Origin of the sequence: Synechococcus sp. BS56D (assembly GCF_004332405.1) — a bacterium.
In the GTDB taxonomy this organism is placed as follows: domain Bacteria; phylum Cyanobacteriota; class Cyanobacteriia; order PCC-6307; family Cyanobiaceae; genus Synechococcus_C.
In genome coordinates, this window is the sequence record NZ_PHQU01000007.1 from 1 (window position 1) to 57,671 (window position 57,671).

Annotated in this window: 24 protein-coding genes (1 of these 24 running past the window's edge); 12 read left to right on the forward strand and 12 right to left on the reverse strand. The window is 58.0% G+C overall.

Annotation, left to right across the window (positions count from 1 at the left end; all coding sequences use genetic code 11):
- The 4 genes from CWE17_RS10875 to CWE17_RS10890 form a co-directional block, all read right to left on the reverse strand.
- A partial coding sequence (locus tag CWE17_RS10875; protein ID WP_131457133.1) for a VCBS domain-containing protein occupies nucleotides 1-34,036 on the reverse strand: 34,036 nt, incomplete at its 3' end.
- Nucleotides 34,037-34,309: 273 nt separating this feature from the next.
- The gene (locus CWE17_RS10880) at nucleotides 34,310-34,789 is read right to left on the reverse strand and encodes a hypothetical protein (protein WP_131457135.1); all 480 of its coding nucleotides are present in this window, start codon (nucleotides 34,787-34,789) and stop codon (nucleotides 34,310-34,312) included.
- Between the two features lie 52 nt (nucleotides 34,790-34,841).
- Entirely contained in the window at nucleotides 34,842-36,491 is a 1,650-nt protein-coding gene (locus CWE17_RS10885; RefSeq protein ID WP_131457493.1) for an AarF/ABC1/UbiB kinase family protein, read from the reverse strand.
- A gap of 50 nt (nucleotides 36,492-36,541) precedes the next feature.
- The gene (locus tag CWE17_RS10890) at nucleotides 36,542-37,735 is read right to left on the reverse strand and encodes a YbfB/YjiJ family MFS transporter (protein ID WP_131457137.1); all 1,194 of its coding nucleotides are present in this window, start codon (nucleotides 37,733-37,735) and stop codon (nucleotides 36,542-36,544) included.
- 80 nt (nucleotides 37,736-37,815) lie between these two features.
- Here CWE17_RS10890 and CWE17_RS10895 point away from each other — a divergent pair, with 80 nt between their 5' ends.
- The gene (locus CWE17_RS10895) at nucleotides 37,816-39,213 is read left to right on the forward strand and encodes an aminotransferase class I/II-fold pyridoxal phosphate-dependent enzyme (protein WP_131457139.1); all 1,398 of its coding nucleotides are present in this window, start codon (nucleotides 37,816-37,818) and stop codon (nucleotides 39,211-39,213) included.
- 20 nt (nucleotides 39,214-39,233) lie between these two features.
- Nucleotides 39,234-40,154, forward strand: a complete 921-nt coding sequence (locus CWE17_RS10900) for a phosphatidate cytidylyltransferase (protein WP_131457141.1) — start codon at nucleotides 39,234-39,236, stop codon at nucleotides 40,152-40,154.
- A gap of 22 nt (nucleotides 40,155-40,176) precedes the next feature.
- On the opposite strand, the gene CWE17_RS10905 is transcribed toward CWE17_RS10900, so the two are convergent.
- The 5 genes from CWE17_RS10905 to CWE17_RS10925 all read right to left on the reverse strand — a co-directional run bounded on the left by CWE17_RS10905 (nucleotide 40,177) and on the right by CWE17_RS10925 (nucleotide 46,094).
- Nucleotides 40,177-40,812, reverse strand: a complete 636-nt coding sequence (locus CWE17_RS10905; RefSeq protein ID WP_131457143.1) for a DUF2993 domain-containing protein — start codon at nucleotides 40,810-40,812, stop codon at nucleotides 40,177-40,179.
- Nucleotides 40,809-41,678 (reverse strand): alpha/beta fold hydrolase, encoded by an 870-nt coding sequence (locus CWE17_RS10910; RefSeq protein WP_131457145.1) that lies wholly within the window; start codon nucleotides 41,676-41,678, stop codon nucleotides 40,809-40,811. Before CWE17_RS10910 ends, CWE17_RS10905 begins: the two co-directional genes overlap by 4 nt.
- Entirely contained in the window at nucleotides 41,675-42,820 is a 1,146-nt protein-coding gene (locus tag CWE17_RS10915; protein WP_131457147.1) for an iron-containing alcohol dehydrogenase family protein, read from the reverse strand. The genes CWE17_RS10910 and CWE17_RS10915 overlap by 4 nt, the downstream gene beginning before the upstream one ends.
- A gap of 8 nt (nucleotides 42,821-42,828) precedes the next feature.
- Nucleotides 42,829-45,456, reverse strand: coding sequence for an ATP-dependent Clp protease ATP-binding subunit (locus tag CWE17_RS10920; RefSeq protein WP_131457149.1), 2,628 nt, complete (start codon nucleotides 45,454-45,456; stop codon nucleotides 42,829-42,831).
- Between the two features lie 209 nt (nucleotides 45,457-45,665).
- Nucleotides 45,666-46,094, reverse strand: coding sequence for a GNAT family N-acetyltransferase (locus tag CWE17_RS10925; RefSeq protein WP_370318305.1), 429 nt, complete (start codon nucleotides 46,092-46,094; stop codon nucleotides 45,666-45,668).
- A gap of 83 nt (nucleotides 46,095-46,177) precedes the next feature.
- Between CWE17_RS10925 and lysA the strand changes: the two genes are divergently transcribed.
- The 7 genes from lysA to CWE17_RS10960 are packed head-to-tail and all read left to right on the forward strand — an operon-like array spanning nucleotide 46,178 to nucleotide 52,668.
- Nucleotides 46,178-47,533, forward strand: coding sequence for a diaminopimelate decarboxylase (gene lysA, locus CWE17_RS10930; RefSeq protein ID WP_131457153.1), 1,356 nt, complete (start codon nucleotides 46,178-46,180; stop codon nucleotides 47,531-47,533).
- Between the two features lie 25 nt (nucleotides 47,534-47,558).
- Nucleotides 47,559-48,410 carry a diadenylate cyclase CdaA gene (gene cdaA / locus CWE17_RS10935; RefSeq protein WP_131457155.1) on the forward strand — a complete coding sequence of 284 codons (852 nt, stop codon included), beginning with the start codon at nucleotides 47,559-47,561 and terminating at the stop codon, nucleotides 48,408-48,410.
- Nucleotides 48,407-49,207, forward strand: a complete 801-nt coding sequence (locus CWE17_RS10940; protein WP_131457157.1) for an isoprenyl transferase — start codon at nucleotides 48,407-48,409, stop codon at nucleotides 49,205-49,207. The genes cdaA and CWE17_RS10940 overlap by 4 nt, the downstream gene beginning before the upstream one ends.
- A gap of 23 nt (nucleotides 49,208-49,230) precedes the next feature.
- A complete protein-coding gene (gene bioB, locus CWE17_RS10945; protein ID WP_131457495.1) occupies nucleotides 49,231-50,205 on the forward strand; it encodes a biotin synthase BioB in 975 nt (324 codons plus the stop codon).
- Nucleotides 50,205-51,149 (forward strand): rhodanese-related sulfurtransferase, encoded by a 945-nt coding sequence (locus CWE17_RS10950; RefSeq protein ID WP_131457159.1) that lies wholly within the window; start codon nucleotides 50,205-50,207, stop codon nucleotides 51,147-51,149. The genes bioB and CWE17_RS10950 overlap by 1 nt, the downstream gene beginning before the upstream one ends.
- Nucleotides 51,146-52,147 (forward strand): DUF952 domain-containing protein, encoded by a 1,002-nt coding sequence (locus tag CWE17_RS10955; protein ID WP_131457161.1) that lies wholly within the window; start codon nucleotides 51,146-51,148, stop codon nucleotides 52,145-52,147. The genes CWE17_RS10950 and CWE17_RS10955 overlap by 4 nt, the downstream gene beginning before the upstream one ends.
- Before the next feature lie 23 nt (nucleotides 52,148-52,170).
- A complete protein-coding gene (locus CWE17_RS10960) occupies nucleotides 52,171-52,668 on the forward strand; it encodes a hypothetical protein (protein WP_131457497.1) in 498 nt (165 codons plus the stop codon).
- Here CWE17_RS10960 and lipA read toward each other — a convergent pair.
- Both lipA and recR read right to left on the reverse strand, forming a co-directional pair.
- On the reverse strand, nucleotides 52,653-53,561 hold the full coding sequence (gene lipA, locus CWE17_RS10965) for a lipoyl synthase (RefSeq protein WP_131457163.1): 909 nt from the start codon (nucleotides 53,559-53,561) through the stop codon (nucleotides 52,653-52,655). The genes CWE17_RS10960 and lipA overlap by 16 nt on opposite strands.
- Nucleotides 53,558-54,136 carry a recombination mediator RecR gene (gene recR, locus CWE17_RS10970; RefSeq protein WP_185190957.1) on the reverse strand — a complete coding sequence of 193 codons (579 nt, stop codon included), beginning with the start codon at nucleotides 54,134-54,136 and terminating at the stop codon, nucleotides 53,558-53,560. Before recR ends, lipA begins: the two co-directional genes overlap by 4 nt.
- A 107-nt stretch (nucleotides 54,137-54,243) precedes the next feature.
- On the opposite strand from recR, the gene psbP reads away from it, so the two are divergent.
- The 3 genes from psbP to CWE17_RS12285 all read left to right on the forward strand — a co-directional run bounded on the left by psbP (nucleotide 54,244) and on the right by CWE17_RS12285 (nucleotide 56,363).
- Nucleotides 54,244-54,786 (forward strand): photosystem II reaction center PsbP, encoded by a 543-nt coding sequence (gene psbP, locus CWE17_RS10975; RefSeq protein WP_370318308.1) that lies wholly within the window; start codon nucleotides 54,244-54,246, stop codon nucleotides 54,784-54,786.
- Between the two features lie 76 nt (nucleotides 54,787-54,862).
- Nucleotides 54,863-56,185 (forward strand): NHLP bacteriocin system secretion protein, encoded by a 1,323-nt coding sequence (locus tag CWE17_RS10980; protein WP_131457169.1) that lies wholly within the window; start codon nucleotides 54,863-54,865, stop codon nucleotides 56,183-56,185.
- 7 nt (nucleotides 56,186-56,192) lie between these two features.
- The gene (locus CWE17_RS12285; protein WP_164498765.1) at nucleotides 56,193-56,363 is read left to right on the forward strand and encodes a hypothetical protein; all 171 of its coding nucleotides are present in this window, start codon (nucleotides 56,193-56,195) and stop codon (nucleotides 56,361-56,363) included.
- Here CWE17_RS12285 and CWE17_RS10985 read toward each other — a convergent pair.
- Nucleotides 56,349-57,671 carry the 3' portion of a TolC family protein gene (locus CWE17_RS10985; RefSeq protein WP_131457171.1) on the reverse strand. 561 nt of this gene lie beyond the right edge of the window, so only the last 1,323 of its 1,884 coding nucleotides appear in the window; its start codon lies beyond the right edge, outside the window — the gene reads right to left on this strand; the stop codon is at nucleotides 56,349-56,351. The two genes, CWE17_RS12285 and CWE17_RS10985, sit on opposite strands and share 15 nt — an antisense overlap.

The following is a 57,671-nucleotide window of genomic DNA, read 5'->3' on the forward strand; positions in this document are numbered from 1 at the left end:
TGCTGGAGTCTTCTGTGACAGCACCGGTGATATCAACGACGGTGATGTCGGGTGTCTCGTTGGTGCCGGTGATTGTGACAGCAACGGTTGTGGTGGTGGTGTCGGAGGAGCTGACACCACTGTCGTCTTGGAGTGTGAGTGTGTAGGTGAGGATTAGCGTTTCACCTGCAGCGAGGAATTCAAAGGCGGAGTCACCGGAGGAGCCAGAGGTAAAGGTCCAATCAACCGTTGAGCCCGAGGTGGCGGTATTGGCGTCGAGGGTCTCGATGGTGTTGTCGGTGGCCGAATCTGTTCCTGTGCTGCCGGAGGCGATGGTGAGATCGAGCATGTCGATCAGCGCTTGGTAGCTGCTGGCACTGAGAGCTGCGGGAAGAGTGCTGCCAGATGCTGTGAAGGATCCTGTTAGAGCAACGGAGGAAACGGTGGCGGAGACCAGGTCCTTGGTATCTGCGTCGGTAATCGAGAAGGAGCCGTTGATGGTGAGGGTGGTGTCGGTTTCTGTGAGGGAATCGGTATCGCCTGCAGGGGTGTCGGTGCCGGTGATGACTGGAGTGTCGTTGGTACCAGTGATGGTGATGGTGACGGTCTCGCTGTCACTCAGAGCAGGCAAATTGTCGTCAGTGGCAGCGACGGTGTAGGTGAGGATGAGCGTTTCGCCAGCCGCGAGGTAATCAAAGGCTTTTGATCCTGAATTGAAGATCCAAGTCAGGTTTCCGCTGACTTGGGTACCATCAAGGATTGGAGTCGGAGCCATGCTGAACATGGCCAGCAGTTCGGCCTCCGATGGTGCCGCGGGATCGTTTTGATCGGATGTACCCGAGACGGTTACCGCATGGCTCATGGTGATGATGTCGGTGCGGTTTTGATCACTGACCGTTAGAGCACCGGTTGCACTGAGGGTTGCGTTGGTTTCTTGGAGTTCTGCGGTATCCGGACCAGCTGTGATCACTGGAGCTTCGTTGGTGCCCGTGATTTGAATCGATAGGGTCTGCTCGTCAGTTGCACCCGAGTCATCGACGACCTGCAGGGTGTAGTCAAGTGTGAGAACCTCTCCGGCACCTAAGTGCCGGAACTCTTCAGTTCCAGAATTGAAGCTCCAGCTCAGTTGGTCCATCACTTCTGATCCCTCAATCACCTCATTCGGTGTATTGGGGCTGATCGAGAGCATTGCCATTAAAGCCGTGTTATCGGAGGTCAGACCTGCTGTTGTTCCCGTTGCACTGACGCTTTGAATGGAGGCTGTGATCGAATCAGTGAGGTCTGCATCGCTCACCGTTAGGGACCCAGTGCTCGTTAGTGTCGCTTTTTGAGTTTCTAGGGAAACGCTTGAAGAATTAGCTGAGCCAACGGAGATCAGAGGAGCGTCGTTAGCGCCGGTGATGGTGACGGTGACGTCTTGGGTGCGGACGTCGATTTCGTTATTGCCAGAAGCGGAGCTATAGGTGGAGTCGTCAGTAACGGTGATGCGATAGACGGCGGTGACGGTTTCACCGGCGTCGAGGTATTGGGCAAGGGCGTTGTCAATGGAGAAGGCCCAGTTGACAGTGCCGGAGTGAGCGGCAGAGCCGACACCAGCCCCTGTGATGGTGAAGGAGTTGGCGATGTCCTGAAGAGCCGCATCAAGAGCTGTTGAGACGGAAGCACCTGTGGATGGTGTGGCGGAGATGAAGGAGCGTGTAACTAGAGATGTATCGGTGAGATCGAGATCGTCGTAGGAGATGGAGCCGGAGTCGGTCAGGAGAGCACCGGAGACGTTGAGTGTGGAAGGAGCAGCGGTGCTGGCTTGCGTGGTGTCACTGCCGCCATCAGTGGTGGATGTGGAGAGAGTGAAAGGAACGCCAGCTGAATCTGAGGTGATGGAGATCACCGCATTAGAAGCTGATGCTGTGACGGCATCAACGAGGTTGGGGTCAGCGTTGATGGCAGCGGCGAGGTTTGTTGCGATCGCGCTGAGTGTGGTGTCGTTGGCGGTGACGGTGTAGACAACGTCGACGTTGTTGACAGTGGCGGTGACGGAGTCACCGCTTTCGTAGGTGCCAGATAGTGTGAGGGTATTGACCTGAGCTGTAGGAGTGCCGCTGGAGGTGGTGCTGGAGTCTTCTGTGACAGTACCGGTGTCGCCGCCACTAATGACGGTGATGTCAGGTGTGTCGTTGGTACCGGTGACGGTGACAACAACGGTTGAGGTATCGGTTGTCAGTTCACCTGTTGTGGCACCGGAGCTATCGGTTGTTTTTACGGTGTAGGTGAGCTCGAGGGTTTCGCCAGCGGCGAGGAACTCAAAGGCATTGTCACCGCCACCTGTTGCGGGACCTGATGTGAATGTCCAGGTGAAGTCTGAGCCGCTTTCTTGATCTGCCGCCAGTGCTGAAATGTTGGAGCTTGCTTGCAGGTCAGAGACTAATGCTGTGGTCGCTCCATTCATATAAGCTCCACTTCCTGCCTTGTTCGAGCCTGATGCCTTATTCGTCGCAGTAAATGAGTCTGTAAATAGATAGTTGGCAACCAAGCCGTTCGCTGTCGGACTTGGAATCGTGTCCTTGCCAGTCGAGATTTCGCTGGCACTTCTGGCGATATTCCAAATCCGAACATCTGTAATTCTTCCTTTTAAATATGTCGCAGTTGGGTTGACGACGTCCCGGCCGATGGTCAAGTCGGCATTAGAGCTCATTGAGTTGTTGCTTGTGAAGGTGTATTTGAGGTCCCCGTCCACATAGCTGCTGAAGTTATTGCCATCTCGACTGACTGCTACATGATGCCAGTTTTGGTCGTGAAGGCTGGCTATGGAGCTAGGGCCAAAATAATTGATTCCTTGAACCTGAACAAAGAGTCTTCCATTTTCTGTGCCAATCAAAAAGCCGTTGTCGGTGTTGGAGCGTTTTCCGACAATGATTGGATAAGTGAGTTGAGAGCCGGCATCAAAATTGACCCAGGCTTCAATGGTCATTGGGCCTGTTCCAAGATTGATTGCATCGCTACTAGGAACCTTGACATAGTCATTTGTTCCATCGAGGACCAATGCTTGTCCTGAGCCTTGCCCGCTGAGTTCAAGCATGGCTTTGAGCTGGTCGTTGGTGAGCGGAACCGATCCAGAGTTGAAGGAACCGCCTGTTATTGCAACGGAATCAACGGTGGCGTTGATGGTGTCAGTGAGATCGATATCGGTCACCGTCATGGAGCCGGTATCGGAGATGGAGACGTTGGTTTCGGTTAGGGCAGAGGTGTCATCGCCGTTGGTGATGACAGGTGACTCGTTGGTGCCAGTGATGGTGACGGCAACGGTTGTTGTGGTGGTGTCGGAGGAGCTGACACCACTGTCGTCTTGGAGAGTGAGCGTGTAGGTGAGGGTGAGAGTTTCGTCTTCTTGTAGGAAGTCAAAAGCGGAGTCACCGGAGGAGCCAGAGGTGAAGGTCCAATCAACGGTGGAACCGGAGGTTGCGGTATTGGCGTCAAGCGACTCGATGGTGTTGTCGGTGGCGGAGTCAGAGCCTGTGGATCCGGAGGCGATGGTGAGATCGAGCATGTCGATCAGTGCCTGGTAGCTGCTGGCACTCAGTGTTGAGGGAAGAGTGCTGCCCGATGTTGTGAAGGTTCCTGTTAGAGCAACGGAGGAAACGGTGGCGGAGACCAGGTCCTTAGTGTCTGTGTCAGTGACAGAGAAGGAGCCGTTGATGGTGAGGGTGGTGTCGGTTTCTGTAGCCAAGAAGTGATTATTGGATCTCAGTACTTGTGGTGCACCAAGAATTGAAGTGGCGGCATTGATCTGAGAGTCCTTGATAAAGACTTGTTTGCCATCTGTTGCTGCTGGATAGGGGCCGTTGCCGGAATTGTCTCGAAGACCGCTGATGCTTGATTTGGCCCTTAGGCTTACGATTTCTGTTTGACTGTTGTCGGTGTAGATGGCTATAAATGCGGCAACGTTTGAGGACTGCTGCAGTAGTGTTAGGCCAAGAGCGATGAACTCATCATCATTCAGGTTTGGATAATCCTTCTTGTCTAGGAAGTTGCTTGTGTGTCCTGGCCAGTTGGCATTGTTCCCATAGATGCTTGCCAGGTTGTAGCCATAGGCCTTGTCATGGGATACGACCGGTGTCTCATTGGTGCCGGTGATGGTGATGGTGACCGTTTCGCTGTCCGATGCAGTTGAGCTGTCGTCGTCGGTTGCGGTGATGGTGTAAGTGAGGACGAGAGTTTCACCAGCCTCGAGGTAATCAAAGGCTTCTGAGCCTGAATTGAAGGACCAGGAAAGGGTGTCGGATTGCTCTGTGCCGTCAAGGATGGAGCTGGATGTGGAGGCATCCAGGGAGAGCATGGCGAGGAGCTCTGCGTCGGAGGGTGCGGCCGGATCAGAGCGATCGGAGGTTCCCGAGACAGCCAAGGTGCGAGTGGCGGTGACGAGATCAGTGCGATCGATGTCGCTGACGGTAAGGGTGCCTGAGGTGGAGAGTGTTGTGTTTGTTTCTGTCAGGCTGGCTGTATCAGGCCCATCTGTGATGACGGGAGTGTCATTGGTGCCAGTGATGGTGATGATGACGTCGTGATCGTCAGAGATGTTGTTGTTATCGGTGACGCGAACGGTGTACGAGAGCGTGAGAGTTTCGCCAGTGGCGAGGTAATCGAAGGCCTCGGATCCTGAGTTGAAGGACCAGGAGAGCTGATCGACGACCTCTGTTGAGGAGAGCGTGCTTGCCGGTGTGACCGACAACATGGCGAGCAGTGCGGCGTTGTTGGAGAGCAGCGCTGTTGTGGATGAGCCGGTGACGGAGTCGGACGCGGAGACAGAGACGACAGAGGCGGAGGCGGTGCCTGTGAGGTCGAGGTCAGAGACGGTGAGAGTGCCTGATGTGGAGAGGGTTGTATCGGTTTCGGTGAGCGACTCTGCCTCTGAGTTCTGCAGTGAACTAACGGAGATCAGAGGAGCGTCGTTGGCACCGGAGATGGTGATGGTGACGTCTTGTGTGCGGACGTCGATTTCGTTGCTGCCAGATGCGGAGGTATAGGTGGAGTCGTCAGTAACGGTGATGCGATAGACGGCGGTAACGGTTTGACCGGCGTCGAGGTATTGGGCAAGAGCGTTGTCAATGGAGAAGGCCCAGTTGACAGTGCCGGAGTGAGCGGCTGAGCCGACACCAGCGCCTGAGATGGTGAAGGAGTTGGCGATGTCCTGAAGAGCTGCATCAAGAGCTGTTGAGACGGAAGCACCTGTGGATGGTGTGGCTGAGATGAAGGAGCGTGTAACGAGAGAGGTATCGGTGAGATCGAGATCGTCGTAGGAGATGGAGCCGGAGTCGGTGAGCAGAGCACCGGAGACGTTGAGTGTGGATGCAGCAGCGGTGCTGGCTTGCGTGGTGTCGCTGCCGGTGCCGCCGTCTGTGGTGGATGTGGAGAGAGTGAAGGGAACGCCAGCTGAATCTGAGGTGATGGAGAGAACAGCCCCAGAGGCGTTAGCGGTGACGGCGTCAACGAGGCTGGGGTTGGCGTTGATGGCAGCGGCGAGGTTGGTTGCGATCGCGCTGAGTGTGGTGTCGTTGGCGGTGATGGTGTAGACAACGTCGACGTTGTTGACAGTGGCGGTGACGGAGTCGCCGGTTTCGTAGGTGCCAGAGAGTGTGAGGGTATTGACTTGAGGTGTAGCAGTGCCGGAGGCAGTGGTGCTGGAGTCTTCTGTGACAGCACCGGTGATATCAACGACGGTGATGTCGGGTGTGTCGTTGGTGCCGGTGACGGTGACAACAACGGTTGAGGTATCGGTTGTCAGTTCACCGGTTGTGGCACCAGAGCTGTCGGTTGTTTTTACGGTGTAGGTGAGCTCGAGGGTTTCGCCAGCGGCGAGGAACTCAAAGGCGTTGTCACCGCCACCTGTCGCGGGACCTGATGTGAAGGTCCAGGTGAAATCTGATCCTGCGGTGGGGTTTGCGGCGATTGCAGAGGTGGAGCCAGAGCCGACGGAGAGAGCCAGCATGGATTTCAGAACTGCGTTGCTGCTGTCTGTAAGAGCAGAAGGAACGGTTCCTGAGTAGGACCCCCCTGCGGTGATGGACACTGACTCAACGGTGGCGTTGATGGTGTCAGTGAGATCGATATCGGTCACCGTCATGGTGCCGGTATCGGAGAGAGAGGCGTTGGTTTCGGTTAGGGAAGAGGTATCACCTGCAGTGTTGTCAGTGCCCGAGATGACGGGCGAATCGTTGGTGCCTGTGATGGTGACGGCAACGGTGGTTGTTGTGGTGTCGGAGGCGCTGACACCACTGTTGTCTTGGAGAGTGAGCGTGTAGGTGAGGGTGAGAGTTTCGTCTTCTTGGAGGAAGTCAAAGGCGGAGTCACCGGAGGAGCCGGATGTGAATGTCCAATCGACGGTGGAACCGGAGGTTGCGGTATTGGCGTGGAGCGACTCAATGGTGTTGTCGGTGGCGGAGTCAGAGCCAGTGCTGCCGGAGGCGATGGTGAGATCGAGCATGTCGATCAGGGCCTGGTAGCTGCTGGCACTCAGTGCTGAGGGAAGAGTGCTGGAACCGTCAATGAAGGTTCCTGTTAGAGCAACGGAGGAAACGGTTGCTGATACGAGGTCCTTGGTGTCTGCGTCAGTGACGGAGAAGGAGCCAGTGGTGGTGAGGGTTGTATCGGTTTCAGTGATGGATGCGGTGTCAGCACCACCTGAGATGACGGGAGTGTCGTTGGTACCAGTGATGGTGATGGTGACCGTTTCGCTGTCGGATAAAGGAATAGCGTTGTTATCGGTCACAGTCACCATGTAGGTGAGGATGAGAGTTTCACCAGCCTCGAGGTAATCAAAGGCTTCCGAGCCGGAGTTGAAGCTCCAGTTCATCAGGTCAGTGGTTTCCGTGCTCTCAAGCACCGTCGCCGGCGTCACAGAGAACATCGATAACAAAGAGGCATCACTTGGTGCCGCAGGATCGGTCCGATCGGATGTGCCACTGATCGTTAAGCCATAACTGCTGACGACTGTGTCTGAACGATCAGGATCGTTGACGCGGAAACTCCCACTGCTGCTGAGACCTGAATTCGATTCGGTTAGGCCAATCCATTCGGTCGCGACCGGTTCAATGACAACCGCCTCGGCAGAGACTGCCGACGAGGATCCAATGGAAACAATGATTTTCCCGTTGCTGTCTGGTTTGACGTCTCTGAAGATCAGATCGTCACTGAGTGGAACAGTATTAAACAATGCAATCCGATTGAGATTGCGGCGGAAACTTGTGCTGCTGCCATTTGTGACCCCAACATCGATATTGCTATTCGTTTCATTGATCAGTGTGTAGACTCTAACTGTATAGGGACGGTTTGAATCAAGTCCACTTGTTGTGATGTTTAGTTCGTTCGCCTGGCCCGTAATGCCAAGGCCTGTGTTCGTTGAATAGATCAGATCATCGGCAGCTCTGATGTAGTAAGGATCAATGTCAGAGCCAGGCCAATCGGCTGCGTTGCTGTCGTTATTGGCACCTGTTCCATTCACGGCAATACTGACGCCGCTGAGAATGGATCCATCTCCATAGCGCTTGACGGAGGAGCTCGAGGCTCCATTGCTCAGGGTGTTCCAATCGCTCAGCGAACCCCCATCGCTATTGCCAGCAGCGGAGAGATCGATCTTGATCACATTGGTGGATGTGATGACCGGATCATCGCTCACGGCCTGAACCAGCACCGTGGAGGTGGTGCTTGCCGTGAGGGTTCCACCACTGCCGGTGTTGCCTTGGTCGCTGACATGCAGGGTGAGGGTTCGCTGGGTGTCGTTATTGAGTGCAGGTGTGTATTTGATATTACCGGCGGTGGAGAAGAAATTGTTCAGCGAGGCCACCGTGCCGCTGAAGATCCGGTTGGTTGGTGTGCTGCTTGGATCAAGACTGACACCACCAAGATTGGCGCTGGAGATTTGCAGGTAGCCATCGGCAATTGAAAGTGTTGCTTTCAGCAAACCGCTTCCGGCATCGACATCAGCAAAGGTGTTTGCCCCAAACACCAGATTTCCAGTGGTGTCTTCCACCAGATTGAAGCTCGCTGGAGGGTTCAGCAGTGGAGCGTCATTGACAGCGCTGACGCTGTGGTTGATGACGACCGTGCCGCTGCTGAAGGCTGTTGTCCCGCCTCTGGTGCTGGCATTGATGGTGGCGGCAGTGGTGACGGATGCACTGCTGTCGATGAGTACCACATCAAGTTGTGGTGCTGCACCATTGAAGTCTTGAGCTGGAACAAAGCGGATCCAATCACTGCTCTGCAAGGTGAAGGCAGTGGCGGCACCTGCAACAGATGCAAGGGGGCTCCAGTTGCTGCCGCTATCGCTGGAGTATTGCCAGATGCCTTGGCTGCTGTCTTCGCTATAGGCGGTGATGGCGACCCCAGCAAAGCTGTTGGCACTGGAGCCACCGGCCACCTGGTCCTTAGCGTCACTGAAGCTGCTCGCCACAAAGCTGGACACGCTGGCTCCAGTGGGACTCGAGGTGTCTTCTGTGATGCCAGCAAGGGTCGCTGTGGCGATGCTCACCACAGGTGCATCGTTGACGGCACTGACCGTGGCGGTCAGCGCGACGGCATTGCTGCTGTCGCTGTAGCGGCTCGTGCCACCGCTCGTTCCAGTTCCGCTGAGATCAACTCGAGAACCACCAGCTGGCAGCGCCCCGATGGAGCCATCCACTAGCCGAGTCGTGAGAGCGCCAGCGCTGCCGTTCCAATTGGCGGCTGGGTCAAAGCGGATCAGCGCATCGGCTGGAATGAACAGCCCACTCGAGAGCGAAACAGCAGATGGTCCCCCACTGGGAATTGCAGACCAACGGGAATCACCCGCGAGTTGGTAACGCCACGTCCCCTGTGCTGAGGTTGCTGCATTTCCAACAACCAGGACACCGGCGAAGGGATCACCCGTGCCTGTGTTGTCTCGGTCTGTGTAGGCATCATTGGAGCCTGCGGAGTTAAACAGAGACGCAACAGTTGCTTCCGCCGAGGTGTCTTCCGCCAGTGCCGGCAGCCCAACTGAGGACACCAGCGCCGTCGGTGCGTCGTTGGTACCGGTGATGGTGATGGTGACAGTTTCACTACCCGTTGCAGCCTGAGTGTCGTTATCGGTTGCGGTAACGGTGTAGGTGAGAACGAGCGTTTCACCAGCCGCGAGGTAATCGAAGGCTTCTGAGCCTGAATTGAAGGACCAGGAGAGAGTGTCGGATTGCTCAGTGGCCGAAAGGATTGGATTGGCTGTCAGGGACAGCATTGAGAGCAGGGTTGCGTGGTCAGGCGCGTTTGCATCGGTTGGAGCCTGATTGCCATTGGCATCGGCGGCCAGAGCGGAAGTGCCAGATACAACGAGACTGTGGGTGGTATTGACGAGGTCGGTGCGATCGATGTCGCTGACGGTGAGGGTGCCTGAGGTGGAGAGTCCAGCGTCTGTTTCTGTCAGGCTGGCTGTGTCAGGACCACCTGAGATGACGGGAGTGTCATTGGAGCCGTTGATGGTGACGGTGACGGTGTGATCGTCAGAGGTGGTGTTGTTATCGGTGACGCGAACGGTGTAGGTGAGTGTTAGGGATTCACCAGCAGCGAGGTAATCAAAGGCTTCTGAACCTGAGTTAAAGGACCAGGAGAGCTGATCGACGACCTCTGTTGAGGAGAGCGTGCTTGTCGGCGTGACCGACAGCATGGCGAGCAGTGCGGCGTTATCGGAGAGAAGCCCTGTCGTGGAGCTTCCGGTAATGGAGTCGGATGCGGAGACGGAGACGACAGAGGAGGAGGCGGTTCCTGTGAGGTCGAGGTCAGAGACGGTGAGGGTGCCTGATGTGGAGAGGGTTGTATCGGTTTCTGGGAGTGACTCTGCGTCTGAGTTCGCGGACCCGACGGAGATCAGAGGAGCGTCATTGGCACCGGTGATGGTGACGGTGACGTCTTGTGTGCGGACGTCGATTTCGTTGCTGCCAGAAGCGGAGGTATAGGTGGAGTCGTCAGTAACGGTGATGCGATAGACGGCGGTAACGGTTTGACCGGCGTCGAGGTATTGGGCAAGAGCGTTGTCAATGGAGAAGGTCCAGTTGACGGTGTTGGTGACAGGTGTGTCAGTGGTGCTTGCGGGACTATGTGAGGCGACACCGGCGCCTGTGATAGTGAAGGAGGAATCGATGTCGCGTAGCGCGGCGTCGAGAGCTGTTGAGATAGAGGCGTTTGTGGATGTAGCTGAGATGAAGGAGCGCGTTACAACAGACGTATCGGTGAGATCGAGATCTTTGTAGGAGATTGAACCGTAGTCTTTAAGGAGAGCACCGGAGACGTTGAGCGTGTAAGGAGCAGCTGTAGTGGCTTGCGTGGTGTCACTGCCGCCATTAGTGGTGGATGTGGAGAGGGTGAAGGGAACGCCATTTGTGTCTGAGGTGATGGAGATCACAGCATCAGAAGCGGATGCATTGACGGCATCAACGAGGTTGGGGTTGGCGTTGATGGCTGCGGCGAGGTTGGTTGCGATCGCGCTGAGTGTGGTGTCGTTGGCGGTGACGGTGTAGACCACGTCGACGTTATTGACGGTGGCGGTAACGGAGTCGCCGGTTTCGTAGGTGCCGGAGAGGGTGAGGGTATTAACCTGAGCGGTTGCTGTACCGGATGCAGTGGTGCTGGCATCGTCTGTGACAGCACCGGTGACATCAACGACGGTGATGTCGGGGCTGTCGTTGGTGCCGGTGACGGTGACCGTGACTGTGGAGGTGGTGAAGTCGGATTCTTGTCCTGCGCGCTCCGGTGAGTTGTCCTGAACCTTGACGGTATAGGTCAGCTCAAGGGTCTCACCAACAGCAAGGAATTCAAAGGCTTTGTTGCCACCGCCAGTGGAGGGTCCTGAAGCGAACGTCCAGGTCAAGTCCGATCCAGGCGAGGGGTTAGCGGGGATTCCAGTAGTGCTCTCACTAACTCGGGTAGTCCACGTTGGTGAATTCGTTAAGGATCCAGTCAGGCTGCTCCCTGAGCTGCCAACAGCACTGGCAGTAGAACCGCTTCCTTCGTTGAGGTTATAGAAAGCTATTAGTCCGCCTTCCGCACCTGTTGGAGCCGCTGATTGTCTTGCTGTGATTTCGGCTTGTGAAAGTGCTCGATTCCAAATACCAACATCATCAATAGAACCGTCAAAATATTCGCCGTTATTGGTTGAGCCGATACGGATATTTGTTGATGTTGCAGGGCTATTGCGTGCGCTGGGTGTATCGGATCCGATTAGGACTCCGTCCAGGTAGATGGCCCTTGTCGTTCCGTCAAACGTGGCCGCAACGTGGTGCCAAGCTCCATCGGCAAGGTTCGGTACGTTTACTGATAGGTCACGAGACCACCAGTAGTTAATGATGCGAGTAGGCCCATCTAGGCGCAAGGCATTTGTTTGACCTGTTGAACCCCAAGGCCCCCAGCCGATAATGCCTCTCGCTCCGGATGCGTTATCAGGTTTAATCCATGCCTCAAGTGTGTAGCTTGAATTACCACTTGGGAGCGCGTTGGTGTTGGCGATCGAAATGTAATCATTTGATCCGTCAAAATCGACAGCCCCACCAGAACCTTGAGAGCTCAATCTCAACATTCCCTTGAGCTCGTCGTTGGAGAGGGGGATCTGACCAGCACTAAAGGAACCACCCGTGATTGCAACAGAGTCAACGGTGGCGGAGATGGTGTCGGTGAGGTCGATATCGGTCACCTTCATGGTGCCGGTATCGGTGATGGAGGCGTTGGTTTCGGTGAGGGCTGAGCTGTCCGCCCCGTTGGTGATGAAGGGTGTGTCGTTGGTGCCGGTAATGGTGACTGCCACGGTTGTTGTTGTCGTGGCCGAGGCCTCTGCGCCGGTGGCACCGCTGTCGTCAGTGAGGGTGAGGGTGTAGGTGAGGGTCAGTGTTTCACCGTCACGCAGGAAGTCAAAAGCGCCGTCGCTGGAAGCTCCTGATGTGAAGGTCCAGTTGAAGGTGTTGCCGCCGCCTGTTGTGTCGGCAGCCATGGCGGAGCCGGCGGCTGGGTTGCTGAGGGCGAGCATGGCCTTGAGAGCGGCGTAGCCATTGGCACTGGTGCCGAGGGAGGCCGGGAGCGTGCTGCCGGATGTGGTGAAGGTGCCGCTCAGAGCCACCGATGTAACCGCCGCCGTCACCGTGTCGGTGGTGTCGACGTCGGTGACGGTGATCGCACCGCCTGCTGTGAGCGTGGTGTCGGTTTCAGTGAGGGAATCGGTATCTGCACCACCTGTGATGACGGGGGTGTCGTTGGTTCCCGTGATGGTGATCGTGACGGTCTCGCTGTCACTCAGGGCAGATGTGTCGTCATCGGTTGCCGTGACGGTGTAGGTGAGGACGAGCGTTTCGCCTTTTTCGAGGTAATCGAAGGCTTCTGAACCTGAGTTGAAGCTCCAGGTGAGGGTGTCTGTCTGCTCGGCGGCCGAAAGGATGGGATTGGCTGTCAGGGACAGCATGTTGAGGAGTTCGGTGTCGGAGGGTGCAGCTGGATCGGAGCGATTAGATGTGCCTGATACGACGAGGGTGTGAGTAGTACTAATGACATCTGTTTTATCAATATCTGAAACCGTCAGTGTTCCAGATGTAGATAGACCTGTGTTCGTCTCGTTTAAGTTTACAGAATTGCTATTGCTGGCCCCAATAGTTATGGTTGGAGAGTCGTTGGTGCCAACAATTGTTAAAGTCAGACTACTGCTTGTCGAGCCGCCTTGGCCGTCGTTGACTGTGAAAGTGAAGACATCAGACAATGTCTCTCCTGTTGCGAGTGACTGAACATCTGTGTTCGCATTGTCAAGGGTATAAGTATAATTTCCGTTTGCACTGATTAAGGCTGCTCCGTACAGGCCTGTGACTGGTGTATTGACACCGGTGTTGCTTACGATAAAGGTGCTAGCAACCGTGCCGGCAACCACTCCTGAGATCGAAAGGCTATCTGGTCTTGTTGATCCTGAATAGATATCTGGATCGGTTTCCTGAGTTCCATCTAGTAGGACATTTCCAGTTGCTGAGTTGCTAGATGTAGTAGTCAGTCCTTCATTGAGGGTATTGGTATTTGAGGTCGCAATTGGTAGGTGATTGACACTAATGTTGATCACCCCTGATGTGGTGCCTACACTGCCCAACCCCTGGTCTTGACCAGATCCGCCAGCGCTGCCGTTACTGTTCTGATCGCTAAAGATCAGGCGGATATTGACATTGTCTTCTGGGATCGTTGCCGGTGCTGTTAGTGACGATGTAGAGGAGGCGGAAGATCCACTGGTTATCCTTATGTTCTTAATGAATCCATCTAGGCCTTCATCATTCGCATGGTGCGCTGACCCTAGCCGAATCGTTTTGTCGGAAGGGTTTAGTGTGGTTGACGTCGTATGTGTTCCTTTGAGAACGCCATTCGCGTAGACATTTAACGTTCCAATGTTGTTTATTGTTCCGTAGGTAATCTTGATGGTTGTATAGGCGCCGTTCGTGTTGGTGGTTCCGAATAGATCCGGGGCGCCATTATTGCTGCCGTTCAAATAGAGGCCATCACTTCTGAGTGTCCTAACCAGGACTCCGTCAGTGTAGTTGCCATAGGAGAATATCGTATTCAATCCATTGCTGGAGCCCATCGTGTAATCGGCTTCGAAAGTCCAATTGCTGCCGAGGTCTTGTGTGATGATATATGGATTGCTCCCATTTGTGCTGAGCTTGTATGGTGCATTGATCAGGAATGATGTTCCGGCATCGGCAAGGCATTCCTCGCCAATTCCATAGGTGAGGCCTGTAAGAACGCTCTGAACTGCATCGGTTGTGGCATTACTGTTGAAAGTGATTGATAGTTTTCCGTTTGACAGAGTGTAGGTGCCAACCGATGTATTCCCCACCTTTACACTGGAGCCAGACAGTGAAACATTGCTAGTGCTGGAAGTCTCAAAATAATCATTGCTATTGCCGGTAATGCCTCCAGAGCCGTTATCGCGTCCAACCTCAAGTGTCGCGCCGCCCCAGTTGCCAGATGAATTTGATACTTGACTCAGAGCCGCTTCTAGATCTGCATCTTGAAGTAAGGCATTTGCATCTATGACTACTCGTGCACGGTGTTGAACAACTGGCTCAGACCTTGTGCTGTCTAACCCAGAAAGAATAGGGGTATCATTAACCGCTATCAGGCTAAACGTGTTGGACCCACTTGGGCTCACCGTTACCGCCTTGGTACCACCGCTATCTCCCTCGTTTCCACCGTCATTGAGGGTGATGCTGACGGCGCGTGTCGGCATGCTGGCTGAATTAGTTGGGTTTTCGCTTGTTGAGGTATAGCCGATCTGTTGCAGTAGAGCCGCGATGACTGCATCGTTGACGGTAGTACTGATGAAGTTGATCTTCAACGCAGTGGCATCACCATCATTGACGTTATCGATGCTGCCGACGGTAGTCGTAACCGATCCATCGTTGTAGCTGATGCTCCCGCTGCTGACTGTGATTCCGTTCCCATTAACGATGCTCAGCACATCGCCAGGGTTGTACGCCGCGAGATCGACCTGAACATAGCCGCCGTTGTAATGCTCACCATCAACATCAGCTGCGCTAACTCCGCTGAGGAATTGAAGAATAGACGGGCTTCCTGAGACCGGTTCAGTCCAAGTACCACCAACTGAGAAGCTGAGTGTCGGAGCATCATTCACACTCGTAAAATTAATGGTTATGTCATTTGTGACCTCGAGTGCTGAATCTGCGCGCGTGATGGGTGCCACACCTGATGTGTTGCCACCGTCATTAAATGTGACTCTTAGCGACCGATTGTTATTGGCTAGACCGCTGCTTGGATCTTCACTGTCATTTTGGTAGGCAATCGCTCGAAGCAGTGCTTGAGAACCAGCAAGAGTCGCATTACTGTTCAGCAGGATCTTCAGTGATTGACCATTGACTCCATCGAGGATGCCATCAACACTGCCGATCACAACGGCGGACCCGCTGCTTGGCTGATAGCTCACGTTGGAACCAGAGCGAGATATTCCCCCCGCTGTCAGAATAGAGAGCTGGTCACTGGTCTCGTTTCCAGCGGTGAAATCAACTCTGATAAAGCCTTGGTTGAAGTCTGTGCTTGTATCAACATCTCCAATGACTGCACTAGGCGCAATCGCTTTTGCGACATCATTTTCTGTGTAGCTAAGTGTCGAGAAGCCGCTGAATGTAGGAGCATCATTGGCACGGTTTATGGTGAACTCTGCTGTCGCAACTACAACTCCTGAAGATGAACCAGTGGTGCTTGGGTCGCCACTAAAGCCACCATATTCAACAACATAACCACGCAGGTTATGGGCGCTGTTTCTTGTGTGCCCTAAATTGTACCTTGATAGTTCATCTCGGAGATCATTCCATCTTCCATTTGTGTAGAATTGAAGAACATGCTCGCTCCCGGCGTTGTTCGGCTCTCCGCCATTCCAGCTGGAGAACATGCCAGCCTGCGTAGAATTCCCAATTGAGAAGATCTGTCCTTTTTCTGGTCCTGTAACCCAGGTCCACTTCCTTTCAGATTCACTTTGTGAGGAATATAGGTTAGTGCCTAACGCCTCGTTGATGAACAGATAATCATCAGTTCCTCCAATCCATGCGTCGCTTCCAACCTTCGACTTGATGAAATCATTTTCGTTCTGTGATGTGATCGTTGCCAGATAACCTGTCAATCCCTGGTAGCTTCTAAGGCTCGCTGCAACGAGCGCATCGTGCCAGGTGATGTTTCCTGAGTTGACGTATTCGTAGTATCGGAGACCATTGTCGGGATGCGAGAAGTAAGGAACAACTGCCCCAGTGGACACAACAAGTCTTCTGGCCTCGGGATCTGGTGCATTGTTTGCATTGTTGAAGGTAACTGTCCTGAGAACTTCCTCGAATTGAGCGGCGGTACCGCCCCCCGCTTTGGAGAGAGTGAGGGTGCCGGTTGAGCTGTTGAAGCTTGATGTGATTCCTGTTGTGCCAACAGTTGCGGCCAGTGTGTCACCAGTCTTGTTATTCTCAATCTGAATCTTTAATTCCTGAAGGCCGTCTCGATCGGCTTGCACAACCGCATTCGGTAACAGTTGTACAGAAGTCTGCTCTGTAAAGTTGCTGACTGCTCCAAGTGTAATCAGGTTCGTGTCGTCGGTTGCACTGATATTCAGCGTGATGGTTGCAGCTGTGCTTGTCTTGGGTGTCGGGTTGTTATCTGTGACTTGAACCGACCAGGTTGTGCTCGTGCCACTGAAGAGCTGCTCTATTCCGCTGTCATTTGCTACAAATCGGTAGTCTCCGGTGACTGTGCTTAGATATAGAGTTCCAAAGTCATGGTTCTGTCCACCTTGTGCGTATGAATTTGTTTTGCTCAGGTCATATGTGACACCACCAATCGTCCAGTTTCCAGATGTTGCTCCTGACAGGCTAAATCTCAGATCATTCCGGTTTGTCTCGACATCTTTCGCCGTCAGAGTCCCAACCGTATCCGCAAAGCTGTCATCGGCAACTGTGTCCGCGTAGCTGAAGCTGAAGCCAGAAACGATTGGCGTGTCGTTGCTCAATGCCAGCGATACAGTTCCTGTCGCCACCGTGCTGGTTAGTTGATTCGAGCCTGTCGCAGTCGCGTTGTCGAGACCCGCATCCGTGAGGACTACGACAAAACGCTTGGCTCCATCGGGCGAATCGCTTGTGTGGGTACCACCTGTGATCACACCACTATTTCCACTGGGGCTCCTGTCATTCGCGACTGTCCCTGATGATTCCCGCAGATCCCAGTAGCCCACTAAACCCGTCTCGCTGGAAAGAGACGTTGACCTGTAATTTGTGCTCAGGCTGGTTTGGCTTTGAGCCACGTTCCATAGCCGAACATCGGCCATCGACCCCGCCAGTCCTGACCCAAGAGTCAGCGCACTACTGCCTCCAGCAACGGTTGCCGCTACGTTGAAACTGGTGCTGCTGTTCCCCCCACCACCTCCGTTGAGGTGGACCTGAAGCGACGTTCCATCTTTAACGACTGCAATGTGATTCCACTCACTTAGAGTCACGCCAATACCACTGTCGCTCCAGCTGCTATCGCTTCCCAACTTGTAGCCGACATTCCCATTAGCAAGAATGGCCAGGCTGTACTGCCCAGCTTTCTCTACAAAAAGCTGCTCACTCCCTACTGATGTTGGATTAATCCAGGTTTCAAGCGTGAATGTGCTGCTGACATCCAGGGCATCACTATCGGCGATGCTGACCTTGTCATTCGTTCCATTCAGGGTTAGTGATTGATTGTCTGTTGGCCTTGAAGAGGTGTTGTTGTAAGTGATACCCCGTAGCAGTGCCTGGAAATCGCTGATAAGAGCAACACTGCCGCTGCTTGGAACAATTGTGATTTGTCGTGTGTCAGGGGTGTAACTCAACTTGAAGTTGCTCCCTGCTGCTGCATCGGAATAGCTTGTGTCGAGCTGGAAGTTCGCGCCGCCAATACTTAGGACTTCGCTGTTTCCATCTCGGATTCCATGCAGATCAATGGTGATCGAGCTGGCTTTGCTGTTATCAACGTCGCTAAGGACGGTTGATGCGAACACAGCAATAGCAGCGTTCGTTTTCGCCGTATCGGTTGTTCCTGATGCTTCTGTCCAGGTGACTGCGCTGTTGATTCCACTGCCAGATCCATTCAGATCAAGAACAGGCGCATCATTTGTCGGGACAATGGTCAGTGTCTGAAGGTTGCCAATGCTCCCAGTCAAGGTCGCGCTCTTGGCACCGCCTTCACTGGTTGGAGCCGTATCTGTCAGTCTGACACTGAACAGCCGCTGTGCATTCAGATTGTTGTTGGCTGGATTTTCACTTGTCGAGCGATACCCAATATTCTGAAGCAGCTGGTTAACAAGACTATCTGTTACAGCGGTGCTGCTGAAGTTGATCTTTAGTGCTTTGGCTACACCGGTGCTGGTTGTATCTACGCTACCGATGACGACAGAACTGCCACCATCAGCTGTAAAACTGATTGTGTTGCCGCTGCGGCTGAACGCACCTACACCAGTGATTGGAGTCGTGATCAGATCCAGAATATCTCCTGCTACATAGGTATCCAGGGAAACGGTGAGCGAACCGCTGCTGTAATCACTGCTGTCCACATCGGCAGCTAGCGCTGTGGTTACCAATGGCACTAATGTGCTGCTGCCTTCGCTGTAGCTGCTTCCCGCTGGCGTGATTGTCAGCGTTGGGGCGTCATTGATTGGATTAACTGTGTGGCTGAGGGTAACGGTGTTGGCCGAATAGGGTGTTGTGCCTCCCCTCACGCTGACATCAACGTTGCTACCGGTGTTGTAAGCCAGGCCATCACTGGCATCCACCAATACAACGCTCAATTCCGGTGCCGAGCCGTTGTAATCGAGGCTTGGCACGAAGCGAATCTTCTCACTTGCTTTGATCACATAGGCCGTGCTGGCAGAGGTGACTGAGGGGATGCTCGTCCAGTTTGTTCCATCTGCGCTTGTCTCCCAAGCTCCTTTTGCGCTATCAGCTGCATAGTTGCTCACCGCGATAGCCGATAAAGCATGCCCGGTGGGTCCGATATTTGACGTTGACTTTGTGAGGCTAAAATTATCAATGCCCCAGGATTCATCACCAACCGATTGATTCAGCGTTGATGTCATCCTGAGATCAAGATCTGATAGGCCTGTTGGTGTATTAATTGTGATGCGGTATTTCTGGTCGTTCCAGCTGGCCGAGCCGACCCCCTTGCTTCTACCGCTGCCGTAATCCAGAGATTCAATTGACCATGTGTATGTGCCTTCACCTGCGATTGTTGTTGAGCCCGTGACGGTGCCTGTTGATGCATATCCCAGAACACCAGAGCTCGATCCACCATGGCTGAAGCGATAGCTCAGGATGTCCTGCGTGCCGGACTTGACTTTGAAATATTCACCATCCCAGGAGTCAATTCGCAAAAAGTCAAATTCGACTGTTGCTGAATCTCCTCCAAGGACAAAGCTCTTGCTGATTGTTTCTGTCGTATATCGGCCTAAGAACTGCCCCCAAGCTGTTGACGTGTCTTGCTTTCCGTTGTTCCAGCCGTCAGTTGTGCCGGAGAATGTACTCGAATTTCCGCTTCCATCTGCTTGGTCTGAGTAATTGTCCTTAACCAGCTCGCTGATGGTTTCGCCAGTGATGGAACTTGCATCTTCATTAATCGCTGTCAGGTTCGACGCCCCTGAAGCAACAGGCGCGTCGTTGAGAGCGGTGATAGATATTGTCGTAGTTGCTTGTTCTCTTACGCCGCCGCTATAAATGCTGTAGGTAAAACTATCGTTCCCGTTGAAATTTGTTGCTGGCGTGTAGGTGAATCCCCCGGTGCCGCTCCAGGTCAGTGTTCCGTTTGTTGGGCTTGTGTCTAGCTCGAAGCTACTTGGTGTTCCATCAAATGTGTCATTGCTAAAGACATTGCCACTGATGGAGGAGTCTTCATTCACTGTGTAGCTATCAGCAACGATGTCACCTGATGCTGTAAAACTTTGGATGATCGTTAGTGTTCCAAGGCTCAGTGCAGTGTTGCCGCCGCGTGAGGCAGCATTGATGATTGCCCCACTGGTCACTTCTGTGGACGAATCAATCAGCGCAACGGTCAATGCGGGAGTCTCGCCAAAGAAGTCGGCTTTAGGGTTAAACCGCACAATGTCGTCGGCCTCTAGTGACAAGGCGCTCGCGGCATTGCTCACACTGCCGATGATCGTCCATACACCTGCATCCCTATTGAAGTATTCCCACTGACCTTTGGCTGCCGATTCTGTATAGGAGGTGATTGCTATACCTGCCAGTGTATTGGCACTCGATCCTCCGCTGACCTGATCGGTGCTATCAGAGAAACTTGAACCCATGAGATTGCTAACAGTCTGCCCATTAATGCCTTCGGCAGCTGTCACCAGTGTTGATACTGCAGCTTGCGTGTTGTCAACTCCAGCATTGCTTGTTGTGCTCGTTAGGCTAAAGGAAACGCCGGACGATGCGGCTGTTAGCGTTAAGACATTCCCGGATGTAACAGTACCCAATAGCGACGCTGTTGCCGCGTCTGCTGCAATCAGGGTTGACAAGGCATTAGCAACATTGGCTCGTGTTGTTTCTTCGTCTACGCCTATCTCGTCAGCGGCGACTGTATGTGTCAATGCCGCCCCATTAATCGTTGCCGTGACAGTGTCACCAACTTCGTAGGCACCGATCAGTGTGATTGTGCTGACTTGTTGGGCTTTCGCTGGATCTTCGATCGTACTTGCTAAGGCCGCACTGGCTCCGCTCGCCACTGGTGCATCGTTAACGGCACCCACTTGCACCATGGCCTGGATTGCAGTGGTTGATAGACCACCTTGGTTGTCTCGAGCCTTAATGGTGAAGGCATTGAGCAGGCCGTTTGTATTGGCCGCAGGTGTCCAATAGAAGAATTTGCTTGCATCAACCGTTTTGTTGCTGCTACTCCAATTCGATGCTGTTGCGCTACTTGTTCCGATCTTTAGCGTTCCTCCGCTCAGGCTGATCACGTCGAAGCCTGTGATGGTTCCATCGACATCCGATGTGTTGGCTTGCGCCGCGAGATCCGCAAAGCTGATCTCGACTGTTGTGTCCTCTAATGTCTGCGCTACAGCATCGTTCAGGCTCGTAAACGTCGGCAAGTCATTCACGGCTGAGATGTTAATGCCAATTACACCAGTGCTTGTTTGTGGTCCGTTGCTTGCCCCTTTGGTATTGCTATCGGTGACGCTAAAGGAAAGACTTCTCGTGGCCTGGATGCTTGTCGGAGCATCATTGCTGCTGTTTGCATAGGTCACAGCTCTCAGCATCGTTTGATACTCAGCCACTGTTTTTGTACCGCTCAGACTCAGCACTCCTGTCACAGCGTCGAAGCTCGCGCTTACGCCACTCAGGAGATTTCCATCTGCAATGGCTAACGTGTCCCCAGGGCTATATCCGTTCCTGAAGCTGACGCCTGCTGCGCTAATTGTTTCACCTGCATCCACATCCGTGATCGTCAGAGAGGGTGCAATCACCTTGGCTGCAGCCTGCTCTGTATAGCTGATTGATGGCCCTGGCGTTACCACCGGAGCGTTGTTCATGGGCGCAACCACCAAGGCAATCGTCTCGGTCGTTGACGAAAATGCGCTCGACCCCCCGCCACTTCCAGGATTTACCTTGCTGCCCGCCGAACCGCTTGTTTGGTCCCAAGCTCTGAACGTCAGTTGGCTTGCATAGGTTCCGTTGTTTACCGTATTGGTCGCTTTGAAGAACAGTCGCGTCTCGCTGTCGGCTGCTAGCAGAAGGGCGGTGCTTGTCGAGACGCCACTGACAACGGACCAGCTTGTGCCCCCATTGGTGCTGTAGTACCAACTTCCGTAGGTTGTAGCCGCTGCCGTAATGGCAACTCCTTTTACTGCGTAGCCATCTGTATCGCTGATCCCTCCCAACAGCGAGCTCAGCAGAACGCCTGTCTCACCAATAGGCACCGCAGCACCCGCCTGGGCATAGATCTTGAGGTCAGTGTCCGTCAGAACCGGAGCACTATTGAGTCCTGTGATGTTGACCGTCGCTGTTGACGCACTGGTCAGAGCAGCCGTGTTTCCGTCATTGACGGCAAATTCAATGGTTCGACTGTTACGTGCTCCGTTTTCTGTCGGATCACTGCTTGTGCTGCTGAAGCTCACTGTGCGCAGGACCGCTTCATATGTGTCGACCGTTGCGGACCCAGTCAGGGTCAGGATCCCAGAGTCATTATTGAAACTTCCGGTGATCCCAGCTGATGGGCTGAAGCTCAGTCGATCACCAACGAGGCGATTGGTGATCGTGATTGTTGCGCCAACCAGGCTTGTGTTATCGATATCGGCCAGCGTGAGTTCCGGCTGGATTGCGATGGCAGTGGCGGCTTCTGTGTAACTGGCCGTCCCCGATGTGGTGATCACCGGGAGGTCATTAAACCCGTTGATCGTGATGCTAATGAGTTGATTGGTTCCATCTTCTGCTGTTGCTGTAAAGCTGTCGCTCAGGATTTCACCAACCTGTAGGGCCTCAACAACTGCGTGGTTGTTGTTCAGTGTGTAGGTCCACACTCCCGATTCCGAAATCGTCGCTGTGCCATAGGTTGGTGTCGTTGTGGTTGTCTGGAACTTATCTGCTGTTCCATCTACATCACTGCTATTTAGGTCTCCGTTTGCCGTTGCTACATTGCTGCTCGCATTATTCACTCCGCCAGCTTCCACCACGGAGCCCGATACGTCGCCAGTGATGACTGCCGCATCATTGCTGCCGTTGATTGTGAAGCTTGCTGTGTATTGATTGGTTCTGGTGGTATCCGCTACTTCTCTGACCTGAATCACAAAATCCTCCGTCACCACAGCACCAGCCGTTAAGGCTTCGGTGTCTGATGCCGAGTTGTCCAGGGTGTAGGTCAGCTGGCCCGTTGCAAGCGTTAGCAGAGCTGCGCCATAGGTTCCGAGGTGCTGATAGGTCGCTCCTGTGTCATCGGCAGCGCTCCACCCATTGGCGACCAGCCAGTCGATATCAAATTCTGCCGCGGTGGGGTCGGCTTCATCCAGCGGTGTCAGGGTCACGCTGCTGGTCGGTGTTCCTGGAGTGGCATTGCTGATCCCCCCGGCCTCCACCAGGGCTGGTGCTGTCGTACTTGCACTGATTCCTGGGAGGTCATCGGCACCGGTGATTGCGAAGATGGCTGCCACTTGGGCCGTTGCAGAGGCCGTTCCGCTCCCGTCGTTCACCTGAATCGTGAAACTGTCGTTCACGCTGTCGCCGGGGCCTAATGCTTCAGTGGCGGAGCGGCTGTTATCGAGGGCATAGCTGACGACGCCTGTCGCAATGGTCAAGGTTGCGCTGCCATAGGTTCCGCTCTTGCTGTAGGTGGCTCCGCTATCGGCACTGCTCCAGCCATTGCTTGTCATCCAGCTTGTGTCGTAGCTGGCTGTGCCATCAACATCGGCTTTGCTGAGATCAATGAAACTGTTCGATTGGCCGGCTGTTGTGTTGTTGGCTCCTCCTGCCTCGACCAATCCGCCGCTACCGCGGCTGCCGAACACCAGTTCAGACGCGTAATTGCGCTGACTGCGGTAGCCAAGCGACTGACTACTGCCAACGCTCGTTGCTGGATTTTGGGTGTTAATGAAGCCCCAGGTCCCACTGGCACCTCCCAGAGCCACCGTGCCCTCTGAGATGCTCCCTGTACTGGTCTGGCCAAGCGTCCCTGCGGTGTTGTTTAGGTTCGCGTCAATGTGGCCGTAGGTGTAGCTGCTATTGGCAAACTCCGCACTTCCGCTAACAAGCTCAAAGTCAAAGGTGTAAACGCCAGCGGCGCCAGCGGCACTTCTTGATCTCCCAATTCCCCGGATAACGTAGGTATTGTCCGCTGTTTTCTCATAGATTACGGGTGTGACCCATAGACCTGCAGAACTATTGGGCTTGTAGAATTTCCACTGCGTGACTGTCCCTGTTTTGCCTGCAGGTGTCTCCTGGATGTAGGCGTTACCGGCGCTGCTGTCAGCATGGCTTCCGGTGTAAGTACTGCTACCAATACTCGTCGTCGTACTCGTGTAGGAGGTTCCTGCGCTCAGTGTCGGTGTGTCGTTGGTTCCCTGGATTGTGAAGACTGCGTTTGCTGTGCCAGCAAGCCCATCGTTATCCACGAGGCTGATGGTGAATGTCTCATTGGCGCTTTCTCCACTTGTCAACGCCTGCGTCGCAGTCTTGTTGTCATCGAGCTGGTAGCTGACCACCCTCGTGGCCACAGTCAGTGTCGCTGTTCCATAGACCCCGCTCTTGCTGTAGGTGGCTCCGCTATCCGCGCTGGTCCAGCCAGCCACCCCAAGTGCTGCGGCGTCGATGCTGGCTGTACCGTCCACATCGGTGGGGGTGAGTGTGATGCTGCTGGTCGCAGTGCCTGACGTGCCATTGGCGATGCCGCCCGCTTCTACCAACGTGGCCGTTGCTGCCGCCACCGTCGCGCCGGGTGCATCATTGCTGCCGTTGATCGTGAATACGGCAGCTACCTGAGCTGTGGCAGATCCGTCGCTCACCTGCACGCTGAAGCTTTCGCTCACGCTGCTGCCACCCGTCAGTGCGTCTGTGGCGGTAGCGCTGTTGTTGAGCTCATAACGGACCACATTGGTGGCAATGGTCAAAGTCGCGTTGCCATAGGTTCCGCTCTTGCTGTAGGTCAGGCCGCCGTCAGCGCTGCTCCAGCCATTGCTCGTCAACCAGCTGACGTCGTAACTGACGGTGCCATCCACATCAGCAGGGGTGAGGGTGATGCTGCTGCTCGCGGTTCCCGCCGCGGCGTTGTTCAGACCACCTGCTTCGACCAAGGTGGCTGATGGGCTGCCGACGCTCAGGCTGGGGCCGTCATTGCTGCCTGTAATCGTGACGGTGAGGGTGTGATCGTCGTTAGCTGAGCTATCACTCACCCGTACGGTGTAGCTCAGGGTCAACTCCTGGCCTGTGGCAAGTTCGTTGAAGGCTTCGCTTCCACTGTTGAAGGTCCAGCTCAAGCTGCCACTGCTGGCTGGACTGCTGAACACCGTGGTTGATCCAAACGTGAGCCAGCTCTTGAGGGTGTCTGCGCTGATGCCGCTCAGACGACTATTGCTGCTCCCGTTGAGGCTTGCTGCGGCGACACTGACGCTGACCGTATCGCTGCCATCGATATCGCTGACGCTCAAGGTTCCATTAGCGCTCAGACCAGCATTGGTTTCGCTGAGCCTTGCTGCATCTGTATCGCTGTTGAGGACTTGAATCAACGGCGCATCGTTCAACGCCGTGATGGTGATGCTGGCGCTGTCTTCGACGGCACTGAAGGCGCTGCTCCCGCCCACAGTCCGAGCATCGGCGTGGCTTCCCGCCGTCCCTGTTGCTCCATCCCAGGCACGGAATCGGAAGCTGGCACTGCCATTGGCATCGGGGTTGGGAACAAACCGCAGGCTGTCGCTCGGTCCAAGCAACAGAGCGTTGCTGTTGAGGTTGACCAGGCCAGAGCCGCTGCTGATGGTGACCCAGCTACTGCTGCCATTGACCTTGTATTCCCAACTGCCTTTGCTGTTGTCGATCAGGGTGATCGCGATGGCTTCTGAGGCAGTTCCCTCATCACCGGGGCGGCTGATGCTCCCATCCACAATGATCTGAGCGATCGTGTTGCCAGGGTTGCTGGCATCGGCGACGTCTTCGCTGATCGTCGTAAGTGCAGGGCTTGCGCTGCGATCGAGGGCCGGGGCATCGGCAACGGCCGCCACGATGATTTGAACGATCTGAGAATCCGACCAGCTCGAACCATCACTCGCCTGGAAGCTGAATTCGGCTGAGAGTCCAGCCAAAATATCATTCGAGTTTAGAGATGGCGTATAGACAAGTCGATCAAGGTCTGCAGCAGCGATCACATCTCCACTGCTCAGAACTGTCTCGTCAAGTTTGAGGCTACCGAGCAACCCATCAGTAGTAAAGCTCAGTTTGATCGAAGCCAGTGGATCTTGTTCGTTATCGTCGTAGCCGGCATTGAACTGCGAGAGACTGAACTGATAAGCCGTGTCTTCATTGGTATGGACTGTGATGTCAGCTGCAGTCGGTGCGGTGTTGCTGTTCCTCAGGGTCAGGCTGCGGCTGGCGCTCAAGTTGGTGTTGCGCTCGACATTCGGTGCACTGAACAAGCTTGGAGCCGCCAGCGACGTGCCATCGCCACCGAACTCGACCAGGCTGGCGAGAGTCGCTGTCTCAAGCGCATCGCTGAGGCCAGCTCCGTAACCACTTAACGCACCGGCGTCTTCAAATCCCTGTAAGAGGCTGAGGTTATCGAGGGCCCAGGCTTCATCACTGCTTGCTGAATCAAGGGTGGAGCCAATCTTGAGTGCCACACTGGTGCCAAAGTCTTTGGGCAGATCGATCGAGACCGTGAACTGTTGATCGGCGGATGAACCTGCACCGGCATCTGCGGAAGAACCCGTGGCATGCATCACAAACGTGATGCTTTCACCGTTGATTGAGGCGCTTCCGCTGTAGGGCGTTCCCACCAAGCTGCTGACTCCTGCCTGCAGTGCGGGAGAGGTGAACAGAAGGCTGTCGTTGATATACACCTGGAAGCTTTCATTCTCCCAGCTGTCGATTTGCCACAGGTTGAAGCTGATGCGGCTGTGCTTGTTATTCAGCGACAGGTTTGTGGTGTGGGTTTCACCTGTTCCGTAGAGGCCCGCGACGGTCTCGCTGCCAAAGCTGGTGCCCGAAGTGAAGGTTTCGGTGGACACGGTGGTCTGTGGGGTGCTCCCATCGGGTTGGCCTGCCAGCCATTGCTGGAATCCCGAGAGGCTGTAGTTGGCATCGTTGGTCGTTGTCCCGCCATCACCGCTGATCCATTGCCAACCCTGGGCGGGTTCATTGCTGGTATCGGTTTGATAGAGCCCTAACCAGAGGTTGGCGTTGCTCGTTTGGCGAGCAAACCAACCCGCAATCTCCAGTTCATTGAGGCTGCCCAGGCGCGCTAGGTAGCCGTTCTGGCTGCGTTGACTACTCGCCTCTGCAGCACTCAGGGCGGCATCAAAGCTGCGTAGCGTGCTGTCAACGCTGTAGTAGTGGCCTGTACTGCTGCTATAGACCAGACCAGCCTGATCAACGATCAGAGCATTGCCGGCAACAGCGCTCTGGCTGAGGCTGCTGCTCAGGCTCGATGGCAAGGCCAGAGGGAGTTGCCCAAACTCCACCAGATAGCGCTGACTGGTGCTGGTATCGGCGTTTGTGAATCCAGATGCGTTGAGGGCGTTCCCCCCGCTGTTGATGCTCTGGCCCTGCAGTGGCCCCCCACTCCAGAACAGACTTCCCCCGACACTTTGGCCACTTGTCCAGGCTCCACTGAGGCCTGCATCGGTGACCAAGGCCTTCGCGATCTGCAGTGATGTGGCGTCAGCTGGGGTGGCGAGGTAGCCATGGTTGCCGTCGACGTTGAGAAGAGCGGCCTCTGTCCCTGCCGCACTCCAGGTGGCTGTCCCGCTTGATAGCCCGAGGTAGTGCCCTGTGGCCAGGTTGTAGTAGTAGGCCTTACCTCCGGAGATCACCTTGCTGGCCAGCAGGTCGACATGCAGCGCCGCGCTGGTTTCGTCATTGCTGTTGTCGTTGCCGCTGCCTCCCTTGTGCACGGCAAAGAGCAACTTTTCTCCCTGGCCCAGCAGGATCTGCTCCAAGTTGGAATGGGTGGCAGTGCTTGGATCGGATCCGCCGACTGCAGAGCCTGAATCCAGCTCGGTGATGCCTCCATCCAGTGCCACCTTGAAGACCTTGTAGGTCGTACTGGTCTCGCTTCGCGTTTTCCAGAAGTTGGCATCGACCCCGTACACCCCATCGACGGGTGCGGTGAATTGCGCGACTGCGGGATACCGACTGCCCGGTGAGAAGGTCACTTCCCCGGGGCGATAGGTGGCGCTGCCATCGCTGTAGCTGCTGCTGGTGTTTGGTAAGAAGCTGACGGTGCCCCAATCGCTGTAGGAACTGGAAGAGCTGTCGGCGGCGTAGACGCGGATCAGTTCCCCCTGGCTGCTGACTGTGCGGGCCCCGGTTCCGTCACGATCAAAGGAGGCCAGTCCAGCAATGGCGGTGAAATCATCTGCACTGCTGGTGTTCATCACCCCCAGGTCCCAGACCCCCTGCGCCACGGTTGCTGAGCGAGGGTCGTAGTCACGGCCCAGATTCCAGCTACTGGTGGCGCGGTTACTGGCGTCGTTGGCCAGTTGATACCAGGCGACCAGATTCGCTTCATAACCACTGAGGCTCTGATTGCGATCCAGAGATGCACCGATTTCAGGCGCGCTCAGGCTGCGGTTCCAGACCCGTAGGTCACTGATCGCACCTTTCCAGTAGTTGGTTTGATCGGTGTTGTTGTCGATCCGGAAATCGCGCCCAATGCGCAAACTGCTGCCCGAAATGGCATTGCTCAGTTGGCCGCTGCCCACGCGGATGCCATCGATATAGAGGGTGCCATTGCTGGCGCCCGTGCCGCTTTTGATCAGGGTGTACTGGTGCCATTTGCCATCACTGGGCATGCCGCTACTGATGGTCCAGTTGTCTCCGATGCGGAGGTCACCGCTGCCGGTTTTCTCGAGCGAAATGCTTTCGCCATTGACGCCTCCGCCCTGGGCAAAGATTGTGTAGGTGCTGCTGTTGCCACCGGCGGTGATGCTGCTGTCAGCCTGGGCCCACACCGAGATCGTCCAATCGCCAGCCATGGGGACCACTGGGCGCAGGGTTTCGATGTAGTCATCAACCCCATCGAGATGGAGCGCTTGGCGGGTGTCGTCGTAGCTGGCCGTGACGACAACATTGATGCTGCGTTGATGGTCGTTGCTGGTGTTACTGGTGCTGAATGCCAGTGTGCGCAGCACCTGCTGATACTCCGCGGCTGAGGCATCACCGCTCAGGGTTAAAACCCCAGTGCTGCTGTTGTAGTTGACATTGATCTTGCCGCTGATGCCAGTAGCCGCCAGCAGATCACCGCTGACAAAGCTGCCTGTCTCCTGATCAACCAGCGTGACGTTGGCGCTGTGGATCGTGTCGTAGGCCGCTTGAGAGGTGATGGCGGCATCGGGATCCAGCAGTAGGAAGCCGGGGTCCACCAGAACAGCAGTCGTGACAGCCGCCCCGGCGCTGGGTCGCACCACCAGGCTGCGCCCCGCCGAACTGCTGAAGGTGGGTGGGCGATCGGTGAGTGCTCCCACCGTGATGGTTGTGCTGACGGCGTTGCCGGAGTAGGCGATCCCATCGGATCCATCCCAGCTGAAGCTGGTGCTGCCGCTGAAGGATCCCTCAGGGGTGAAACGCAGCTTGCTGAGGTCGGCGGCCAGCACCTCCCCGCCGACCGCCAGCGTTTCAGAGTCGGAGCGGAGACCATCGCCATCGCCATCTAGCCAGACGGCACCGTTGGCCGACAGGGCTGTGATCTTGATGCTCTGCAGGGATTTGCCGAGACCTGTGTCACCGGAACCCGTGCTGTCGGCATCACTGAAGTTGAAGTCAGCGCTGCTGAAGTTCAGGGTCCCGCCCTGATTGATCGTCTTGCTGGTTCCCGTGACAACGGGCAGGTCGTTTACGGAGCGGACCGTGATCGCCAGGGATTGGCTCAGGCTGTCGCTGCCGCCATTCGCTGTGCCGCCGGAATCTTGAACGGTCCAGGTGAGGTTGCCAGTGCCATTGGCATTGGCAACTGTTTTGTAGGTGAGTCCCTGGAGTTCGGAGAGGTTTAGGGACGCGCCCGCAGAAACAGCAGTACTGCCATCGGCCTTGAAGAGGTTGATGAAGGCCGGGATGGCGTTGATGGTGTAGGTGAAGGTTTGGCCTGATTCATCGGAGCCGCCACCTGCGGCATAGGCGAGTGATGAGAGGCCGAGGGATATGGCGGTTGTGTTGCTCGAGTCTTCGTTAACGGAGATGGCAGCCGGTGCAGAGCTGGTGAGGACCGGTGCGTCATTAACGGCTCCGACCGTGATCGAAAGGGATTGGCTCAGGCTGTCGCTGCCGCCATTGGTGGTGCCGCCTGAGTCTTGAACAGTCCAGGTGAGGTTGCCAGAGCCATTGGCATCGGCAACTGTTTTGTAGGTGAGTCCCTGGAGTTCGGAGAGGGTGAGGGAAGAGCCAGCTGTGACCTGTGTGGTGCCGTCCGCCTCGAAGACCTCAATGAATGAGGGAATGGAATTGACGGTGTAGGTGAACGTTTGACTTGATTCATCAGAGCCGCCACCTGCGGCGTAGGCGAGTGATGAGAGGCCGAGGGATGTGGCGGTTGTGTTGCTGGAGTCTTCGTTAACGGAGATGGCGGCCGGTGCAGAGCTGGTGCGCACTGGCGCGTCGTTAACGGCCCCGACGTTGACCTTGACTTGAATCGCACTGCTAGAGGCTTGGGTGCCGTCCCAGGCCTTCACCGTGAAGGCATTGAGCTCACCGTTGGCATCGCTCGTCGCTTTCCAGCGCAGCTTTTCTCCACTGGAGAGCAGGGTGGAACCGGCCGTGATCGGGTCCCAGTTGCTGGTGCTGGCATTCCATTTTTCCAGGGTTCCCGACGACAGCGCTTCCACTCGGAAGCTGACGTTGTCCCCGTCTGCATCGGCTGCATCGGCAGCAGCGGCGAGGTCGCTATAGCTGATTTCAAGGAAGCTGTCTTCAAGGCCGCCGTTGAGGGTGGTGATCGTGGTGAGTGTTGGCGCCTGATTCGGCGACTGAATCACCAACTCCCCTGTGGTTGCGTCTGTGGCTGTGTTGCCGGCTGTATCGCTGAGGCTGGCCACCACCTGGTAGGTGCCTGGGGTCAGGGCATCGCCATCAGGGATGGTGAGCGACCAGGTGTTGTTGACCCGATCGATCTCCAGGCCATCGCCGGTGGTGTAGGTGATGCCGTTGACCGTCACCGTCAGCCTGTCGGTGTCGCTGAGCGTGGCGGTGCCGCTGATGCTGGGGGTGGTGTCGAGGGTCGAGAGGCTGCTGACGGTGGGCGCGCCTGGAGGCGTGAGATCGATCAGGAAGCTGCTCGCAGCGGTGGCGCCACCGGCATTCACGCTGAGGGCGACAGTCCCCTCGCTCAAGCCCGCATCGGGGAGCGCGGATCCGGATGAAACGGATGTGCTGGAGAGATCAAGGCTCCAGAGACCGCTCGACGTCGTAGTCGTGTAGGTGTACGTCGCGGTGGTATCTGTCACCGTGACCGTGACGGAGCTCACCGAAGTGGGGGCGGTTCCCTCGAGAACGGGTTTGCGATTGCTGGTGATGTTGTCGCTGCTGGAGGTGCCGGTGTCAGAAGTGCTGGTATTGGCGAGGTCAATGCTGGGACCCACCAAAGTTGCTGTTGCTGAACCACCACTGCCGAGGTTTCCCGCCACATCGGTGTAGAGGTTGTTGGCCACACTGATCACTGGAGCGCTGGTGGCGCTGGTGGCCTGCACCATTGCCTGCCAGACCTTGGGGTCGCTGGTGGGGCGAAGATTGCTGAGTGTGCCGTTGCTGATGCTCACATCAGCGGCCGTGAAACCGACGGGCGCTTCACTGAAGGTGAATGTGACCGGCAGGCTCTGGCCATAGGCGATATCCGTGCCCTCGATGTCAATCGCCAGCGTTGGCGCTGTGAGGTCGACGTTGAAGCTGTAGGTGCTGGCAACGGTGTTGACGTTGCTTGCTAGGTCGGAATAGACACCGCCATTGCTCACCGTGATTGAGGCACTGGCGGTGCTGCCGTTTTGGCTGAAGGTGGCGGAATAGAGATCGTCCGTAACTTTGGTCAGACCGCTAATGCTGCCGCCGCTGACGGTGATGTCGTCCGCGGTGAAGCTGCCATCTTGAATGGCCTCGCTGAACTGGAACTGCACCGTGGTGCTATCTCCAGCCGCAAGGTTGGTGTCTGCAGCGGTGATCACAAGACTTGGAGGGGTGACGTCGCTTGTGGATACGCCAACCGTGAGGGCTTGGCTATCGGTCAGACCCGTGGAATCGGTGACTTGAACCGTGACGCTGTAGGTGCCGTTGCTGGCGGCATTGATGAAGCTCAGAGCGCCAGTGCTGGAGTCAATGCTGAATAGCGCTTGATCGTCTCCTCCGCTGATGCTGTAAGTGAGGGTGTCACTGCTATCAGCATCAGTGGCACTCACGGTTGTCACGCTCGTGGCACCGGTGAGCAGATTGATCGTTGCGCTGCCTCCTCCACCGTTGGAGGTGATCACCGGTGCGCTGTCGCTGATGTTGAGAACAGATACGCTGATCAGCTGTTTATCGCTCGCGCCCTGGCTGTCGGTAACACTGACTTCTACCTCGTAGATGTTGTCTTGATCAACATCGACTGGGGCCTCGTGATCGGGTGCGGAGATGAAGCTCAGGGCTCCGCTGCTGGTGTCAATGCTGAACTTGTCCTTGTCGGCACCTCCGGAGATGGTGAACGTCTTGGTGTCTCCTGAATCGGCATCTGTGGCAGCCACCGTGGTGACGCTTGTTAGGCCTTCATTGATGCCGATCGTTGCAGCGCTGCCCCCTCCGATGGAGGTGATGACAGGTGGGCTATTCAGTGACTGTGTGGTTATGAATGCATTGAGTGCGTCGTCAACCCCAGCTGAGTTGCTGCCGATGCTTCCAGCGCTGATGGAGGCCTCGCGACCGGGGATGACCAGTAGAAAAGCGTTGCCTGTGCTGGTTGAGCCGCCCAGGGTTGCCGTCTCATAGAAATAGAAGGCGTCAATGGTGCTTCCAGACGTCACGCGTCGGGAAATGACGCCGTTAATCGTTCTGTCCAGTCCGTCGGCTGTGTAGTTGAGTTGGCCGGGAATGTCGTTGCCGGAAAAGCTTGTTTGTGCTGGGTTCGCTGAAGTGAAGCTGAAGCTGTTGCTTGCGATTGCCGTATTGATTGCGATGCTATTGGTGTTGGCTTGGTAGCTGGTGTTGTCACTATCTGCATAGGCGGTTTTGAAGGTCACAGTGGCAAACTCTGCGCTCACGCTTGTGTCATCGATCGTGAGCAGCCCGTGGTCGTCAACCGATGCGCTTAATTCATCGAGGTCTTGCCCCACGAGCAAACGCGAGAAGCGCTCACCCTCGTCTCCCTGGCTATCGCCATCGGGGTTCAGGCGGCGATCGATGGCATGGCCGTATTCCTCCAGCAGGGCGTTGCGAATGGCCTGGCTGCCAATGCCCAATTTCAGCCAATCACGGTTCACATAGATCCGCTCCTCACCGGAGCCGTTTTCAGCCGTGTATGCCGCCAGGTAGCCGTTCAGTTCACTGAACGAGCGCAGCTCAACCTTGATCTGAAGGGAGCCAGTTTGAATGTCGCTGAGCAGGTTGTTGACTTGCTCGGGATCCAGGGGCGCCTCACTGCTGAGGGCTTGGCTCAGGAGTGCAGTGGCTTGTTCAGGATTGGCTGCAAACTCACGTAGAAGGCTCTGGGCTGCATCCAAGGCCTCCTGCCAACTGCTCTCCACCACACTGTTCAGCGGTTCTGAACTGGCCTGGGGGATCAGCAGGTCATCACTCTCGCTTTCGTTCTCACTGGAGAGTTCCGCAGCGACTCGCTCGCTTCCGATCTGCAGCCAGGCGTGGTCGCTGTTCTCGCCATCGCCCATCTGCCGGCGGAGTCCTTCGCCGAGTAGTGCCAGCGCCAAGCGTTGACCCTCATCTCCAGCACTATCAAGTAGGCCTGTGCGCTGCTCCAGCCAGTGCCCGACCTCCTCGAGCACAACGGCTTGACGCCAGGTCGGATCGGTCTCCAGGTCCTGATCCACCAGGATCAGGTTGTGGCTGGCAACAAAGGCACCGTGGATGTTCTCGGCTTCAAAGCGGGCGCGGTGCAGCTGGGGCTGGAGTTCACCCTTGAGGAACAGCTCCAGGGTGGTTGCCACCTCAAGAGCCGCGGCTTCTCCGTAGGCGAGCTTCAGGGCCGGAAGTAACCGTTGTTGTTGTTGGGCCTCCAGTAGCTGCTGGCGCACACCCTCCAGTAGGTCGGGAGCCGCGGCGCCAATCTCGACAACTGTTCTGGAGTGGGCTGTGGAAGGTCTGACTGGGAATTTTTCTCTCGCCTGTTCCTTGAACAGTTGAACGTCTGCGTCGGTGAGTTCCGACAGCTCCGCCACTAAAGGGGCTAAACCGTCGTTTGTTTCATCAAGCCAGATTTCCAGCTGAGGCTGTGGGATGAGGCCTCGGCTCCAAAGGCCGACCTGATCTCTCCACTGATGGAGGCTCTCCAGAGAGAGGCTGTCACTGCCGAGCTGCAGGGTACCTTCAGGGGCTTCCGGAAGGACGAGGATCAGAGCCTGATAGCCCTCTGCGGGGGCTTGCTGCTGGAGTAGCTCTCCGAGCTGCTGCAGGCCACTGTTTTTTCTCTCCAGCAACAACAGATCGGAGTTGGCAGGGAGCTGGGAGGACAGCTCCTGCCAGTTGCCCACGGCGGTGTCGATCGCCACCAAAACACGGCCGAGCTGATCGCTCTTGCTGCTCGTGGTTTCTGGTCGTCCCGCGCTCCCTTTGCCCCCTCCTGGGATCAGCAGTTCATTGATACTGCTTTGTAGGGCATGGCCATCTATGGAAGTGGCGTCTTTCTGAGTCTCCAACCACTGCAGCTGCTGGACCACCTTCTCCAGGCTTCGTCCAAGCTCAGCATCTGCGCCCAGAGGCTCACCTGGGTTCCACGACGGATGAATCGGCTGAAGGAGCGAATCGGCTCCTGTGGTCGTCGTCGGATCCAGTGGATCCTTGCCACTAAGTGAACCTTGGGTTGGCTGGTACAGCTGATCCAAGGATTCTGGAACTCTATTGCACGTAATTTAGTTAAACTTGGCGGCTCGCTCTCGCTAATGTCCTGATATGCAAGTTTATTTTTGTAACAAGTTTGCTATCGGATGTTTTTAGAAAAACTCGTCGAAGTTGTCGAAGTCGACAGCTTTGAAATTGCCGCTTTCCACCTGCTGCATCAGCCCTTCCAGCTGAACCCAGAGGGCTCCTCCGGTCAACAGTGATAGAAGCAGGGCAACCAGGTAGGCAGCACCGGATGCAAAGCCGAACACCTGCAGTGAACCTCCGATGAAGAGGGTGATCCCGATCAGGGTTCCGGCATAGCTCATGGTGGTCTCCGCCGTGCCGAGTGGCAGCAGGGCCAGGCGATCCTGCTTCCAACCGTTCAACCGGTCCTGCACCAGTTGGGCAAAGGTGAGGCCGCAGAGTACGCCGATGGCCAGGCCCAGACCTGCCACGAGGTAGGGGGGCTGGCTGAGGGGCGCATATTCGAGCAGGATTTCGTCGGCGTTCAGGTCGCCGAAAGCCCCAGTGAGCAGATCCAGGCCGGCCTGCTGGGCATCAAGAGGCGCGACGTCCGGTTCAAGTGCCATGGCGGGCCGATCTCCCTGAGCAGGGTTGCTGGTAGCGCCGACCTTAGGGGACTCAGGCGACAGCGAGTGGATTCAAGCTCTGCAGCACACCACCTGCCACGCGCCGAGGGCTGAAGGTGCGCCGGATAAGGCCCAGCAGTGCACGCAAATCGCTTGTGCTGAGCCGGTCATCACGAATCAGCGTCAGCAGCAGGCGACGCCGAAGGTCGGATCCGTCTTGGCTGAGCAGGAGGCGCAGCCCCGCCCCTGCCACAGGCAGCAGCTCCAGGCCGGCTCCACCGCCTTCGTCTCCGACAACGTTGAGGAGGCTTTCGAGGCGTTCGATGCGGAGTCGGCCTTCGGCATCGAAGATCACCTCCAGAAGTTTTTCGCGCATCTCGCGGGTGTCACCGGCCAGAAGGCGTTTGGCCACGTAGGGATAGGCGACGGCAATGATCCGGAATTCAGGATCGAGCCGCAGCGCTAATCCCTCCTGGCTCACAACCGCGCGGATAATCAGGGCAAAGCGAGCGGGCACCCGGAAGGGGTAATCAAACATCAGCTCTGAGAAGCGATCCGTGATCGCTTTGAAGTTGAAGGAGCCGACCTCCTCTCCAAGACTGCCCCCCAGCACTTCTTCCAGGGCAGGAATGATCGGGGTCAGATCAGCGGTCGGGGCCAAGAATCCAAGGGTTTGAAAATCCTTGGCCAGGGCGGCGAAGTCGCGATTGATCAGGTGAACCACCGCTCCGGTGAGCGTGAGCCGATCGGCATCGCTGATCGAATCCATCATTCCGAAGTCCACATAGGCCACATGGCCCAGATCGCCACTACGACCACTGAGGGCAAAGAGATTGCCTGGATGGGGGTCGGCATGGAAATAGCCGAACTCCAGCAGTTGCTGCAGGCCGCTGATCACGCCCGTGCGAATCAGTGCCGCGGGGTCGAGTCTTTGGGCTTTCAGTTCCTGGCGGTCCCGCAGCTTCGTTCCATGAATCCAGCTGGTGGTGAGAACGCGCCGGCTGGAGAGCAAGCGCTCCACCTTGGGGATCGTGACCGCTGGATTGTCGGCGAACAGGGCGGCAAAGCGTTCGGCGTTGTTCGCCTCAAGGCCGTAATCGATCTCCTCGAACAGACTGCGCCCGAATTCATCAATGATCTCTCCCAGCCCGAAGCCCAGGTTCAGGGGTAGAAACGGTGCTGTGAGCACGCCGAGGGTGCGAATCAGGACCATGTCCCGGCGCAGGATGAAGGGCAGATTTGGGCGCTGCACCTTGACCGCCACCCAGTGCTGGCCGTGCAGCCGGGCTCGATACACCTGGCCCAGGCTGGCTGCGGCAACAGGACAGTCAGGAAACTCTTCAAACAGCGCATCGGCCGGAGATCCCAGCTCGGCTTCAATCGTCTTCAGGGCAATGGCATGGCTGAACGCAGGCAGGTCGTCCTGAAGTTTCGTGAGTTCATCCAGCCAGTCCCGTCGGATCAGATCGGGACGGGTGGACAGAGCCTGCCCCACCTTGATGAAGCAAGGACCCAGATTCGTGAGTGTGCGCAGGAGCAAGCGCGCCAGGTTTTTCTGAACCTTGGGATCACTGCTGTTGCCACGGATCAGCAGGCTGAGCACCAATCCAGACAACGCCCACACAATCTGGAGAATGCGGGGTACGGCGATCCACGGACGCAGCAGCAGCCAACGGGCATCTCGGCCAGGGTTGTAACGCACAGACTCCACGCCCAGATCTCGCTTCCTCCTGGAAATCCTAGAGAGTTCGCCTAAACAGGGTGCCGATGGCGGCGATCGCCGAGCCACTGGATCAGTTCAGCGATCACCTGCAACACCACGACAACAACGCCAATCAGAATCAGCCCATCGATGCGTTGGGAGACCAAAGGCGAGGTTGCGAATGCAAACAGAGCGAAACCGATTCCAAGAATCATGGTGATCAACGACCAGGTCGGTCGTAGTTCGCTGGGATCCACTAACTGACTGAGACGGTCGAAGGTGAGGCTGGCCGTCAGCCAGATCCAGGCACCCACGCAGAACGTTGCCGCACCGAGAATGGTTTCGCTGCTTCCAGTGAGGAACAGGATGTTCCCCAGCAGACCAAGGCAGGCCACGATGGGGAGCAACACCACGGTGGGCCAGCGACGCGGAAAGGTGCTGGCCAGCAAGGATCCCGTTGTGCAGCCAGCGCCAAACACGGCCAGCGATGTGCTGCTCAGCATGGGCGACGCCCCCAGGCGCTCACTAACAAGCAGGGGTTCATAGAGCGCGACTGGTGTCTGCCCAGCCCCGAGGAGCAGGTAGCCAAGCGTCAACCCTGCCAGGGGGAGCAGGGACGAGGAAGGGATCTTGGGTGCCTCTCCGCGGGCCAGCGGTGCCTCGGGGTCGTGCCTTGCTTCGTCTCGGAACCCCACCAGCAACAGCCAACCCACCGGAATCGCCAGAAACGCAGCCACCGTTCCCAGCAACACCCAACCGAGTTCCACGGTTTCCATGGGCAGGCTTCCCACACTCAAGGCCCCGATCAGCGCACCGATTCCCGCACCTGACATCACCAGGGCACTCGCCCCTCGTCGTTGTCCATCGGCACAGCCAAGGGTGGCCAGGTGGGGGATTCCGCTCATGAGGTGCCCGGACGCCCAGCCGGCCAGAATTCTCCAGAAGGAATGCATCGCCAGGGTGCTACTCAGCCCCTCTGCAAAGAGTGAGATCGGGATGGTGAGCAGGGCGATCCAGAGGATCAAGCGCCGGTGCCGCAGGATGCGCAACTGGGAATGATGCAGGCAGCCCAGGATGTATCCGGCCAGATTCAACGAGGAGAGCTCTCCGATCGATGATGCGCTGAAGAGGCCGCTCTCGATCATCAAACGCCCCACGATCGCGAAGTCAAATCGCACCACGCCAAGGCCGATGCCGATGGCACAGCTCCCGGCGATGGCTTTGGTGTACCTGTATTGCGCCATTGGTTGGACAGGGTGATGCCACGATTCAGCTTCTAGCCGCAGTTCGCGCGGGTGGCTGCGGTCTTGTCGATTCAGTGCTCATGTCCCTGCTGAGACTCCTGCGCGCTTCAGACCAGCGATTCGCCCTGCATCTACCGGTGCATGGCCGGGGTGAAGCCTTGCCACCTCCTCTCAGAGGTCTGCTGCGTCAGCAGCCGGGACGTTGGGATCTTCCTGAACTTCCAGACATCGGTGGCCCTCTGGAAGCGGATGGGGCGGTCGCAGAAACGCAGGCGAGGCTTGCGGCGCGGATGGGTGTGGACTGCTGTTGGTTCGGCGTGAATGGAGCAACGGGCCTGTTGCAGGCAGCACTGCTGGCCATGGCCGCTCCAGGCGAAGCTGTTTTGCTACCACGCAATGTCCACCGCAGCCTGATCGCCGCGTGTGAGCTGGGGGGATTGCTGCCGGTGTTCCTGCCGGTTCCGTTCGATGAGGTCCGGGGCCATCCCGGAGCGATGACCGCCGATGGTTTGAGCCGCTCTCTCGACGCCTTACCCGATCTCGGCTGTCGCCTGGCAGCAGCCGTGCTGGTTCATCCCACGTATCACGGATACGCCGCAGAGATTGCCCCTCTCGTGGATCGCCTGCACGCCCATGGTTTGCCTGTGTTGGTGGATGAAGCCCATGGCACCCATCTCGCCTTTGCCCCAGGGTTGGGATTGCCACCGTCGTCTCTCACAACCGGGGCCGATCTCGTGGTGCACTCGCTGCATAAGTCAGCGCCTGGACTGGCTCAGACCGCAGTGCTCTGGCAGCGGACGACACGCATCTCCTCAACAGCGTTGCGTCTGTCCCTCCAGCGACTGCAAAGCAGCAGTCCCAGTGCGCTGCTGCTGGCGTCCTGTGAAGCAACCCTGGATTGGATGCTTTCAACCCGATGGACCAGGCTTCTGCAGCAAAGGCTGGAGACAGCCCGCAGGTTGAAGGATCGTTGGCGTCGCCAGGGTGTGCCCCTGCATGAGAGCGATGACCCCCTCCGGATCATTCTGAATACAGCTTCCGTTGGCGTAAGCGGTTTGGAGGCAGACGCCTGGTTCATGAACCGTGGGGTGATTGCCGAGCTACCGGAGCCCCTTTGCCTGACTCTTTGTCTGGGGCTTGCCCGGCATCGCGGGCTTTCAGCGCGGCTTCAGCGCCTCTGGCAGTTGTTTCTCGAGGACAGGGGTGGGCCGCCCCTCGCCCCCGTCGCGGCACCTCCTCTTGATTCAGTGCACGTTGTGGAGTTGTCTCCCGCGGCTGTCTCCCATCGGTCCAGTTTTGCGTGTCCGTTGTCGCAATGTGCTGATCGGATCGCTGCGGAGATGATCTGTCCCTATCCCCCGGGGATTCCCTTGCTCGTGCCTGGAGAGCGCATTGATCAGGCCCGGGTGCAATGGCTGCAACGGCAGCACGTGCGCTGGCCTGAGCAGGTGCCCGGTATGGTGAAAGTTCTGGCCTGACAGGCCGCGGGATCCAACGGGTGGTTGCTGAAGGTACAACCAGTGAGACGGCGTTGAGGCGCAGTGGCGTTGATCGCAAGCGTCTGAGCAGTGGTGTGCTGGCCGGCGTGTTTGGGCTCGTGGTCGTCGGCTTAGGTGGCTGGTGGTTCACCCTGGCGCTTGGGGTGATCGTGCATCTGGGGTTGCTGGAGTTCTTCCGCATGGCCCAGTTCACCGGCATTCGTCCAGCCACCAAAACCACATTGGTGGCCTGCCAGCTCATGCTGATCAGCACCCAGTGGGGCGTGGAAGGCGGATTGCCCTCGCACCTTGCCGCGGCTGTTCTTCCCCTCTCTGGCGCAGCGATCTGCGGCTGGTTGTTGCTTCAACCCGTGACCGGATCGATCGCCGATATCGCGGCTTCGATTTTCGGCCTGTTTTATCTGGGCTTTCTGCCCAGCCATTGGATCAGGCTGCGCAACCTCTCCGACGTTTCCCTGGCGCCGGGCCTTTCGGATCTTCCCGCCTGGTGTGGTGGTTGGATCAGCAGCGGCCTGGTGATCACGTTGATGGCCTGTCTGATGATCGTGGCGAGTGACATCGGCTCGCTCCTGATCGGGCGCCGCTTTGGTCGCATGCCCCTGTCGCCGATTTCACCGCGCAAGACCGTGGAGGGTGCCATCGGTGGGCTCCTGGCCGCAGTGCTGATGGGTGTTGCCTTCGCACTGCTGCTGCGATGGCCCCTGGCTCTCTGGCTAGGCGGGGGGCTGGGTGCCTTGGTGGCCTTGTTCGCCCTGGTGGGGGATCTGACCGAATCGATGATGAAGCGGGATGCAGGCCTTAAAGACTCCGGTGATGCCCTGCCTGGCCATGGCGGCATTCTTGATCGCATCGACAGCTATCTGTTCACCCCCGCGGTGGTCTTCTATGCCGTCACGTTGGTCTTGCCGGTGCTGCAGTAATCCTCAAAACAGCACCGCCCTCTCAAGGCTTCACTGTGGCTTCACCAAGGAGGTGGAGTTGGCCTGCCTGGAGTCGGGCTTCCTTAATACGGATGCCTGGGTCCATGGGCAGATGGACAGCCTCATCGGCATCCAGATGTTCAATGCGTAGGGTGCCGGCATCCGCCTGGAGTCGGAACTGACGACGAATCGAGTCGCCGGCATTGATGACTGGAGCCTCCAGCAAAAGAATGTCGTTGTTCACAGTCAGGCTCCCCAGGGTGGGCAGTCCGAGGAGTTGTTCAGCCAGCCAGTCACCGAGCCATCGCCAGCGATCGCTGAGCAGGGCTCGGTTGAGATCCGTGCCCTGCAGGGTGACGCCACCGGTGAGTGAAAAGGCTTGCTGAAGCTGCAGAACCTGTTGCGGGAATCCAGGCCGCAGGTTGACCTTCAACGCTCCGCTACGCAGTTCAGCGTGCTGAATCGGCAGTCCCTGAAAACTCACCCGCCTGGCCTTCAGGTCAACCGCATCCAGTCGGCCGCGTAGGAGCTGCAAGGCTGATCCGTGCAGATTGAGCTTCAGCTCGCCGACCTCGTCACATTGACTGCGGATCCAGAGCCCCAGGCCATTGGCCAACAGCTGAAGGATCGGACCGGAGCTGGCACTGCTCTCACTCATCGCTGGACCTCCATGGATCTCCATCGCTCGGCCACGAGTTCAGCTTGATCGAGATGGGGCAGATGTCCACAAGCGTCAACCTCCTCAAGCCGTGAACCCAGCAGCGTCATAGCAGCTCGTTTTTGCGGCGCTCTCAGGATCCGATCCTGGCGTCCCCAGAGCACGTGGAGGGGTTGCGGGGGAAGTGGCTCACCGCAGCCCGCGAACCCTCCACTACGGGCAAAGGCTGCGAGGGTCTTGGCCCAGCCGGGCACCTGAAGGTGGAGGGAGGCGATTTGCACCTCCGGATCACCCACGCTGGTGTCGGGCTCTGCAAAAGCCTGCCGGCATAACCCTTTGCGGACACCGGGGCGCCCGAGAAACCACACCCCTAGTTGATCCAAGACCGGAGGAAGGGGCATCGGTCGGCCATCAAGACCTGCTGGGGCAAGCAACAGCAAGTTGTTGATCCGCTGCGGATGACGACGGGCCAGTTCCAGGGCGACGGACCCACCCATGGAGGCGCCAATCACCCCAATCGGCTCGTTGGCTGGAAGTTGATCCAGCAGATGGCTCAGATGCTCCATGACGGCATTGGGGCCGACGCTGGCTTCGGGATGGCGTGGGCAGAACCCGAAGCCATAGAGATCCGGGATCAGCAGAGTGTGATCTCTGCTCAGCAACGGGGCCAGTCGACGGAACTCCAGGTGTGAGCTGTCAAAGCCATGCAGCATCAGCACCAGTGGTCCCTGGCCTTGACGCACCACTGGATAGCGATCCGCTACAGGGCCATCAAGAGGCAGCCATTGCACCGATGCGATCAGCTCGCGGGCCTGAGGATCGAGCAGGGTGGGTGCGGCCTTCTCCAGCAGCTGCTGGTTGTTCAAGCCTTTTGCTCCTTCGGTTGTTTCTGGCCACTGGTGATCCCACTGTCGGTGCTGATCAGGGCTTCAAGCAGATCGGTTTCAGTGACTGCGAAGGGCAGGTGATGGAGATCCGATCCGGGGCGGCAGGCGAAACGGCTGGCGCTCCGCAGCTCGTGAAGACCGGCCTTGGCCAGGCCGAGGTCCGTCAGGGTGACCGGCACCCCCATTGACTGGAGAATGGGGAAAAGCTGACGGCGAGCCTGGGCTGCTAACTGGCTACCTCCCAAGCGTTCTTCAAGACGCAGCTGCACCAGAATCCCAAATCCCACCTTCTCGCCGTGAAGGGCGTCATGGCAGGCCGGCAGCTGGGTGAGTCCGTTATGGACGGCGTGGGCAGCCACGGTTCGGCATTGAGCTCCACCCAAACCACCAATCACCCCTGCCGTCAGTCCGCAGGCTTCAGCCACCCTGACCCAGGCTTCACTCTGAGGATCGGTGAGAGCGGTTTCGGCATCGATCAGGAGCTGGTCGCGCAGCACTCGAGCCATTTGCACGGCCTGCTGAATCACGCCGTCGTTGCTGGCGCCGCTACTCACCGAAGCCTCGTACCACTTGGCGAGAGCATCGGCGATTCCGCTGGCCAGGGTGCGGGCTGGTGCTTGGCGCACCAGGCTGTGATCAAAGATCAAAAGATCCGGACAGTGCTTGAGGGCGACGTCTCCTTCAAAGGCACCACTGGGTGAGTAAAGGTTGGAGAGTGCAGTCCAACCGGCGCAGGTGGCAGCGCTTAGCGGCACGGTGATGCAGGTGAGGCCTAGGCGATCAGCCAGCAGTTTTCCGGCATCGAGAACCTTGCCGCCGCCGGCAGCGATCAAACCATCGCAGGCGTGATCACGCAGCTCCTGCTCGAGACGCTTCAGATCGCGTTCACAGCAATCGAACTCCAGGATGAGCTCGTGGGGGGAGAGCCCCGAGCGGTTCAGATCATCTTTGAGTTGCTCACGAAGCGAGCTCGTGGCGGAGCTTCGTCCAAGCAGGGCCGGTCGGTGACAGAGGGATGCAATGTGTGGAAGGGCCTGCAACCAGGCCCCCTCACCCCTCATCACCCTTGCTGGGGCGATCGCATGGCTGGCGTAAGCCGCCGATGCAGCGGGTTCAACCATGTCCGTTGTCAGAGTCCAGCGCTGGCGAGCTCAGGAGTGACTGGGGCACTGCTGTTGCCGTGCCTCACCACCACCTGTTTCTTCTCGTCCACATCCACCTCGACGGCATCACCATCCTTGATCCGACCTGAGAGCACCTCTTCGGCAAGGCTGTCTTCGAGCAGTCGCATCACGGCACGACGCAGGGGACGAGCTCCATAGGCGGGGTTGTAACCCTCTTCCACGAGACGTTCCTTGAAGGCGTCGGAGACTGTGAGGGTGATGCCTTTCTCGCCGATGCGAGAGAAGACCTCTCGCAGCATGATCTCGGCGATCTCCTTCACCTCATCGCGGTTGAGCTGACGGAACACGATGATTTCGTCGAGGCGGTTGAGAAATTCAGGACGGAAATACTGCTTCAGCTCTTCGTTGACGAGGGAGCGGATGCGGTTGTACTGGTTCTCTTCGGCGTTCTCTCCTGAGAATTCAAAGCCCAGGCCACCGCCGCCCTTCTCGATCACCTTCGAACCGATGTTCGAGGTCATGATCACCAGGGTGTTCTTGAAGTCGACGGTGCGACCTTTGGAGTCGGTCAGTCGGCCGTCTTCAAGAAGCTGCAGAAGCAGGTTGAACACATCGGGGTGCGCTTTCTCGATTTCGTCAAAGAGAACGACGGTGTAGGGACGGCGACGCACGGCCTCCGTGAGTTGTCCACCCTCGTTGAAGCCCACGTAGCCCGGGGGAGAACCGATCAGCTTGCTGACCGTATGCCGCTCCATGAATTCGGACATGTCGAGCCGGATCATGGCTTCTTCGCTGCCGAAGAAGTAGGTGGCCAGAGCTTTGGTCAGCTCGGTTTTACCCACCCCTGTCGGGCCGGAGAAGATGAAGCTTGCAATGGGGCGATTGGGGTTTTTGAGACCAACGCGAGCCCGTCGGATCGCTTTGGATACGGCCTTGACGGCTTCGTCTTGACCGATCAAGCGCTGGTGGAGGGTGTCCTCCATGTTCAACAGTTTCACCGATTCGCTCTCGGTGAGTTTCTGCACTGGAACGCCTGTCCAAGAGGCAACGATCTGGGCGATGTCCTCCTCGTTCACCACCGGGGTGGTCAGTTCACCACCTTCAGATTTTGTCTCGCTGGTGACCTCTCCCGATGCACCCTCTGCCACAGCTGTTGCGGCTGGAGATCCAGCCTCGGCTGTTTGGCTTTCAGCGTCAGGCGAGTCGTTGCTGTCGGTGTTGCTGTCGGTGTTGCTGTCGGAGCGGCTGCTCTGAAGCAGGGTGCGGATCTGTTCGCGCAGCTCCACTTCCTTGTCGCGCAGCTCACCGGCGCGCGTGAAATCTTGATCGCGAACAGCTTCTTCCTTTTCTTTCTGAACCTGGCGTAGCTCCTTGTCCACCTCCTTGGCAGCGGGTGGCAGCTTTGAATTGAGGAGGCGCACACGGCTGCCGGCCTCGTCGATCAGATCGATGGCCTTGTCAGGAAGGAAGCGATCCGAGATGTAGCGGTCGCCGAGGGTTGCGGCCGCTTCAAGGGCTTCATCCGTGATCTTGAGGCGGTGGTGTTGCTCGTAGCGCTCTCGCAGACCGCGCAGGATTTCGATCGTGTCGGCAATCGACGGCTCACCCACCGTGACGGGCTGGAAGCGCCGTTCAAGAGCAGCATCCCGTTCGATGTGCTTTCGGTACTCGTCGAGTGTTGTGGCACCGATGCATTGCAGCTCACCACGGGCGAGGGCCGGCTTGAGGATGTTGGCAGCGTCGATCGCGCCCTCGGCTGCACCTGCACCAATCAAGGTGTGCACCTCGTCGATCACCAGGATCACGTTCCCGGCCGCCTTGATCTCCTCCATGATTTTTTTCAGCCGTTCCTCGAACTCACCGCGATATTTGGTGCCGGCGACGAGCAGGCCAATATCGAGAGTCAGAACACGCTTGTCTTCGAGGATGTCAGGGATATCACCCTGATGAATGCGTTGGGCGAGACCTTCGGCAATCGCGGTTTTGCCCACACCAGGCTCACCAATGAGCACCGGATTGTTTTTGGTGCGCCGGCCGAGGATCTGGATCACCCGTTCGATTTCGTTCTGTCGACCGACGACGGGATCCAGCTTGGCTTCACTGGCGAGCTGGGTGAGGTTGCTACCGAATTCATCGAGGGTCGGTGTCTTGGTCGACCCCTTGCTGCCCCCACTTCCGCTGCCGGCCCCCACTTCGGCGGTCTCGCCGAGCATGCGGATCACCTGGGTGCGGACCTTGGCCAGATCAACACCGAGGTTTTCGAGCACGCGCGCAGCGACACCTTCACCTTCTCGGATCAGGCCGAGCAGGAGGTGTTCGGTGCCGATGTAGTTGTGGCCCAGTTGTCTGGCTTCCTCGAGCGAAAGCTCCAGGACGCGCTTGGCTCGGGGGGTGAAGGGAATCTCGACGGCAACGAAGCCGGAGCCCCGTCCGATGATTTTTTCGACTTCTACCCGGGCGTCCTTGAGGTTGACGCCCATTGACTTCAAAACCTTGGCGGCCACGCCTGTTCCCTCGCCGATCAGGCCGAGAAGAATTTGCTCAGTGCCCACGAAGTTGTGACCCAGGCGGCGAGCCTCTTCCTGGGCCAGCATGATCACCTTGATGGCCTTCTCGGTAAACCGCTCAAACATCGTCCAGGCCGGATGCAGATACAACCAACTTATCAGGGCCGGAGCATTGCTGTGAGCGGATTGCCGTACCGGCAACTTCCCAGCGCCAGTGGGGGGTGAGCCTGGATGAAGTTGTTAACCAAATCCGTAAATTTGCGATCATTTTTGATGCAAATGCCCGTGATCTCACTCCGATGCTTCTGCCTGCACCCCTGAATTGCCAGGCACGGTCAAGTCAATTTTCGCCACTGAATCAGAGCATCACGTCCGTCGCTGTAGTAATCGCGACGACAGCCGGCAGTCTCGAAGCCGCAGTTGGAATACAGGGCCAGTGCCGCAGCATTGCAACTGGCGACCTCCAGGGTGGCGTGACGTGCGCCGCCAGCGGCGGCGCGCTGCAAGAGCGCTTCAAGGAGCATCCGGCCGAAACCGCAACGCCGTCGCTCTGGAGCGACGGCCACTGCCGTGATGTGCAACTCATCCCCCACCATCCAGCCACAGGCGAGGGCCAGCAAGCGCGGTCCGTCAAAAAGACCGAGGCAAATCCGTTGCGCTTCTGAGAGCTCGTGGGTCCATTGCTGCAGGGTCCAGAGTCCGCCCAGGGCAGCTTCGTCTAAATCTCGACAGGCTTTGGCATCCCCCGCGCTGAGGGTGGTCACGGTCGTTTGGCTCTCCATCGTGACGTCAGCACCGGGCGCCCCGCTTCCTACATTGCCCGCTTCAGGCGCTGCTGACCTGCTTTATGCCATACCCCTTCGAGTCGGGCTGTGATCCCCAGAGTCCTAACCGGAACCTCGCGCCTGTCAGTGCGGGCCTTGATCAGCAGGGTCGCCTTGAGGTCGGTGGCTGCCGGCTCAGCGACCTGGCAGAGCGTTATGGCACGCCTCTTTATGTCTTGGATGAAGCCACAGTGCGTGCCGCTTGTCGGGCCTATCGAGAGGCCCTGAGCGAGCACTATCCCGGCGACTCCCTAGCCGTTTACGCCTCGAAGGCCAACAGTTCCCTTGCGATGACGGCTCTGGTGGCCTCAGAGGGCCTTGGGCTTGATGCGGTCTCAGCCGGTGAGCTGCTGACTGCCCTGCAAGGTGGGATGCCTGCGGAGCGCATCGTTCTGCATGGCAACAACAAATCCGATGAGGAGCTGTTGTTGGCCTACCGCAGCGGTGTCACCATCGTGGCCGACAACCAGCATGACCTTGACCGCTTGGCTGAGCTGGTCCCCTCCGGCGGAGAACCGGCGCGGCTGATGCTTCGGTTTACGCCAGGCATTGAATGCCACACCCACGAATACATCCGCACGGGCCACCTCGACAGCAAATTCGGTTTTGATCCCGATCAGCTCGAGCCGGTTCTTCAAGGCCTTCGTCACTGTTCATGGGCTCGGGTGACCGGACTGCATGCCCACATCGGATCGCAGATCTTTGAGCTCAATCCCCATCGCGACCTGGCGTCCGTCATGGCGGATGCTCTCAAGCTGGCAAGAGATTTAGGCCATCCGGTGGAGGACCTCAACGTCGGAGGTGGCCTCGGGATCCGTTACGTCGCCTCCGATGATCCCCCGTCGATCGCCGCCTGGGTTGAAGTGGTGGCGACGGCCGTTGCCGCCGCATGTCACGACCGTGGGCTTGCCCTTCCGCGTCTTCTTTGTGAACCCGGTCGATCGCTGGTGGCATCCGCAGGGGTGACGCTCTATCGCCTGGGTTCCCGCAAGGAGGTGCCTGGTTTGCGGACCTACCTCTCGGTGGACGGAGGCATGAGCGACAACCCAAGGCCGATCACTTACCAGTCGCTCTACACGGCCTGTCTGGCGGACAAGCCTCTGGCAGCAGGGGAGGAAACGGTCACCCTGGCGGGCAAGCATTGCGAGTCGGGTGATGTTCTGCTCAAAGACCTGTCGCTTCCCCTAAGCGTCAGTGGTGATGTTCTCGTTGTCCTGGCCACCGGGGCCTACAACGCGTCGATGAGTTCCAACTACAACCGCATTCCAAGACCAGCAGCCGTGCTGGTTCATGACGGGGATGCCGACTTGATTCAGCGACGGGAGCGGCCTGAGGATCTGCTCCGCTACGACGATTTACCCGCTCGACTGGCCCGGTAGGCTGAGGTCTGAACGGGAGGCTGATGTGAACGTGTCGGGGGTGTTTCATCCACGCCTTCTTCTCGACGTTCTCTTCGCCTCGTCCATCGGTTTTCTGCTCTTTTCCAGGGTCAATGAGCAGCGAACGCTTTGGTTGCTGAGGGGCTATCTCTTTTTGGTGGCTCTGGCCTGGTTTGTCCAGCGTTTCGCCAACCTTCCCCTCACGTCCAAGCTGGTCGACGCCCTTGTGCTGGCCTGTTCACTCTCGCTCGCCATTCTCTGGCAGGGCGAACTCAGGCGCTTGATGGAGCTTCTCGGTACGGGTCGCCTGGCCGTCCTGGTCGGTAATCCCCAGGCCAAGCAGCGAGCCACTGCCAGCACGGTGGCTCAGCTCACCGATGCCTCTGGACGGCTGTCCCAGAGCCGTCGAGGTGCCCTGATCGTGGTGGACCTTGGCAGTGATCTGAGGCCGGAGGATTTTCTCAATCCTGGTGTGCCGATCGATGCACAGCTCAGTAGCGAGCTGTTGCTCAATCTGTTCGCTTCGGATACGCCATTGCACGATGGTGCCGTGCTGGTGAAGGGCAGCCGCATCCTCGCGGCCGGAGTGATCCTCCCCCTCTCCCGCCAAGGGATCAGCCGCTATGGAACACGCCACCTGGCTGCCCTGGGGATCACGGAACGCTTTGACCGCTGCATCTGTGTCGTTGTTTCCGAGGAGACCGGCACCCTGTCCTTGGCCAATCAGGGACGTCTGGAGCGTCCGATCACCAGCAGTCGCCTCCAGGACCTCTTAACCGAATTGATGGGGGTGCCATCGGGGGCATCATCAGCCAAGTCGGCGAGCCTTGGCTCAGGGCGTAGCGTGTCGGTCGGCACTCAGGATCCGCTTTCGTGAGCCAACGCTTGGCCGCCAGCTCTGACGATTCGAAGATCAGGTCCCTTCCGGCTGACCTCGATCCTGCGCGTCTGCCCGCCCACATTGCCGTGATCATGGATGGCAACGGCCGTTGGGCTCAGGCCCGAGGCCTGCCGCGCGTCATGGGACATCGCGCCGGTGTCGAGGCCCTCAAAACCACCTTGCGCCTCTGCAGCGATTGGGGCGTCAAGGCGCTGACCGCCTACGCCTTCTCCACTGAGAACTGGTCGAGGCCCGGGGATGAGGTGAATTTTCTGATGGCCTTGTTTGAGCGGGTTCTCCAGAGGGAACTTCAGGCCCTCGAGGCCGAACAAGTGCGGATTCGTTTTCTTGGCGATCTTCAGGCGCTTCCCGATCGGCTGCAGGCTCTCATTGAGGAGGCCACGGCCCGCACCGCGGAGAACAGTGGCATTCATTTCAATGTCTGCACCAACTACGGAGGACGCCGGGAGCTGGTTCAGGCCGCCCGCAAGTTGGCTGCCCAGGCGCTGCGTGGTGAGATCAGTCCGGATGAGATCGACGAAAATCGCTTGGCTTCTGAACTGTTCACCGCTGGGGAGCAGGATCCCGATTTGCTGATTCGCACCAGTGGTGAACGGCGGATCAGCAACTTTCTGCTTTGGCAGCTGGCCTATGCCGAAATTCACGTGACCGATGTGTTCTGGCCTGATTTCGACCAGCTGGCCCTGTTGGAAGCCCTTCGTGATTTTCAGAGCCGAAGCCGTCGTTTCGGTGGACTGGATGGCCTGACGGATCCCGGCGCTCTGGGATCCTGAACATCAGATCAGAGATGGCGTTGATGAATGAGCCCACAACCCCTCGCCATGACTGGAGCGTCGAGGAGATTCAGGCACTTCTGGATCAGCCACTGATGGATTTGCTCTGGCAGGCCCAGGCTGTCCATCGCTCCGCCAATCCCGGTTATCAGGTCCAGCTGGCTTCCCTTCTGAGTGTGAAAACCGGGGGCTGCGAAGAGGACTGTGCCTACTGTCCTCAGTCCATGCATCACAGCAGTGATGTCACGGGCCAGCCTGAGCTGGATGTGGAGCCTGTGCTGGAGAGGGCGCGTGCTGCCAAGGCGGCAGGGGCCGATCGCTTTTGTATGGGCTGGGCCTGGCGGGAAATCCGCGAGGGTGCCCCCTTCGAAGCAATGCTTTCGATGGTGCGCGGCGTGCGTGAACTGGGCCTTGAAGCCTGCGTCACCGCCGGAATGCTCACAGATCATCAGGCTGAACGCCTCGCCGAGGCAGGGTTGACGGCCTACAACCACAACTTGGACACCAGTCCCGAGCATTACGACCAGATCATCACCACGCGCAGCTACCAGGAACGGCTTGAGACCCTCCAGCGGGTGCGCAGGGCTGGGGTGACCCTGTGCTGTGGAGGCATCATCGGCATGGGTGAAAGCCAGCGCGATCGCGCCTCCATGCTTCAGGTGCTGGCTGGGATGAATCCACACCCCGAGAGTGTTCCGATCAACGCGCTGGTGGCGGTGGAAGGCACGCCGCTCGAAGAGCGGGAGCCGGTTGATCCGCTTGAGCTTGTGCGGATGGTGGCGACTGCACGCATCCTGATGCCCCAGAGCCGTGTCCGCCTCAGTGCTGGACGGGAGCAGATGAATCGTGAAGCTCAGATTCTTTGTCTCCTGGCAGGGGCTGATTCGATCTTCTATGGCGAGACTCTGCTCACCACCTCCAATCCTCAGGTGGAGGCCGACCGTTCATTGCTGGCCGCGGCTGGAGTCCAGGTCAGTTGGCAGGAGCTGGCGGCCTGATGGCGCCGTCGCTTTTGGTGGCCGCCTTCTATTCCTTCACGCCTCTGCCTGAGGCAGAGCGGGAGTGTTTGCTCGAGGAGCTTCCCCGGTTGGCCGCGAAGGGGGACGTGCTCGGCTCGGTGCTGATCGCCACGGAGGGGGTGAATGGCACCATCAGTGGTCCTGAGCAGGGAGTGGAGAGCCTGCTGGAGGTCTTGCGTCAGACGTTGACGCTCGAAGAGCAACCTTATGCGCGTTTGGATGTGAAGCGCAGCTGGAGTGACAGCCAGGTCTTTCGTCGTTTTCGTGCCCGTCGCAAAAAGGAAATCGTCACGCTGGGATGTCCTGAAGTGGACCCCCGCCGCAGTGTGGGTGTCTATGTGGAGCCTGAGGATTGGAATGCTCTGATTGATGATCCCGAAACACTGGTGATCGACACCCGTAATCACTACGAAGTGGCCATCGGCAGCTTCGAGGGGGCGATCGATCCGGGTACAGAGAGCTTTCGGGACTTCCCCGACTGGGTGGAACGGGAACTACGACCCCGCACTGAGGTGCAGGTTCCCAAGCGCATCGCCATGTTCTGTACCGGAGGAATCCGTTGCGAGAAAGCGAGTGGCTACCTGCAGCAACAGGGGTTCGGAACTGTGCATCATCTGCGCGGCGGCATTCTCAATTACCTCGAAAAGGTTCCGGAGGCCCAGAGTCGTTGGCGTGGTGAATGCTTTGTGTTCGATCAGAGGGTGGCCCTGAACCATCGGCTCGAGCCGGGTGTGCATCGTCTCTGCCATGCCTGTGGGCTGCCGCTGACCCCTGCCCAGCGGGCGTTGGAGACCTACGTGCCGGGAGTGCAGTGCCTGCATTGTGTTGATCGCTTCAGCGATGCCGATCGGGCTCGCTTCTCCGAACGCCAGCGCCAGATTCGTCAGCGCCAAGAGCGTGACCAACAGCAAACAGCGCGATGAGCGATCTCCCGATCCTCTACAGCTTCCGACGTTGTCCCTATGCGATGCGGGCTCGCTGGGCCTTGCTGGAGGCGGGGTTGCTGGTCTCCTGGCGTGAGGTTGAACTCAAGGCCAAGCCCTCAGCAATGCTCGTGGCCTCTGCCAAGGGCACGGTGCCAGTCCTGGTGCTTGCCGATGGCACTGTGCTCGAACAGAGCCTGGATCTGATGCGTTGGGCTCTGGAACAGTCGGATCCGCGCAACCTGCTGCGGGTTGGTGATCGAAGTGCTCAAGAGCAGATTGCGGCCCTCCTCGCGTGCAACGACGGACCCTTTAAGCACCATCTCGATCGATACAAGTACGCCGACCGGTATCCCGGGGAGCGGCAGCAGGATCATCACCATGCCGGTCTCACCATCCTGTGCCGTTGGAGTGATCAGGTTGCGCAGGGTGGTTGGTTGCTCGATCACCAACCGTCCCTTGCCGATGGGGCGCTTTGGCCCTTCGTGCGGCAGTGGCGCATTGCCGATCCAGAGCGCTTCGATGCCGAGCCTGCCCTGGCGCCATTACGGGACTGGCTGAAGCGATTGGTGCAGGCCCCTGCGTTCGAACGGCTAATGCAACGGGCCGATCCCTGGAGCCCAGGCGGCTTGCAGCCCCTATTCCCTGCTGATGCCATCCCTGTGCCGGGCGATCAACCTCTGTTTCATCTCGCCTTGTTAGAGGACTGGACCGCAGCCCAGGCCTGCGGCACTTACCGCATCTCCACCCGGGGACTCACGTTGGAGGAGGTGGGGTTCATCCATTGTTCCTGGCGTGAACAGCTGGCCAGCACCTATCGGCGTTACTACGCGGACGCGGAGGCTGTGCTGCTGCTGGAAATCGATCCGGCTCTCGTGAAGGCTCCCCTGCGGGCTGATGCGATCGTGACCGGTGAGCTCTTTCCTCATCTCTATGGCCCCCTGCCCTGTTCAGCCGTGAAGCGGGTGCAACCGGTGGAGCAGGGGGCTGATCTCTGAGCCTGTCGATGTGTGATGAACCGATGCTGAATCAGTTGGAGCTTGAGTCCCGTCAAAGGGACCTGCTGCTGCGTTTGCAGGTGAGACGTCCCCTGGGCTTGTGGAGTTTGCGGCTGGTGGTGGCCAGGCCCTTAGGGGAGCAGCGACTTCAGCTGTTCGGTGAACTGAAGGGGTGGGCCTATGGGGCGTCTTCGGGTCTTCAGCTCGACACGATGCGAGTGAGTCCTGATGCCCCTTTAGGCACCGGGGATCTGATCTGGGCTGCCGTCATGGCCTGGGCCCTTGAGACCACCCCCTGTCGTCGGGCACGTCTGCTGGCGATCCGAGATGACGAGCGACAACATCGACGCTTGGTGCGTTATTTCCAGAGCCGCGGATTTCGTACGGCCCGAGAGTTGAATGCAGCGGCCTGGGATCTGCCGTTGCGCATGGTCTGGGGTGGTGCCGGCGCTCTGATGGTGGGTGACTGCGAGGAGGTGCAGAGGCGAGCGATCCGTCGGTGGCGTCAGTCGGCGGCGTGATAACTGCTGCGCACGAGGGGGCCACTGCGAACCTGGCGAAAGCCCATCGCCTTAGCGATCACGGCCAGCTCTTCGAACTCTGATGGTTGCCAGTAACGCTCCACTGGCATGTGGGCCAGGGATGGTCGCAAATACTGCCCGAGGGTCAGTCGCTGACAGTCGACGCTGCGCAGATCCTCCAGAGTTGCGATGACTTCCGCGCGGTCTTCCCCCAGGCCGAGCATCAGACCGCTTTTGGTTGGAATCTCAGGTGCTTGCTCGCGGGCCGCGGCAAGGAGACCCAGCGAGCGGGTGTACGTGGCTCCCCGCCGAACCTCCCCTTGAAGTCGCTCCACCGTTTCCAGGTTGTGGTTGAAACAGACCGGTGATGCAGCCAGAACGGTGTGCAGTCGCTCACGCTGGGCTCTCAGCCCCTCCTCTTCGTTCCGGTGGCCCCCCCAGAAATCGGGAGTGAGGACCTCGATGGCGATCAGAGGGTTGCGCTGACGGATCGCAGCCATGGTTGCCGTGAACAGGCTGGCACCGTGATCGTTGAGGTCGTCGCGGGCGACGGCTGTGAGCACCACGTAGCGCAGCCCCATCTGCTCGACCGCATCCGCGACCCGTTCGGCTTCGCCGGCATCGACCGGCATGGGGGCACGCCCCTTCTCCACCTGACAGAAGGCACAGCTTCGGGTGCAGATCGCCCCACCCAGCAGAAAGGTGGCCGTACCAGCTGCGTAGCACTCGGCACGGTTCGGGCAACGCCCCTCCTCGCAGATCGTGTGCAGTGCTCCCTGCTTCACCACACCCTGTACGGCTTCCAGGGCGCTGACATTGCCCACTGGCCTTCGAAGCCATTGGGGGAGCCGCTGCTGGGGCCGAATGCTGCTGTAACGGGTGGTTTTGCTCACACCACTTCTCGACGGCCTTCCAGAGCCCGGCTGAGGGTCACATCATCGGCGTATTCCAGTTCGCTCCCAACCGGCAGGCCGTAGGCGATGCGGCTGACCAGAGTGAAGGGTCGTAGTAAGCGGGCCAGATAGAGGCTTGTGGTGTCCCCCTCCACGCTTGGTGTGAGGGCGAGGATGACCTCGCGAATCGCTTCGTTTTCCACCCGCTGCACCAGGCTGCTCACCTGAAGCATCTCCGGCCCGATCCCGTCCATGGGTGAGATCAAGCCGCCCAACACGTGATAGCGGCCCGCGTATTCCCTGGTGCGCTCCAGGGCGAGCAGGTCTCGAGAGTCGGCGACGACGCAGAGGAGACCTGTGCTGCGTTCTGGGTTGCGGCAGATTTCGCAGCTTGTGTCGGCGCTGAGATGAAAGCAGGTCTGGCACTGGCCGACCTGGCTCCGGGCCGCGAGCAGGGCTTCGGCAAAGCTTTGAATCTGCTCCTCCGGTTGGCGCAGCAGATGCAGGGCCAGGCGCTGGGCGGTGCGGGGACCGATCCCGGGCAGCCGCTCGAACTGATCGATCAACCGGGCCAGCGGTCGGGTAAAGCCGCTCAGGGGTCTGCCGCAAGTGCCAGGAATCTAGGCACGCTGCCCAGAGGCAGAATGTCTCCAGCTGAGCTGTTCCCGTTGTGCGCTTGAACTTGTCCAAGACCTGGCGTGCCCTCCTGGCGGTTCTCTGTGCACTGACGCTGACCGCTTGTTCTGGATCCACCGCTGGTCTTAATTCCTTTCAGAGCCCAGATGGTCGTTATGCCTTTCTCTATCCCACGGGCTGGACGCGGGTCTCGGTCAGCAACGGTCCCCAGGTGGTCTTTCACGACCTCATTAACAGCGATGAGACTGTCAGCCTGGTGGTGTCGGAAGTGGATGGAGACGACGATCTCTCGCAGTTGGGCAGCGCCGTGGCCGTCGGAGAGCGTCTGCGTCGGGATGTGATTGCACCAGAGGGAAGTGGCCGTGAAGCTGATCTGGTGGAGGCTCGGGAACGGGACGCCTCCGGCCGCACCTTTTACGACCTTGAGTTCGCGGTTCATCTTGCTGATCGGGATCGTCACGAACTCGCCACCGTTGTGGTGGATCGTGGCCGGCTCTACACCCTGGCCACCAGTACCAACGAAGAACGCTGGCCCAAGGTTCAGAACCTCTTCGAACGGGTGATCAGCTCCTTCACGTTGCTGATCTGAATCCACTCGAGGCCGTTGTCAGTAACTGTCCTCTGAAGCACGGTCTCACCCTTTGAATGCCGCCAAGCTGGAAGGCATGACAAGCACGTCGCGGGTTGAGCGTTTAAGGGGCCGTTGGAACGGCCTTTCAGACCACCAGCAGGTGGGAGCCTCCTTGTTGGCTGTAGGTGGTCTCTTCTCTGCCTGGCTGGTGTTCTGGCCGGTCCCCACGCAAGTCAAGGGACAGGGAGTTCTTATCTATCCAGATAACGCCGGTGTGCTGAATGCCCGTGCCAGCGGCCAAGTGTTGGATGTCAATGTTCAAGTGGGTGACAAGGTGCGTCAGGGTCAGGTGTTGATGACCCTTTACCTGCCGGTTCTGGAGCGTCAGCTCGAGCAGCAGCGAGGCAACCTTGCTCAGCTGATGCGTCAGAACAGGGAGCTCAATCAGCGCGATGCCTTGAGGATTGGAACGGCTCGCACTGCTCTCGACACCACCCTGGCCAAACTCGCTGATGATCAGATTCGGCTGCGTCAGTTGCAGGCCACCTATGGCAGCAAGGTGGAGAACCTCAATTGGCTCGCTAAGCGCGCCGTTGTTGCGCCGCTCTCCTCTGCGGTGGTGTCTGCCGAACAGGGGCTCACCAGCACCAGCGTGCAGCTCGACGACATCAAGATCCAGCGCAAAGAGGCGGTCACGGGTTTCCAGCAGATCAAGCTGACGATCGAAACCGAACAGTTGAATCGCAATTACCAGATCGACGATCTCAAGCGTCAGATCAAGGTGACTGAGGCTCAGATCGCCTACGACGGCACGATTACGGCAGAGCGCACCGGAACTGTGCTCGATCTTCAAGTGATTCCCGGACAAACCATCAAGGCCAAAGATCGGTTGGGCACGATCGGTCGCTCCTCAACCCCTGCCCAAGCTCAGAAAAAAGATGGTGGCGGTCTGATCGCTGTCGCCTACTTTCCCCCCGCCGATGCCCGCAGGTTGCCACTCGGTCTGCCGGTGGAGGTGGTTCCCCTCTGGAACCAGCGCGGTCGCTTTGGTGGCATTGAGGGCAAGGTGCGCAGCGTGCTCACCCTGCCAGCGACTCCTGAAGACATCACCACCACGGTGGGGAACACCCAACTGGCCGAAGCGCTGGTGAAAGAGGGGCCGGTGATGCGAGCTGAGATCAGTCTTGATCGTGACCCCCGCGCTGATGACGGCTATCGCTGGACGCTCTCCCAGGGCAGTGGTGTGTTCCCAATCCGCGATGGCTTGACCGTCGAAACCTTTGCCTACGTGGAATGGCGCTCACCGATCACTTACATCCTGCCTGGCGTGCGCTCTCTCACCGGTGGCTATCGCTCACTGCGCATTGACAGACTCTGGGATCTGCCCTTCCTCCGGCAACCCGGCACCCCTCGCTGATCCTCTGATGTCCCTTCGCCCGCTGCTTCGCCAGGAACTGCCCTGGTTGATTGCTGAAATCGTTCTTCTGATCGTGTTGATGAATGCCAATCCGCCGGAGCTTTGGTTCTGGCTTGTGGTGTTTCTTGTGGTGTTCGGCTACCGGATCGAGCGCTGGTGGTCTTCAAGGACGCTGTGAGGTGTCGAGGGTCAGTTGCGTCGGCACCGCCAGGGTGGGATCGCTGGGCATCGGTAGCAGCTCGCGCAGGAGGCGGGCGTAGGTGGTGTTCACGTCCACGGTGGCGAACAGACGCCGCACCAGAGCGTTCACCAATCGCTCCTGGGTGACGGAAAGGTCCACTTCGTTGGCCAGGCCGGTCTGGTAGCGAAGCTTGGTGTCGCGGAAGGCCTCCTTGCTGGCCCCCACTCCGCGGCGAGCGGACACAAGTTTGGCCAGGCTGGCTTCGTGGTTCAGGAAGGCCTGCTCCAAGCGCAGACGAATGGTGTTGCGGGTGTTCGCATACCGTTGGGCCTCCGCTTGTTCTCGAAGGGCGAGAGCCCTCATGCTGTTGCTGGTCGTGCCTGCATCGAAGATCAACCAGTTGAAGGCGAGTCCAACGGACCATTCATAGCCGCTGACTTGTTCGAGGGGCAGGAAGGTGGCACCACAGCAGCCTCCGCCAATGACTGTGAAATTGAACAGTCGTTCCACGGATCCGAGACCGCCGGCGGCGGCGAATAGGCTCAGCTTCGGTAGCAGCTGTGCGGCTGTGGCGTCCTGGCGGAGGGCGAGGGCCCGCCGGGTCGCGAGAATCGCCTCCAGTTCTGGGTTGTTGTCGTAAGCCGCCAGCAGGGTTTGCTCCAGATTCATTGGCCAGGCAGGTTGGAGGCTGATCGGATCAGCAGCGCTGGGGGTCACTGATGCGGGCAGGTTCAGCACACTCCAGAGACGACGGCGGGCGACAGCCCGGTCTGCCATGGCCTGAATCAGATCCTCCTGATCAGCGGATAAAACGGCACTGCGGCGGAGAAGATCCACGCGGGGCACCAGGCCTGCCCGTTTGAGATCGAGAACGTCTTCAAGCACCACCAGATCGGTGCGCACCACGGCATCGCGGATCCGCACCAGCTGCTCAGTGCGTTGGAGGTCGTAGTAGGCCTCACTCACCGCCAGTTGCAGGGCCCGCAGGTCATTGGCGTAGGCCTTCTCCTGCTGCTCGAGCACGGCCTGGGCTGCCCGCACTCTTGGGGTGCGGGCGAAGTCGATCACCGCGTACTCGAGTTGCAGCCCTGCGTCGGCGGAGACGCCGTTGGCAACAGCACCGAGTCCGCCACCGGCCGGTACGTAAAAGGGGCCTGGGGAATCGCCGCTCACTGTTGAGCCGTTTTCGGTGAGGGCGACATTTGGAAATTGGCCCTGGGCGTTGAACGACGGTCCGAACCCGTAGCTGTTGTTTGCGTAGGGCGAATAGGTGGTGGTGCCGCTCTGAAATCCTTCGACGTTGGC

Bases quoted from the DNA above. Each gene is read 5' to 3' on its own strand.
- CWE17_RS10880 (WP_131457135.1), bottom strand. From the start codon at position 34,789: ATGGCACTTGAACCGGACGTCGCGCCTCTTGATGCCCAGCAGGCCGGC.
- CWE17_RS10890 (WP_131457137.1), bottom strand. From the start codon at position 37,735: ATGGCGCAATACAGGTACACCAAAGCCATCGCCGGGAGCTGTGCCATC.
- CWE17_RS10895 (WP_131457139.1), top strand. From the start codon at position 37,816: ATGTCCCTGCTGAGACTCCTGCGCGCTTCAGACCAGCGATTCGCCCTG.
- CWE17_RS10905 (WP_131457143.1), bottom strand. From the start codon at position 40,812: ATGAGTGAGAGCAGTGCCAGCTCCGGTCCGATCCTTCAGCTGTTGGCC.
- CWE17_RS10915 (WP_131457147.1), bottom strand. From the start codon at position 42,820: ATGGTTGAACCCGCTGCATCGGCGGCTTACGCCAGCCATGCGATCGCC.
- CWE17_RS10920 (WP_131457149.1), bottom strand. From the start codon at position 45,456: ATGTTTGAGCGGTTTACCGAGAAGGCCATCAAGGTGATCATGCTGGCC.
- lysA (WP_131457153.1), top strand. From the start codon at position 46,178: ATGCCATACCCCTTCGAGTCGGGCTGTGATCCCCAGAGTCCTAACCGG.
- bioB (WP_131457495.1), top strand. From the start codon at position 49,231: ATGAATGAGCCCACAACCCCTCGCCATGACTGGAGCGTCGAGGAGATT.
- CWE17_RS10950 (WP_131457159.1), top strand. From the start codon at position 50,205: ATGGCGCCGTCGCTTTTGGTGGCCGCCTTCTATTCCTTCACGCCTCTG.
- CWE17_RS10955 (WP_131457161.1), top strand. From the start codon at position 51,146: ATGAGCGATCTCCCGATCCTCTACAGCTTCCGACGTTGTCCCTATGCG.
- CWE17_RS10960 (WP_131457497.1), top strand. From the start codon at position 52,171: ATGCTGAATCAGTTGGAGCTTGAGTCCCGTCAAAGGGACCTGCTGCTG.
- CWE17_RS10980 (WP_131457169.1), top strand. From the start codon at position 54,863: ATGACAAGCACGTCGCGGGTTGAGCGTTTAAGGGGCCGTTGGAACGGC.
- CWE17_RS12285 (WP_164498765.1), top strand. From the start codon at position 56,193: ATGTCCCTTCGCCCGCTGCTTCGCCAGGAACTGCCCTGGTTGATTGCT.